General features: G+C 70.6%; 46 protein-coding genes. 32 read left to right on the top strand and 14 right to left on the bottom strand.

Annotated features, from left to right (window positions below):
- The first annotated feature begins 453 nt into the window (after nt 1-453).
- Together ACWD3H_RS40350 and ACWD3H_RS40345 are read left to right on the top strand one after the other, a co-directional pair.
- A complete protein-coding gene (locus tag ACWD3H_RS40350; protein WP_451958775.1) occupies nt 454-1401 on the top strand; it encodes a hypothetical protein in 948 nt (315 codons plus the stop codon).
- Nucleotides 1402-1573: 172 nt separating this feature from the next.
- Nucleotides 1574-2281, top strand: coding sequence for a hypothetical protein (locus ACWD3H_RS40345; protein ID WP_451958774.1), 708 nt, complete (start codon nt 1574-1576; stop codon nt 2279-2281).
- A 118-nt stretch (nt 2282-2399) separates the two neighbouring features.
- On the opposite strand, the gene ACWD3H_RS40340 is transcribed toward ACWD3H_RS40345, so the two are convergent.
- Nucleotides 2400-3215, bottom strand: a complete 816-nt coding sequence (locus tag ACWD3H_RS40340) for an IclR family transcriptional regulator (RefSeq protein ID WP_355555649.1) — start codon at nt 3213-3215, stop codon at nt 2400-2402.
- A 169-nt stretch (nt 3216-3384) separates the two neighbouring features.
- Here ACWD3H_RS40340 and ACWD3H_RS40335 point away from each other — a divergent pair, with 169 nt between their 5' ends.
- The 9 genes from ACWD3H_RS40335 (at nt 3385) to ACWD3H_RS40295 (ending at nt 14238) form a co-directional block, all read left to right on the top strand.
- Nucleotides 3385-4671, top strand: coding sequence for a flavin reductase (locus ACWD3H_RS40335; protein WP_451958773.1), 1287 nt, complete (start codon nt 3385-3387; stop codon nt 4669-4671).
- Between the two features lie 41 nt (nt 4672-4712).
- On the top strand, nt 4713-5990 hold the full coding sequence (locus ACWD3H_RS40330; RefSeq protein WP_451958772.1) for an acyl-CoA dehydrogenase family protein: 1278 nt from the start codon (nt 4713-4715) through the stop codon (nt 5988-5990).
- Nucleotides 5991-6028: 38 nt separating this feature from the next.
- The gene (locus ACWD3H_RS40325; RefSeq protein WP_451958771.1) at nt 6029-7468 is read left to right on the top strand and encodes an aldehyde dehydrogenase family protein; all 1440 of its coding nucleotides are present in this window, start codon (nt 6029-6031) and stop codon (nt 7466-7468) included.
- 161 nt (nt 7469-7629) lie between these two features.
- Nucleotides 7630-9063: an aldehyde dehydrogenase family protein gene (locus ACWD3H_RS40320; RefSeq protein ID WP_451958770.1), complete on the top strand. Its 1434-nt coding sequence runs from the start codon at nt 7630-7632 to the stop codon at nt 9061-9063.
- A 282-nt stretch (nt 9064-9345) separates the two neighbouring features.
- The gene (locus tag ACWD3H_RS40315; RefSeq protein WP_451958769.1) at nt 9346-10827 is read left to right on the top strand and encodes an ABC transporter substrate-binding protein; all 1482 of its coding nucleotides are present in this window, start codon (nt 9346-9348) and stop codon (nt 10825-10827) included.
- A complete protein-coding gene (locus ACWD3H_RS40310; protein WP_451958768.1) occupies nt 10824-11777 on the top strand; it encodes an ABC transporter permease in 954 nt (317 codons plus the stop codon). Before ACWD3H_RS40315 ends, ACWD3H_RS40310 begins: the two co-directional genes overlap by 4 nt.
- Before the next feature lie 8 nt (nt 11778-11785).
- Complete coding sequence (locus tag ACWD3H_RS40305; protein ID WP_355555635.1) at nt 11786-12601, top strand: ABC transporter permease; 816 nt, start codon at nt 11786-11788, stop codon at nt 12599-12601.
- On the top strand, nt 12594-13508 hold the full coding sequence (locus ACWD3H_RS40300; protein WP_355555633.1) for an ABC transporter ATP-binding protein: 915 nt from the start codon (nt 12594-12596) through the stop codon (nt 13506-13508). The genes ACWD3H_RS40305 and ACWD3H_RS40300 overlap by 8 nt, the downstream gene beginning before the upstream one ends.
- On the top strand, nt 13501-14238 hold the full coding sequence (locus ACWD3H_RS40295) for an ATP-binding cassette domain-containing protein (RefSeq protein ID WP_451958767.1): 738 nt from the start codon (nt 13501-13503) through the stop codon (nt 14236-14238). The genes ACWD3H_RS40300 and ACWD3H_RS40295 overlap by 8 nt, the downstream gene beginning before the upstream one ends.
- A gap of 3 nt (nt 14239-14241) precedes the next feature.
- Here the strand turns inward: ACWD3H_RS40295 and ACWD3H_RS40290 are convergent, their stop codons facing one another.
- Together ACWD3H_RS40290 and ACWD3H_RS40285 are read right to left on the bottom strand one after the other, a co-directional pair.
- Nucleotides 14242-15543 (bottom strand): LLM class flavin-dependent oxidoreductase, encoded by a 1302-nt coding sequence (locus ACWD3H_RS40290; RefSeq protein ID WP_451958766.1) that lies wholly within the window; start codon nt 15541-15543, stop codon nt 14242-14244.
- A 73-nt stretch (nt 15544-15616) separates the two neighbouring features.
- On the bottom strand, nt 15617-15898 hold the full coding sequence (locus tag ACWD3H_RS40285; protein ID WP_451958765.1) for a Dabb family protein: 282 nt from the start codon (nt 15896-15898) through the stop codon (nt 15617-15619).
- Between the two features lie 88 nt (nt 15899-15986).
- Here ACWD3H_RS40285 and ACWD3H_RS40280 point away from each other — a divergent pair, with 88 nt between their 5' ends.
- From ACWD3H_RS40280 to ACWD3H_RS40225, 12 genes are all read left to right on the top strand, one after another.
- A complete protein-coding gene (locus ACWD3H_RS40280; protein WP_451958764.1) occupies nt 15987-17621 on the top strand; it encodes a nitrilase-related carbon-nitrogen hydrolase in 1635 nt (544 codons plus the stop codon).
- The gene (locus ACWD3H_RS40275; RefSeq protein WP_451958763.1) at nt 17618-18424 is read left to right on the top strand and encodes an oxidoreductase; all 807 of its coding nucleotides are present in this window, start codon (nt 17618-17620) and stop codon (nt 18422-18424) included. The genes ACWD3H_RS40280 and ACWD3H_RS40275 overlap by 4 nt, the downstream gene beginning before the upstream one ends.
- Nucleotides 18421-19332 carry an alpha/beta hydrolase family protein gene (locus tag ACWD3H_RS40270; RefSeq protein WP_355555621.1) on the top strand — a complete coding sequence of 304 codons (912 nt, stop codon included), beginning with the start codon at nt 18421-18423 and terminating at the stop codon, nt 19330-19332. Before ACWD3H_RS40275 ends, ACWD3H_RS40270 begins: the two co-directional genes overlap by 4 nt.
- Before the next feature lie 8 nt (nt 19333-19340).
- Entirely contained in the window at nt 19341-20456 is a 1116-nt protein-coding gene (locus ACWD3H_RS40265) for an aromatic ring-hydroxylating dioxygenase subunit alpha (protein WP_355618891.1), read from the top strand.
- On the top strand, nt 20453-21166 hold the full coding sequence (locus ACWD3H_RS40260; RefSeq protein WP_451958762.1) for a hypothetical protein: 714 nt from the start codon (nt 20453-20455) through the stop codon (nt 21164-21166). Before ACWD3H_RS40265 ends, ACWD3H_RS40260 begins: the two co-directional genes overlap by 4 nt.
- Complete coding sequence (locus tag ACWD3H_RS40255) at nt 21163-22086, top strand: hypothetical protein (RefSeq protein ID WP_355555615.1); 924 nt, start codon at nt 21163-21165, stop codon at nt 22084-22086. Before ACWD3H_RS40260 ends, ACWD3H_RS40255 begins: the two co-directional genes overlap by 4 nt.
- Nucleotides 22077-22841, top strand: a complete 765-nt coding sequence (locus ACWD3H_RS40250) for an SDR family oxidoreductase (protein WP_451958761.1) — start codon at nt 22077-22079, stop codon at nt 22839-22841. The genes ACWD3H_RS40255 and ACWD3H_RS40250 overlap by 10 nt, the downstream gene beginning before the upstream one ends.
- Before the next feature lie 79 nt (nt 22842-22920).
- The gene (locus ACWD3H_RS40245) at nt 22921-23664 is read left to right on the top strand and encodes a maleate cis-trans isomerase family protein (protein WP_451958760.1); all 744 of its coding nucleotides are present in this window, start codon (nt 22921-22923) and stop codon (nt 23662-23664) included.
- Between the two features lie 172 nt (nt 23665-23836).
- A complete protein-coding gene (locus tag ACWD3H_RS40240) occupies nt 23837-24802 on the top strand; it encodes an alpha/beta hydrolase family protein (protein ID WP_451958759.1) in 966 nt (321 codons plus the stop codon).
- An 80-nt stretch (nt 24803-24882) separates the two neighbouring features.
- Nucleotides 24883-25803 carry a hydroxymethylglutaryl-CoA lyase gene (locus tag ACWD3H_RS40235; RefSeq protein ID WP_451958758.1) on the top strand — a complete coding sequence of 307 codons (921 nt, stop codon included), beginning with the start codon at nt 24883-24885 and terminating at the stop codon, nt 25801-25803.
- A 73-nt stretch (nt 25804-25876) separates the two neighbouring features.
- Nucleotides 25877-27373, top strand: a complete 1497-nt coding sequence (locus ACWD3H_RS40230; RefSeq protein ID WP_451958757.1) for a class I adenylate-forming enzyme family protein — start codon at nt 25877-25879, stop codon at nt 27371-27373.
- 12 nt (nt 27374-27385) lie between these two features.
- The gene (locus ACWD3H_RS40225) at nt 27386-28606 is read left to right on the top strand and encodes a DUF4437 domain-containing protein (protein WP_451958756.1); all 1221 of its coding nucleotides are present in this window, start codon (nt 27386-27388) and stop codon (nt 28604-28606) included.
- Here the strand turns inward: ACWD3H_RS40225 and ACWD3H_RS40220 are convergent.
- Nucleotides 28582-29217 (bottom strand): hypothetical protein, encoded by a 636-nt coding sequence (locus ACWD3H_RS40220; protein WP_451958755.1) that lies wholly within the window; start codon nt 29215-29217, stop codon nt 28582-28584. The two genes, ACWD3H_RS40225 and ACWD3H_RS40220, sit on opposite strands and share 25 nt — an antisense overlap.
- A 377-nt stretch (nt 29218-29594) precedes the next feature.
- Between ACWD3H_RS40220 and ACWD3H_RS40215 the strand changes: the two genes are divergently transcribed.
- The gene (locus tag ACWD3H_RS40215) at nt 29595-30227 is read left to right on the top strand and encodes a helix-turn-helix transcriptional regulator (RefSeq protein WP_355555599.1); all 633 of its coding nucleotides are present in this window, start codon (nt 29595-29597) and stop codon (nt 30225-30227) included.
- On the opposite strand, the gene ACWD3H_RS40210 is transcribed toward ACWD3H_RS40215, so the two are convergent.
- From ACWD3H_RS40210 to ACWD3H_RS40190, 5 genes are all read right to left on the bottom strand, one after another.
- Entirely contained in the window at nt 30206-31108 is a 903-nt protein-coding gene (locus ACWD3H_RS40210; protein ID WP_355555597.1) for an alpha/beta hydrolase family protein, read from the bottom strand. The two genes, ACWD3H_RS40215 and ACWD3H_RS40210, sit on opposite strands and share 22 nt — an antisense overlap.
- A gap of 218 nt (nt 31109-31326) precedes the next feature.
- A complete protein-coding gene (locus tag ACWD3H_RS40205; RefSeq protein ID WP_451958754.1) occupies nt 31327-31968 on the bottom strand; it encodes an isochorismatase family protein in 642 nt (213 codons plus the stop codon).
- Nucleotides 31969-32074: 106 nt separating this feature from the next.
- Nucleotides 32075-33271, bottom strand: a complete 1197-nt coding sequence (locus tag ACWD3H_RS40200) for a CaiB/BaiF CoA transferase family protein (RefSeq protein ID WP_350920333.1) — start codon at nt 33269-33271, stop codon at nt 32075-32077.
- Entirely contained in the window at nt 33268-33717 is a 450-nt protein-coding gene (locus ACWD3H_RS40195) for a GntR family transcriptional regulator (protein WP_451958753.1), read from the bottom strand. Before ACWD3H_RS40195 ends, ACWD3H_RS40200 begins: the two co-directional genes overlap by 4 nt.
- 45 nt (nt 33718-33762) lie before the next feature.
- Nucleotides 33763-33900 carry a GntR family transcriptional regulator gene (locus tag ACWD3H_RS40190; RefSeq protein WP_451958752.1) on the bottom strand — a complete coding sequence of 46 codons (138 nt, stop codon included), beginning with the start codon at nt 33898-33900 and terminating at the stop codon, nt 33763-33765.
- A gap of 290 nt (nt 33901-34190) precedes the next feature.
- Here ACWD3H_RS40190 and ACWD3H_RS40185 point away from each other — a divergent pair, with 290 nt between their 5' ends.
- Nucleotides 34191-34877 carry a class I SAM-dependent methyltransferase gene (locus tag ACWD3H_RS40185; RefSeq protein ID WP_355555590.1) on the top strand — a complete coding sequence of 229 codons (687 nt, stop codon included), beginning with the start codon at nt 34191-34193 and terminating at the stop codon, nt 34875-34877.
- A 217-nt stretch (nt 34878-35094) separates the two neighbouring features.
- Here the strand turns inward: ACWD3H_RS40185 and ACWD3H_RS40180 are convergent, their stop codons facing one another.
- The gene (locus ACWD3H_RS40180; RefSeq protein ID WP_451958751.1) at nt 35095-35652 is read right to left on the bottom strand and encodes a TetR family transcriptional regulator; all 558 of its coding nucleotides are present in this window, start codon (nt 35650-35652) and stop codon (nt 35095-35097) included.
- Nucleotides 35653-35914: 262 nt separating this feature from the next.
- Between ACWD3H_RS40180 and ACWD3H_RS40175 the strand changes: the two genes are divergently transcribed.
- Both ACWD3H_RS40175 and ACWD3H_RS40170 read left to right on the top strand, forming a co-directional pair.
- Nucleotides 35915-36670 carry an SDR family NAD(P)-dependent oxidoreductase gene (locus ACWD3H_RS40175; RefSeq protein WP_355618444.1) on the top strand — a complete coding sequence of 252 codons (756 nt, stop codon included), beginning with the start codon at nt 35915-35917 and terminating at the stop codon, nt 36668-36670.
- A gap of 324 nt (nt 36671-36994) precedes the next feature.
- Nucleotides 36995-37987, top strand: coding sequence for a phosphatidylinositol-specific phospholipase C (locus ACWD3H_RS40170; RefSeq protein WP_451958750.1), 993 nt, complete (start codon nt 36995-36997; stop codon nt 37985-37987).
- Nucleotides 37988-38203: 216 nt separating this feature from the next.
- Here the strand turns inward: ACWD3H_RS40170 and ACWD3H_RS40165 are convergent, their stop codons facing one another.
- Nucleotides 38204-39418, bottom strand: a complete 1215-nt coding sequence (locus ACWD3H_RS40165) for an acyl-CoA dehydrogenase family protein (RefSeq protein WP_451958749.1) — start codon at nt 39416-39418, stop codon at nt 38204-38206.
- 246 nt (nt 39419-39664) lie between these two features.
- Nucleotides 39665-40615 carry a glucosyl-3-phosphoglycerate synthase gene (locus tag ACWD3H_RS40160; RefSeq protein WP_355555579.1) on the bottom strand — a complete coding sequence of 317 codons (951 nt, stop codon included), beginning with the start codon at nt 40613-40615 and terminating at the stop codon, nt 39665-39667.
- A gap of 131 nt (nt 40616-40746) precedes the next feature.
- On the opposite strand from ACWD3H_RS40160, the gene ACWD3H_RS40155 reads away from it, so the two are divergent.
- Complete coding sequence (locus ACWD3H_RS40155) at nt 40747-42525, top strand: hypothetical protein (RefSeq protein WP_451958748.1); 1779 nt, start codon at nt 40747-40749, stop codon at nt 42523-42525.
- A 23-nt stretch (nt 42526-42548) separates the two neighbouring features.
- Here ACWD3H_RS40155 and ACWD3H_RS40150 read toward each other — a convergent pair whose 3' ends face one another.
- Nucleotides 42549-44018 carry a helix-turn-helix domain-containing protein gene (locus ACWD3H_RS40150; RefSeq protein WP_451935806.1) on the bottom strand — a complete coding sequence of 490 codons (1470 nt, stop codon included), beginning with the start codon at nt 44016-44018 and terminating at the stop codon, nt 42549-42551.
- Between the two features lie 398 nt (nt 44019-44416).
- Here ACWD3H_RS40150 and aceA point away from each other — a divergent pair, with 398 nt between their 5' ends.
- On the top strand, nt 44417-45709 hold the full coding sequence (aceA, locus tag ACWD3H_RS40145; RefSeq protein WP_030909255.1) for an isocitrate lyase: 1293 nt from the start codon (nt 44417-44419) through the stop codon (nt 45707-45709).
- Between the two features lie 193 nt (nt 45710-45902).
- Here aceA and mihF read toward each other — a convergent pair whose 3' ends face one another.
- Entirely contained in the window at nt 45903-46211 is a 309-nt protein-coding gene (gene mihF, locus ACWD3H_RS40140) for an integration host factor, actinobacterial type (RefSeq protein ID WP_355555575.1), read from the bottom strand.
- Nucleotides 46212-46374: 163 nt separating this feature from the next.
- On the opposite strand from mihF, the gene ACWD3H_RS40135 reads away from it, so the two are divergent.
- From ACWD3H_RS40135 to ACWD3H_RS40125, 3 genes are all read left to right on the top strand, one after another.
- Nucleotides 46375-46548: a hypothetical protein gene (locus ACWD3H_RS40135; protein WP_350920360.1), complete on the top strand. Its 174-nt coding sequence runs from the start codon at nt 46375-46377 to the stop codon at nt 46546-46548.
- Between the two features lie 361 nt (nt 46549-46909).
- The gene (locus ACWD3H_RS40130; RefSeq protein ID WP_030909250.1) at nt 46910-47197 is read left to right on the top strand and encodes an HU family DNA-binding protein; all 288 of its coding nucleotides are present in this window, start codon (nt 46910-46912) and stop codon (nt 47195-47197) included.
- A gap of 455 nt (nt 47198-47652) precedes the next feature.
- Nucleotides 47653-48240: membrane dipeptidase (locus tag ACWD3H_RS40125; protein ID WP_451958747.1), on the top strand; the 588-nt coding region annotated here is incomplete at its 3' end.

The raw sequence follows: 48240 nt of genomic DNA, 5'->3' as shown, positions 1-48240 counted from the left end.
GCACCGAGCTGCTGATGGAATTCGTCGACGACGGCGAGGGCGGTGCCGCGCCCCGGCTCGCCCATGCTTCCTGTGCCCGTCGGCATCGGGACGCTCATCCGCGCCCCGGGTGACCTGTGGAACGTTCCCCGGGAGATCGAGCGATCCCGGGCATTGCATCGCGTGGACCTGAAGCCATACTGTGCGAAACAACGTTTCCATTTTTGCGAAACGGTGTTTCCATTTTCTCTGCCCGGAACCCGTGAAGGGGTGCCTCTTGACGCGTATCGATCAAGGCGTGATCTAACCCCGCGGTCACCTCGGCCGGTGCGTTCACGACCGTGCCGGATGGCGGCATCCCGGGGTTCGGGAGCATCACCGGATCATGCCGGCCCCGCCGGGCCGGCACCGCCCCCCACCGAGCACACAGGGAGAAAAGTGAAGGTCAACGTCAACAGACGTCCGCGGAGGGTCATGGCCGCGTTCACCGCCATGATCGGCATGCTTCTGACGACCACGATCGTGGCCGCCCCGGCCGCGCGGGCCGCCACGGCGTGCGGCGGCTACTCCTCGAGCACCACCACGTGTGTCACCGACTCCACGACCATCGCGGGAACCTCGTACAACCTGACCTGGTACCTGCCGAACGGCACCGCCACGGCCCTGATGCTCGCCCAGCACGGATTCAGCCGCAACTGCTCGCACCTGCGCAACACCAGCAAGACGATCGCCGAGAAGGGCGTCATGGTGTTCTGCGTGGACGCCGACATGAGCAACGGCAACCCGGCGCTGGGCAACCAGCTCGGCGACCTGCTCAGCTCTCGCGCGATCACCCCGCCGAACGGCAGGGCCCTGCCGGTGAACTACATCGTCGGCGGGCATTCGGCCGGCGGCCACTTCGCGAGCGTCGTCGGCGCCCGCCTGGCCGGCAACGGCTACCAGAACCTGAAGGGCGCGATCCTCTTCGACGGCGTGGCCTCCTCGGGCTTCACCGAGAACCTTCTCGCCGTCTCGGCCGGCGACACCCGCCCCGTCCTCCAGATCGCAGCGCGGCCGAGCGTCATCAACCTGTTCAACAACTCCTTCGGCGCGCTGGCGGCGCTCGGGTCCCGCTTCGTCGGCATCCAGCTCGTGTGGACCAAGTACACCCTGGGCATTCCCTCCGGCGGCAGCTGCCACATCGACGCCGAGGGCGAGAACACCGACGCGATCGGCATCCTCGGCGCCACCTGCTCCCCCAACGCCACGCAGACCTCCTGGCTGCGGGACTTCACCTCGACCTGGGCGCGGGACCTCGCGACCGGCTCGTACACCTCCTCCCACTACTGCACCGACGCAGGCGACCTCTCGACGTGCGGCAGCCGGGCCAACGTCGTCCTCGGCGGCAGCCTGCCGTACGCGGCGGTCATCCCGAACTCCTGACGCCGTAACCCGCTTGACCTGCACGGTGCCGCCGGACGGAAACGCTCCGGCGGCACCGTGCGCCGGGCGGCCCCGGCGCAGGGGCCGCCTCTCTCCTGGACCCGCCCCCTTCCCCATCGCGTTTCGGACACTGTAACTTCGTTTCCAAAACCGGCAATCAAGGGAGTGTCGAGTGGGACCTCATCCGCACGGCTGGTGGATCGTGCTCCACCTAGTGCTGTTCGTCTTCTGGCTGGGCGGGGACCTGGGCGTCTTCTACTCCAGCAGATCCGTGCTGAATCCGGCACTGACCCCCGCCGCTCGCGCCACCGCGCTGAAGATCATGAGCGGTCTGGACCTCGGCCCGAAGATCTGCCTGGTGCTCTTCCTGCCCAGCGGGGTGACGCTTATGGCGCTCGAACCGCACGGGGCCGAACTCTTCGGTGTGCGCCTCTTCCCACTCTGGTCGGTCCTGCTCGTCTGGGCCTTCACCGCCCTCTGGCTGGTGCTGACCGTGGCCGACCACCGCACCCACGGCCGATTCCCCCGGGTACGGCAGGCCGACTGGGCGATCCGGATCGCGCTGGTCACCGCGATCGCCGGGGCGGCGGGCTACACCCTGCTGGCCGACCGTCCGTTCGGGGTGGACACGAACCCCCGATGGCTGGGGGCCAAACTGCTGCTCTACGCGCTGGCCCTCGCGGCCGGACTGGGCATCCGGCTCAAGCTCCGCGCCTTCGGCCCCGCCTTCGGCACCCTTGTCGCCACGGGCTCGACTCCGGAGGTGGAGCGCACGTTGCGCGGCTCCGTCGACGGGTGCCTGCCCTATGTCTGGGTGATCTGGGGCAGCGTGCTCGCGGCGGCCGTGTCGGGCGTGCTCAAACCGGGGGCGCTTCTCTGACGGCGCCGCTCCGGGTCCTTCCGGAACCGGACTCCGGCGCACCCCGCCTCACCGTGGCGGCTCCGGGAGAGAGGACCCGGCCGGCACGGGGGCGGGGCACCTCACCGCCGCGAACGGATCAGCGGCGGTGACCGAGCTGGGCCGACAGGCGGCCGGCGGCCTCGACCACCAGGGGCGCCGACTCCTGCATGTGTGACTTGAACCGGGTGCTCGGCCCGGACACGCCGATCGCCGCGATCACACCGCCGCCATGGTCGAACACCGGGACGGCGATCGACGTGGCGCCCTCCTGCCGCTCGCCGTAGGAGGTGGCGTAGCCCCGGCGCCGGATCGCGGCCAGCTCGGTGTGGAGCTTGGCCGGATCGGTGATCGTCTTGTCCGTGAGCGCCTCCAGACCGTGCCGGCTCAGGTAGCCCTCGACCTCCTCCTCACGCAGGAACGCCAGGATGGCCTTGGAGGGACCGCCGGCGTGCAGCGGGTAGGGGATGCCGAGCGAGACCTCTATCCGCAACTCCTGCTCGGGGACCACCTGCTCCACGTAGAGGCGGGTGTCGCCGCGCCGTACCGACAGCGTGGCGGTCTCCCTCGTGCGGGCCGCCAGCCCGCGCAGCTCGGGGCCGGCCATGGCGCGCAGGTCGGTGCGGGCCAGATAGGCCCGGCCGAGCGCGATCGCGGCGTGCCCCAGTGAGTAACGCCTGGTGACCGGGTCGGCCGCGATGAGCTCGCGGCTGCGCAGCGCGGTCAGGATACGGTGCACGGCCGCCTTGGTCAGGCCGAGCTCCGCGGCGATCTCGGTCACCCCCAGATCCGGGCGGTTGCTGCGCCCGAACAGCAGCAGCACGTCCATCGCGCGTTCCACTGCCGCGATCGACCGGCTCTGGCCGTCGCCCTCGTCCACGGCGTCCGCCGGTCTCGCGCTGGTCCTCGCTGGCACCCGGCGCTCCTCTCGTCTTCGCAGGAGTCCACTCTACGGCGAGAGATTTCCCCATTGGAAACACGACCACCTCCGCCTGGAAACACAGTCACCTCCGCGTTGACACCGACCATGCAACGTCGTTACCTTCAGCGTTACAACGTTTCCAACAGTGAAACAGTGAGGGGCAGTGGCTACTGACGGTGTTTCCTTCCGCGCGGTGCTGGCACAGTGGCCGAGCGGCGTGGTCATCGTGACGACCGGCACCGCCGGCGGCGAGTGGCACGGCATGACGGCCAGTTCGTTCTCCAGCGTCAGCGTGGACCCGCCGATGGTCCTGGTCTGTCTCGCGAAGACCACCCGGACCCACCGCCTCGTCGAGGAACGGGGAACCTTCGCCGTCAGCATTCTCGGCAGGGACCAGGCGGCGCTCGGCCGCCGGTTCGCCGGGCAGGAGCCCGCACCGAACGGCCCGTTCACCGACGCGCGCTGGGTCACGGGCGTGACCGGCTCCCCGGTGCTCGCCGACTCGATCGGCTGGCTCGACTGCCGGGTCGCGCACGCCTACCCGGGCGGCGATCACACGATCTTCGTCGGCGAGGTATTGGCGGCGGACACGCCCCGGCGCGTGGCTCCCGTGCTGTTCCACTCCCGGGCCTGGGGCCAGCTCGCCGACCCGCTTCCCGACGAGGTCGCCGTCGCCGACACCGGCCTGCTGTCGATCCTGCGCACCCGCGGTTACGAGGAGGCCCGGCTGGCCAGGATCTCCCGCGCGCTGCGCGCCGCGGGTACCAGGGTCCGGCTGTTCGACCCGTACGGCGAGCCGCTCCCCGCCGAGAACCTCGACCCGGTCACGGCCTCCGCGTTGATCGTGGAACCCGCCCAGGTCCACTCCGCCGTCCGCGCGGGTGCCGGGGTGGTCGAGGTGGTCGTCTCGGCTGAGGAGCACGCCGCCTCCGTGCGTGCGGGCGCCGGCCCGCCGGCTCCGGAGAGCGCGGCCCCGACCGTGGAGGCCGCCCGGCGGGTGGGTCTGACGACGGTCGCGCACATAACCGAGTCCTTCGCCGAGGACCGCGCGGACGCCGTCGTCTCCGCGGTCGGACGGCTGGCCGACCTCGGCTGCGACGAGATCGGGCTGGAGGAGGGCAGGCTCCACGCCTCCCCGCTACGGGTACGCGAGCTCCTGCGGGACGCCTCCGCCGCGGCCCGGTCCGCCGTCCTGCGGGTCCGCCTGCGGGAGCGGAACGGGATCGGCATGGTCAACGCGCTGGTCGCGATGAAGAGCGGGGTAGGGCACTTCGACACCACGCTCGGCGGAGTGGACGGCTCACTCCCCGGGGAGGACGTGCTCTTCCTGGCCTCCCAGCTGGAGGTGGCCAGCTCCGTCGACCGTACCGCCCTGGTCGCCGGCGCCACCGAGCTGGAGAGCTCCTGGGGTTCCCCCCTGCCCGGACGCACCTACCGATTCGTCAGTTGAACCCGTACCACCCCGACTCCACCTGCCTGAGGGGGCACAACGTGACCGACAAGCTGACCGGCGAACGTCTCGTCGACGACATGACCGATGCCGAGCGCGCCCGTGCGGCCCGAGTCGAGGCGGTGCTGCCCGCGCTGCGCGCCGCCGCGGCCAAGGCGGACGAGGACGCCCTCTTCCCGATCGAGCACATCGCGCTGCTGCGCGAGGCCGGGCTGCTCGGGCTGGTGGTTCCCGAGGAGCACGGCGGGCTCGGCGGCACACTGCGCGACCTGGCCGCGGCCACCTTCGCGATGGGCACGGCGTGCCCGTCCACGGCACTGGCCTACTTCTTCCACAACACCAGCGCCTCCCGAGGGCTGCTGCCGCTGGAGGCGATCGAGGCGGGCCTGTTCACCGACGAGGAGGCCCCCGTGGTGCGGGCCTTCGCCGAGAAGGTGCTGACCCGGATGGCCTCCGGGACGTGGCTGGCCAACTTCGCCTCCGAGTCGGTCAAGAGCTCCGGCGCCAACATCACCATCGCCACCACCGCCCGCCGTACCGAGGGCGGCTGGGTCCTGGTCGGCGAGAAGTCCTTCGGCTGCGCCACCGGGGTGGCCGACCACTACCTGACCACCGCCAAGCTGGAGGGGTACGACACGGCCGAGGGCCTGGCCACGTTCTTCGTGCCACGCGACGCGCCGGGGGTCTCCGTCCGCGCGCCGTGGGACGGTCTGGGCATGCGGGCCACGGCCAACAACGGCATCCGGCTCGACGGCGTGTTCATCCCCGACGACGAGGCGCTGACGATCCCCGGGGCGTTCACCCGGATGCTGCAGATGAGCCGGGGCAGCTTCGTCGGCAACCAGCTGGCCATCTCCGCCGTCTACACCGGATGCGCGCAGAACGTCTACGACGTCGTGGTCGAGCAGCTCACCAAGAAGACCTTCACCGACACCGGGCGGCCGATCGCCGCCAGCCCGATGCACCAGGTGCTGATCGGCGACATGACGGTACAGCTGGAGACCGCCTACCTGTGGCTCCGCCGCCAGCTGCGGCTGGAGACCTCCGAGCCGCCGCTGCGGCCCAAGTCCGAGGTGTTCCGGCAGTGGCGGATGGGCAAGGGCTCGGTCACCGAGGCGTGCTTCCAGGTCGCCCTCGGCGCGTTCAAGGCCTCCGGCACCTCCGGCGCGATGATGGGCGGTGTGGTCGGCCGTGCCCTGCGCGACCTCGCGATGGGGCTGGTGATGACCTTCCCCGCCGAACGCGGCAAACTTGAGGCCGCCCAGATGGTCACCCAGGCCAAGGAGAACGAACTGTTCGCCATCGCGGACCGTCCGTGAGACGACCGGGCGCACCCGAGAACAGCCCTGGAGCATCCATGATCGACATTCCCGAAGTCCAGGACCTGGTCGACGGCACCTGGGCCACCTGCACCGACGATCTGGGCTTTGACCTGGAGGACCCCGCGACGGGCAAGCCGGTGACCCGGGCCGTGGGCACCTCCGCCGCCCGGGTCGGCGCGGCGCTCACCGCGGCCGAGAACGCGTCGGCCTCCTGGGCGGCGACCTCGTCCGAACGCCGGGCCGAGATCCTTGACTCCGTCGCCGACGCGCTCGAAGCGCGGATCCCGGCGATCGTCGCCCTGGAGTCCTTCGCCACCGGCGTGCCGATCCGCCAGACCGCCCCGCTGGGAATGATCATCGGGGGCGCGTTCCGGCTGGCCGCGGGAGAACTGCGCGGGGGCCGGCTGCTCGGCACCGAGATCCGTGAGGACGGCCGCACGGTGGAGGTGCACCGGCTTCCCCTGGGGCCCGCCCTGTGCCTGGTGCCGTGGAACGCCCCCGCGCCGATGGCGGCGCACAAGACCGCCAGCGCGCTCGCCGCCGGCTGTCCGGTGATCCTCAAGGTGAGCGAATACGCCCCCTACGGCTCCCAGCTGCTCGCCCGGGTCCTGCATGAGACGCTCCCCCCGGGTGTCTTCCAGCTCGTCCAGGGCGGCCCGAGGACGGGCGAGCGGCTGGTCGGCGACCCACGCGTCCGCGCGGTCTCCTTCACCGGCGGCCTGGCCGGGGGCCGGTCGGTCGCCGCCGCCTGCGCCGCCGGTCTGCGCCCTGCCCAGCTGGAGCTCGGCGGCAACAACCCCCTGGTGGTCCTGCCCGACGCCGGCACCGAGACCGCCGCCCGGGCCGCGGCCGACCTGCTCACCACGCTCAACGGCCAGTGGTGCCGGGCACTGGGCCGCCTCATCGTGCCCCGCGACCGCCTCGGCGAGCTCGTCGAGGCCGTCGGTGAGCGGCTGCGCGCGCTGCGCGCCGGTCCCCCGCTGGAGGAGGAGACGGACTTCGGCCCGCTGATCCACTCCGCTCATCTGCGACGGGTCCGCGACGCGATCGCCGCCGCGGGGGGCCGGGCCGTGTCGTACGGGACCGTGCCGGAGGACGGCAACTTCCTGGCTCCCACACTGATCACCGGCACCGACCTCACCGACGAGATCTTCGGCCCCGCCGCGGCGGTCGTCCCCTACGACACCGTGGACGAGGCGGTCGGCCTGGCCAACGCCACGCCGTACGGGCTGGAGGGGTACGTCGTGGGGACGGACGAGGAGCGGGCCCTCGCGGTCGCCCGGCGTGTCCGAGCCGGCGAGGTGAAGGTCAACGGCTCCAGCGTCATGAGCCTGCACCTGTCCACCCCGCGACCGGCCTGGGGCCTGTCCGGTCTGGGCGAGGAGGGCACCCACGAGACCCTCCGTTTCTTCACAGGCGCCAGGGTCGTCGGGGTGGAGGGCGGCTTCGCCCTCCACGGAAGGCGGCGCCCCTGAGGCGCGTGCCGGTGACTCCGCCCAGGTGAACACCCCGCTCGGCGGCCCGGGAACGAGCGGTGCGGCTGGCGCCCGCCGGGCTCCGTGCGGTCACGGGCCCTGCGCGGGCCCTCGTCTCGCCCGTACGACCGCGGGACAAGGGCCCGCTCAAGGAGGATCCGATGCGTGAGAACCTGATCTTCAGGGAGAATCCGGCTCGCGTCGGTGAACTCGTCGGAAGCGTGCCGGTCACGGACCCCGCCGGGGTGGACGAGGTCGTCCACCGCGCCGACGGCGCGTTTCGCGAGTGGTCACGGGTCCCGGTCGCGGAGCGGATCGCCGCCCTGCGGCACGCCGCCGACACCGTGGCCGCCCGGCTGGAGGAGCTGGCGACGCTGCTGGCCCGGGAGACCGGCAAGCCGCTGGCCGACTGCCGCGGCGAGATCGGATTCGCCGTCACGTTCCTGCGCTGGACCTGCGACCGCGCCCCGGCGGCGCTGGCCTCCGTGGAGGTCGACGACGCCGCCGGGCGGCTGGTGGTGCGGCGCAAGCCGTACGGGGTGGTGGGCTGCGTGACCCCGTGGAACGCCCCGATCATCCTGGCGATGCTCAAGCTGGGGCCCGCGCTGGTGGCGGGCAACGCGGTCGTGCTCAAACCGTCCCCGCTGGCGCCGCTGACCGTCACCGAGATCGCGGCCACGCTGCCCGCCACCTGGGTGATCCACGGCGGCGCGGAGACCGGCCGCGCACTGGTCGGCCACCGGCTCGTCCGCAAGGTGGCGTTCACCGGCGGCGACGCCGCCGGGCGGGAGATCGCCGCGACGGCCGGTGCGATGATCACTCCTTCGGTGCTGGAACTGGGCGGTAACGACCCGGCCGTCTTCCTGCCGGACTTCGCGCTGACCGGCGCCGACTACGAGCGGCTGGTCATGGCGTCGTTCGCGACCGGCGGGCAGGTGTGCATGGCGGCCAAACGGCTGTACGTGCCGCGGGCGCGGAGCACCGAGTTCGTCGAGGCGTACCTCGCGGCGGCGGAGCGCGTCCTGGTGGTCGGCGACCCCTTGGCGGAGGAGGTCACCATGGGCCCGGTCATCTCGGCCGCCGCCGCCGACCGGATCGGCGCGCTGGTGGCGGCCTCGACGGGCGCCGGTGGCGGGAGGGCCGTGCCGCTGGGCCGATCCGTACCCGGCCACGACCCGTCATCAGGATATTTCGTGACACCGCACCTGGTCATCGGCCTGGACGACCACGCCCCGCTGGTGGCCGACGAGCAGTTCGGCCCGGTGGTGCCCCTGCTCGTCTACGACGGTGAGGAGGAGGTGCTGGCCCGCGCCAACGCGGGCGAGCTGGGCCTGGGCGCCTCCGTCTGGTCCGCCGACGAGGAGTGCGCCTTCGCTCTGGCGGACCGGTTCGAGGCCGGGTTCGTCTTCGTCAACACCCACAACCGCACCGGGATGTCGCTGCGCGCCCCCTTCGGCGGGGTCAAGCGCAGCGGATACGGCCGCGAATACGGCAAGGAGGGACTGCTGGAGTACGTCCAGTCCGCGGTCGTCCACGCCCCGGCCGCGTTCCGCCCCGGCGGAGGCGGCATGGCCGCGGGGGCCTACCCCGGCTGATCACAGTCCAGCAGACCCGCCGTGAGCGCTCCGGGCCCCGCCGGAGGCGCCACGGCTGTTCAGCGACCTCGGCGATGCCGCAGGTCACGACAGGTCGAAGGCATTCGGCCCGCATTCGCACCTCGCCGCGGCAGAGCTCTCAGCGGCCGTCTCCCAGCCGGCGCGCCACGCCCCTTGACGATCCCAAAATTCCCTCCTAGGTTTCCTCTATCGTAACGGCGTATCTCACAGAGATACAGGAAAGGTGGCGTCGTGGAACTCACTCGCCGAAGGATTCTGCAGATGGGCGGGCTGGCTGCCGCGGCGCTCGCCACCGGGTGCGCGACCACGCCGAAGAAGGCGGCGACGGCGACGGCCGGTGCGCCGCTCATCGTCGCCTCCACGGCCATAACCAACTCCCTCGATCCGGCCGCCGCGCTCTCCAACGTGGGAGCCACCTTCAACGCCCAGGTCTACGAACCGCTGGTCGCGTTCGGCGCGAGCGGCAAGCCGGAGCCGGCTCTGGCCACCGCCTGGCGCACGATCGACGACCTCACGATGGAGTTCACGCTCCGTCAGGGGGTGAGGTTCCACCGCGGCGGCGCCTTCGACGCCGCCGCGGTCAAGGCCAACATCGAGCGGCTGCTCTCCGGCGACCCGGCGTTCGCCTTCCGCGTCGGGCAGATGGGCACGCTGGCCGGCGCCGAGGTGGTCGGCCCGGACACCGTGCGGATCATGACGAAGAAGCCGGACCCCATCCTGCTGAACCGCCTGGCCAGGCTGGGCATGACCGACCCGGCGATCTTCGCGGAGAAGCCGGGCGCCGTTGCCTCGGGCACCGGCCCCTTCCGGGTGACCGCCTACACCCCGGCCAAGAGCATCGACCTGGAGGCGTTCCCCGACGCCTGGCGGAAGTCGGAGAGCATCAAGACCGGCCGCGTCGTCGCCATCCCCGACCCGGGCACGCTGACCACCGCACTACGCACCGGCGAGGTGGACGGCGCCTACGGCCTGCCGCCCGCGGTGGCGGCGGAGCTGACCGGCTCGTTCGTCGCGAAGTCCGTCTCGGCCGGCTCGTGCGCGATACTGAGCATGATCGGCGAGATGGAGCCCAAGCTACGCGACAAGCGGGTGCGGCTGGCGCTCAACCTCGCCGTCAACAAGGAGGAGTTCGTCAGGTCCGGGCTGTCGGGCTACGGCGAGGTGCCCACCGGGCAGTTGCTCCAACCCGGCTACGTCGGTTACGACCCCTCTCTGGAGGCCTTCCCGCATGATCCCGAGCGGGCCAGGGCCCTGCTCAAGGAGGCCGGTGCCGAGGGGCTGACCCTGAACATCGCCACCACCGCCATCTTCAAGCAGCAGGCCGAGATAACCGCCGGCTACCTCGCCAAGATCGGAGTCACGTCCGAGGTGGTCATCCAGGACCTGTCGTCCTTCATCACCACGCTGCTGAAGAAGAGCGAGGTTCCCCTGCTCTACTGGCAGACCGACTACGTCGACCTGCACGACATCGCCGGCGTCAGCCGCTTCGGGCCGCAACCCGAGGGCGTGCAGCGGCACGTGGACGATGAGGAGTACATCAAGCTGTTCGCGAGCAGCCAGACCGAGATGGATCAGGCCGACCGGGAGGCGACCATCAAGGCGATGGCCAAGCGGCTCCACGACGAGGCCGGGGTGGTCTTCCTGGCCTGGCCGAAGACGGTCTACATGCACTCGCCCAAGTCCGACCTGAAGCTCAACAGCGACGGCCACGTGCTGTTCGCCGAATCCAAGAAGAATGCATGAAAGCAGACCGCACAGGCCCGCGCGTTCTTCGCACGGGTGCGGTATGGCTGGTCCGGCTCGCCGTGACGGTACTGGGCGTGCTGACCCTGCTCTTCTTCCTCCTGCGTCTGTCCGGTGATCCCGCCGCTGTCCTCGTGGGACCCGGCGGCACCGCGGAGGACATCGACAGAGTCCGCCGCGAGCTCGGCCTGGACCTGCCGCTGTGGACACAGTACGGCGCGTTCCTGGGCGATGTCGCCCGGCTGGACTTCGGTGTCTCCTCCCGCACCGGAGAGCCCGCCGTTTCCGCGGTGCTGGTCCGGCTGCCGCTCACCCTGCAGATCGTCGGTGCCACGCTCGCGCTCGCCCTGCTGATCGGCGTCCCGCTCGGCATGCTCGCCGCGGCCCGGGCCCGGCGCCCCGCGGGCCGGGCGATCACGACGGGCGCCGCGGTCGCCCAGGCGGTACCGAACTTCGTGCTCGGCCTGTTGCTCCTGCTGGTCTTCGCGCTCTGGCTCGGCTGGCTGCCGAGCTACGGCTCGGAGAGCCCGCTGCATTCGGTGCTCCCGACGTTGACCCTGGCCGCCTTCACCGTCGCCCGTGTCGTACGACTGGTGAGGGCCGGCCTGCTGGAGGCGATCGAGCAGGACTTCATCCGGACGGTCCGGGCCAAGGGGGGCGGCCGCCTGCGCGTGCTCACGCGGCACGCGCTGCCCAACGCCTTCCCGCCGGTACTGGCCTTCCTCGTGGTCGACAGCGCCTACCTGCTGTCCAGCACGGTGATCGTCGAACAGCTCTACGCCTACGACGGGATCGGCAAGCAGCTCGTGGACGCGATCTTCCAGCAGGACTACCCGATCGTACAGGCGACGGTGTTCGTGGTGGCCGTGCTGGTGGTCGCGGTCAGCGCGCTCGGCGACGTACTCGGCGCACTCGCCGACCCCCGGGTCAGAAGGGAGGCGGCCGGATGAGGCCGTCGGTGCGGATCGCGTTGGCGGGGCTGGCGTTGATCGCCCTCGCGGTGGCGTTCGGGCCGTCCCTGCTCGGTGTGGATCCGCTGGAGCAGGACCTGCCGGCCAAACTGGCGCCGCCGTTCTGGATGGAGGGCGCGCTGGCCGGCCACCCCCTCGGCACCGACCAGCTCGGCCGCGATCTGCTGGCGCGCGTCCTGGCGGGCGGGCGGACCTCGCTGCTGGTGGGCTTCGCGGCCAGCACGCTGGCCTGCGCGGCGGGAATCGTGGTGGGGCTGCTCTCGGGTTATCTCGGCGGTTGGATCGACCGGCTGATCATGGGCCTGGGCGACCTGTGGATCGCCTTTCCCTTCCTGGTGCTGGCGATCGCGACCGTTGGCGTCGTGGGCTCCTCGACACCGGTTCTGATCACGCTGCTCACCCTCGCCGGCTGGGTCACCTCCGCCAGGGTGACCCGGACGATCGTCAGGCAGGTCAGGGGAGAGGACTACGTGGCGGCCTCGATCGGAGCGGGCGCCGGTCACCTGAACGTGCTGACCCGGCATCTGCTGCCCGCGGTGGCCGGCGCCAACCTGGTGATGTGGACCTTCGTGGTCGGCACGATGGTGCTCGTTGAGGGCGGCCTGTCGTTCCTCGGCCTGGGCGTGCGCCCCCCCGCCCCCTCCTGGGGCACGATCCTCAACGACGGGCGCGAGCTGCTGGAGACCGCCTGGTGGATCCCGCTGTGGCCGGGGCTGGCACTCACCCTGACCGTGTTCCTGGTCAACCTGCTGGGCGACGGACTCCGTGACGCCCTCGACGTTCGGACGGACGACCATGCTTGAGGTGAAGGACCTGGTGGTGACCGCCGGCGGCGTGCGGATCGTGGACGGCGTCTCCTTCGAAGTACGGCCGGGCGAGGTGCTCGGCATGGTCGGCGAGTCGGGGTCGGGTAAGACGATGACCATGCTCGCCGTGGCCGGCCTGCTGCCCGGCCCGGCCAAGGTCACCGAAGGGACGGCCTTTCTGGACGGCGCCGAACTCACCGAGGCCCGGCTCGAACGGATCAGAGGGCGCCAGATCGGCTTCGTCTTCCAGGACCCGGCGACATCGCTCGATCCGCTCATGCGGATCGGCGTACAGATCTCGGAGGTGCTGCGAATCCACGGCGCGAACCGTACCGGGGCCCGGCGACGGGCGGCGGAGCTGCTGGAGCAGGTCGGCATCGGCCCTGAGCGGGCCGGGGTCTACCCGCACGAGCTTTCCGGCGGGATGCGGCAGCGGATCGTGATCGCGATGGCCATCGCGCTCCGGCCGTCCCTGCTGATCGCGGACGAGCCCACCACCGCGCTGGACGTCACGGTCCAGGAGCAGATCATGCAGGTGCTGCGTGCCGCGCAGCGGGAGACGGGAGCGGCGACCGTGCTTGTCAGCCACGACCTCGGCCTCGTCGCCGGGGCCGCGCACCGGATCGCGGTGATGTACGCCGGCCGCCTGGTCGAGACGGGAACCGTGGAGGAGGTCCTTGGCGCGCCGCGCCACCCCTATTCCGCCGCACTCATGCGATCCCGGCCGCGGATCGGTACGGGCCGGGGGCCGCTACCGGTGATCCCCGGGTACCCACCGGCGCCCAGGTCGCGACCACCCGGCTGCGCTTTCCATCCCCGCTGTCCCGCCGCGCTCGCCCGCTGCGCGAAGGAGACCCCGCCACTCGCCGATGGCGTGGCCTGCTGGGCGGTGCAGGATGGCTGAACCGCTGCTCCGCGTCACGGACCTGCGCAAGAGCTACGGCGCGCTGCGTGCGGTGGACGGCGTGACGTTCGAGGTCGACCGGGGCGAGACGCTCGCGATCGTGGGCGAGTCCGGCTGCGGGAAGTCGACGCTGGCCCGGTGCGTGGCGCGGCTGACGCAGCCCACCGGCGGGAGCGTGCGCCTGGACGGGGTGGAGCTGGCCACCCTGTCACGCCGGCGGCTGCGCCCGCTGCGGCCCCGTTTCCAGCTCGTCTTCCAGGACCCCGCCACCTCGCTGAACCCGCGCTGGACGGTCGGGGAGATCGTGCGGGAGCCGCTGCGCCTGCAGAACGTGCGCGGGGACGTGCCCGGCCTGCTCGCGGAGGTGGGCCTGGACCCGGAACTCGCCGGCCGTCACCCGCACCAGCTCTCCGGCGGGCAGCGGCAGCGGGTGGGCATGGCGAGGGCGCTGGCCCTCTCTCCCGACCTGCTGGTGCTCGACGAGCCGGTCACCGCCCTGGACGTCTCGGTGCAGGCCCAGATCATCAACCTGCTGCTCCGGCTGCAGGAGGAGCGCGGCCTTGGCTACCTGTTCATCTCGCACGACCTGGCCGTGGTGAGCGCCGTCGCCCATCGGGTCGCGGTGATGCACGCCGGCCGGCTGGTCGAGACAGGGCCGGCCGAGCAGGTGCTCGGCCGGCCCTCGCACGACTACACCAGGGCACTGGTCGCGGCCGTCCCCGGCGCCTGACCGCTACGCGTGTGCCACGACGGGACGCGCGAGACCGTAGTGCCCGCGGAGCGTCCGGCCCTCGTACTCGGTACGGAACAGGCCCCGGCGCCGCAGTTCCGGCACGACGTGGTCGACGAAGTCGGCCAGGCCGCCGGGCAGCGTCGGGGGCATGACGTTGAAGCCGTCGGCAGCGCCCTTGACGAACCACTCCTCGATCTGGTCGGCGATCTGCTCGGGGGTGCCCGACACCACGCGGTGCCCCCGGTTGCCGGACAGGCGGCGGATCAGCTGTTCCAGCGACAGGTTCTCCCGCCTGGCCAGGTCGACGATGACCCCGGCCCGGCTCCGCTGGCCTTCGACCACCCCGGGAATGTCGGGCAGCGGCTGGTCGAGCGGGTGCTTCGTCAGGTCCACGCCGAGCATCTCGGAGATCGTGGCGACGGTGGACTCGGGAACGACCAGCGACGCGAGCTCCTCCTGCAGCTGTGCCGCCTCACGCTCGGTGGAGCCGATGATCGGCGACAGGCCCGGCAGGATCGCCACGTCCTCGGGGCTCCTGCCGTACTTCGCGAGCCGCCTCTTGAAGTCGGCGTAGAACGCCTGGGCCGAGTAGATGACCGGCTGCGCGGTGAAGACGGCCTCGGCATAGCGGGCGGCGAACTCCTTGCCGTCCTCCGAGGAGCCCGCCTGGACCAGCAGCGGCCGGCCCTGCGGCGAGCGGGGAATGTTCAGCGGCCCGCTGACCCTGAACCGCTCTCCCTCGTGTTCGACGGCGCGGACCTTCTCCACGTTCGCGTAGATGCCCTCCGACTGGTCGCCGACGACGGCGCCGTCTTCCCAGCTGTCCCAGAGTTTGGTGACCACGTCCACGAACTCGGTGGCCCTGGCGTACCTGACGGCGTGCAGCGGAAGACTCCCGCCGAAGTTGCGCGCCTCCGACTCGTTGGCCGAGGTGACGATGTTCCACCCGGCGCGGCCACCGCTGATGTGATCCAGCGAGGCGAACTTACGCGCCACGTTGAACGGCTCGTTGTAGGTGGTGGACATGGTGGCGATCAGGCCGACGTGCTCGGTGACCACCGCCATCGCCGCCAGCATCGTCAGGGGCTCCAGTCCGCCCAGGGTGTGGTACTTGATGTCGCCCCAGAAGGACAGGGAGTCGGCCAGGAACACCGAGTCGAGCTTGCCCCGCTCGGCGGTCCTGGCCAGTTCCTGGTAGTGCCGGATATCGGTGACTCTGGACGGGTCCGCGCCCGGGATGCGCCAGGCGGCCTCGTGGTGGCCCACGCCCATGAGGAAGGCGTTCAAGTGGAGCTTTCTCATCTCATCCTCCAGCCCCGCACGGTGTTTCTCATAGAGAAACGTTGTTTCGGGAGAGGAGACTAGCAGGATTGGATCACGAATCGTGGTCCACCACGGCACGGGCGGCGAGCCTCGGGCGAAGCCAGGCCGCCACCTCGAGGTGGGCCGGATGCTCCTGGTAACCGCGCAACTCTTCGGCGGACTCGTGCCGCGTGACCAGGCACAGGTCATAGGAGACCGGCGACCCGATCACGTCCAGGCCGACGACGAGATCCCGGATCTGCTCGACCCGGCCACCCATGCCCTCGAGCAGTTCCCTGGCCTTCGGCGCGTCCCGCGGGTCGGTGAACTTCATCAGCACCACATGGGTCAGCACGATTGCCTCCTAGACATTTCCTCCGGTTTCGCGAGATCCTATGTCTCGGAAACACCGTTTCTCTAGACGTAACAATCGAGGAGTGCACATGGTACGCGTCGCCGCGGCGCAACTCGAGACAGGCCAGGACCCGGCCGCCAATCTGGCCGCCTGTCTGCGCGCGATCGACTCGGCCGCGGCCCGGGGAGCCGAACTGATCGTGCTGCCCGAGTTCTGCAACCACCTGTCCTGGTACGAGGACCGCGCGCACGCCCGGCGGCTGGCCTGCCGCCACGGGGACCCGTTTCTCACCGCCGTCTCCGAGCGGGCCGCCCGGCACCGCGCGTATGTCAAGGTCGGTGTCACCCTCGCCAGGGAGGACGGGCGCACCACCGGCGCCTCCCTGCTCTACGGCCCGGACGGTACCCTCCTCGGCGAGGCCGACAAGCAGACCCTGATGGGCGCGGAGAACGACCACCTCGATCCCGGGACGGCCGTGGGCCCGGTGATCGCGACCGAACTCGGCCGGCTCGGCATGTACGCCTGCATGGAGGGCGTGATCAGCGAGGTCACCCGCGGGCTGGTGCTACGCGGCGCGCAGGTGCTGCTCAACAGCCTGAACTCGTTCGCCGTGGACGAGGCGAGCCTGCACATCCCCGTCCGCGCCGCCGAGAACAAGGTGTGGGTGGTCGCCGCCAACAAGGTCGGGCCGCTGATCCCCGCCGACATGCTGGAGTCCGTCGGCGCCGGGCTCGGCGTCCCGCCGGAGTGGCTGCACGGCGCGGGCGAGAGCCAGATCGTCGCCCCGGACGGCACGGTCGTGGCCAGAGCTCCTCGGACCGGCGAGGCGGTGGTCGTCGCCGACATCGACGTCACCCTCGCCGACTCCAAGCTCCGCCCCGACGGCACGGACATCCTCACCGCCCGCCGCCCGGCCCTCTACCGGCCGATCTCCGCCGAGCCCCGCGGCCGCCGGGCACCCGCCGGAGCCGAGCGCCTGGCCGTGGCCGTGGTGCGGCCCCACGACGAGCCGGGCACCGCCGGAGAGCTCATCGGGCAGGCGGTCGCGGGCGGGGCGGAACTGATCGTGCTCCCCGAGCTGTGCGGGGTGAGTGCCGAGGAGGCGGCGCGAGCCGTCCGCGGGACCGCGGCGCACGTAGTGCTCAGCGAGATCCGCCAGGGGGCGCACGAGGGACTGCTGATCTCGGGCGAGGGGGTCGTGGGACGGCAGCGGGCCCTGCACCCCGTCACCCGGCACGCCGGGCGTGTCACCTCGCTGGGCGACGGTCTGGAGATCTTCGAACTGCCCTGGGGACGACTCGCCGTCATCGTCGGCGACGACGCCGTGTTTCCCGAGACGTTCCGGCTGGCGGCGCTGGCCGACGTGGACGTCGTCGCGGTGCCGTTCACCCCCTCCGAACCCTGGGAGCTGGAGTACGGCCTGCTGGAACGGGCCGCGGAGAACCGGCTCAACGTCGTCGCCGCCGGTCACGACGGGCCGGCGGGCCTGGCCGGGACCATCTTGGCCACACCGCGCGACTTCACCCTCTGGACCGCCTGGGAGGGCCCGTTCAGCGGTCGCATCAGCCACCCACTCGTCACCCCGGTCAAGAACGGTGACCACTTGGTAAGCGCCGATCTCTACCCGGCGCAGGCTGTCAACCGACACGTCTCACGCGGCACCGACCTGGTGGACGGCAGACCGTGGCGGCTGGCGGGCGCGCTTCAGGAAGGAAGCTCATGAAGGAAACGTTGCAGCACGTCGAGCAGATGCTCGACGAGTCTCCGGCCATAGACGTCACCGAGACGTTCGAGCAGTTGCGGACGATACTCGCCGAGCTCAAGGCGAAGATCGACGCCAGGTTCGAGCTGACGCGAGACCCCTCCAGCGACCGGTTCGACAGCTACGGCAGCTATCCCGACGGGCCCGGCGGCCGGATCGAGGCCTACACCGGGCCGGAGGTCGACTGGATGGTCCACTCCTGGCTGGGAAACCCGAAGGCGAGCTTCACCAACCTGCACCTGACCACCTGGCTGGGCCCGCAGATCGACGTGCCGCACCTGGGCATCGCGCTGCTGGTCTGGCCGGGGGGCTGGTTCTACCAGGACTTCATCCCGCGGGTGAACCTGGCCGAGCGGGCCGACTACTACGACCGCTACTACGCACCACTGGACGCCGACTGGGTGCGGTTCAAGGAGGAGAACCCGGACTTCACCTGGTTCACCAGCCGGACCGGGTTCATCCGCGCGAGCCTGTCGCCCAACGTGTACTGCTACTCCTTCCCGCGCGCCCAGCAGCACATCGACGTGGTCCGCGAACTGCTCGACGCCCGCGTCGACCGCTGGCTGCGCTGGGTGGACGAGGCCGACCCGGTGCCCGAGGCCGACCGGCCCGCGCTGGCCGCCACCGATCTGGCGATCCGCCGGAACATCGCCGACCGCGACCCCGCCAACGTCATGGGCGTGCGCTACTTCGGTGAGGAGACGACCGACAAGCTGGTCCGGGCGCTGTGGGGCGGCGACCGCGTGCTGCCGAGGCCCGCGTGATCCGATCGCTGTGGTGGGCGGCGAAGACCGGCGGCGATCCTCCCTTCGACACCTCGCACCTGAAGGTGTACTACCCGGCGGCCCCGGACGGCGACCGGCTGACCGGGGTGTTCCGGCCAGAGGGCGGCCCGTATCCGGTGGTGCTGTTCCTGTCCGGGATCAACGTGGGTCAGGACGCCTATCGATGGCTCGCGACCGAGATCGCGGCCGCCGGCTTCGTCTGTGTGACCTTCGACCGGGTGGGTGAGCTGTTCGGCGGCGAGTACGGGCTGACGCCCGGCGTCGACCTGGACGCCGCCCGGCCCGGGATCTACGGGTCGCGCCCGACCTGCCCGGCGATCCCGGCGATCCTGGCCGCGCTGGCCGAGATCGACCTGCTGAAGGGCGCGATCGACCTGGAGCGGGTGGCGCTCGGCGGCCACTCGGCGGGCGGCTCGGTGGTCCTGCAGTCGGCCCGGCACCTCCCCGAGGTGAAGGCCGTGTTCGCCTACGGCGCGCACACCATGGTGGCCACCATGCTGGGCTGGCCCGCGGGGACCGTGGTACCCGCCCAGGTGGACTGCCCGGTCCTGCTCTCGGTCGGCACCAGGGACGGTGTGATCATGGGAAGCTCGGACCGGTACGGTCAGGAGGAACACCCGGCCGATCCTGTCACCCGGACGTTCGACGAGGCACTCGGCGACCGGGACGGATCCCACCTGCTGGCCGTCATCGAGGGGGCCAACCACTTCGGGATCGCCGACCCGGTGGACCCGACCGCCGCGCGGGCCTTCCTGGACCTACCGGCCACGGCCGAACCGCGACCGATCCTCTCCCGGCTGATCACCACGTTCTTGCGGACACACCTGTGCGGTGACGAGCATGCCCGATCGGAACTCGACGGCCTGCCCGACCTGCAACGCCGTTAGGAGGAAAGATGCTGAAGAACTTCTGGTACGCGATCGAGTTCGCCCACGTGGTCGACGGCAGGCCGCGGCGGATCACCTGCCTCGGTCAGGACTTCGTGATCTGGCGCAAGCGCGACGGCAGCGTGGCCTGCCTGTCCGACCTGTGCGTACACCGCGGCGGCGCGCTGTCGATGGGGAAGATCATCGAGGACCGTGTCGTCTGCCCCTACCACGGCTGGGAGTACGAATCCGACGGCGGCTGTACGAAGATCCCGGCCAACCCGCCGGGGCGGGGCATCCCGAAGAAGGCCCGGGTGGACGCCTATCCGGTGGTCGAGAAGTACGGCATGGTCTGGGCCTTCCTCGGTGACCTGCCGGAGCAGGAGCGCCCGCCGATCCCGCACATCCCCCAGCACGACGACCCCAGGTACCGTGCCGTCTACTGGGAGACCGTACTCGAGGCCAACTACGAGCGCGCCCTGGAGAACGTGGTCGACGCGGCGCACACGCCGTTCGTCCACGGCAGCGCGTTCGGCAACCCGGACAAGCCGGAGATCCCCGACTACGAGGTGACCGAGGCCGAATGGCACGCGGAGGCCGACGTGCTGTTCAGCCCGCCGCCCGCACCCGGTATCTGGGGCACCCTCTACCGGACCAAGGAACGCCAGCACGTGGTGGTGAGCAACGGCTGGTACCTGCCCAACATCGTCAAGCTGCACGTGCGGCTGCCGTTCGGCGACCTGATCCTGTACGACCACAACATCCCGCTCGACCGGGACCGGACCCTCGTGAAGATCGTCGGTTACCGGACCTTCTTCACCGGCAAGTGGGCGGACGCCAGCGCGGCCAAGCGGATCGGCAAGATCTTCGAGCAGGACCGGCCGATCGTCGAGAACCAGCGACCGGAGCTGCTGCCCTTCGACCTCTCGGCCGAACTGCACATCCGCAGCGACGCGCTCCAGGTCTCCTACCGGCGGCGGCGCCAGCAGCTGATCGACCAGGGCTGGTGGATCGGCGACGACGAGACCACCGCCGGCGACGCCGCGCGACGCTCGGCAACGGTGATCCCCTCCCCGGACCGCCGTGACAATCCCGAACTCGCCCGCGCCTGGGTGCACAAGCCCCGAGGAGAAGAACAGCCATGAGCCTGCCCGAAGCGCTGAGTGAACGCACCCTGTCCCGCCTGCTGGCCGCCACCGGCCTGTCGCCCTCGTCGCACCTGGACCTGACCGGCCCGATGTCCCCGGCGCCGGTGGGCGCTCTTCGCGTCTTCCGTCCGGCCGGCGCACCGGCACAGCCGGCCGTGGTGGAGAAGGTCGTGGCGGTCAGCCTGGTGGTGCCGCCGATCGGGCTGGACAGCCACATGATCTTCGCGTTCACCCGGCCGGAGTCGGCCGTCCCGCACTTCACGCTCGACTCGGTCGCCTCGTCCGAGTACCACGCCATGCACCTCGATCTGATCCCCCGGGCCGAGCTCGCCGTCCACCTGGAGTATCTGGACGTCTGCTTCCTGCCGCTGACGGAGCCGCTGGAAGCCGCCTGGAAGATCGACGGCGTCTCCCCCGCCGCCATCGGCCCCCGCCAGCGGGCGATGATGTCACCCTGGATGGTCGTCTGCCGGGCCACCGAGGATGCCTTCGAAAAGCTCGGCACGACCGTCGAGGTCTACCTCGACCACTGGTTCTCCCTCGTGGAGAAGGGCGTGCCCGACCCAGAGGGCACCGACCTCGCCGCCCGTGACACGGCCAACCGCGCCAACCTGTTCAGCCCGGAGGTGGACCCGGTCTGGCACCAGGTCACCCGCCTCCTCGGCCCGGAACAGTCCGATCTCGTACGCGGAGAACTTCTGGCATGAGCGACACCACGCGACCCAGCGAATGGCAGCGGCGCATCGCCGGAGAGTGGCACGGCCGTCCCTCCCTGTTCGACGCCACCGGCACCTGGCAGGGATATGAGGACATCCGCCGTTCCTCGGACTTCGTCGACGGCGTGACCACCTACTACATGGACGGCGGCCTGGAGGGCGGCGGCCCCATGGCCGGAAGGTTCCGGCTCGGCGCCCCGTTCGCGTTCGGCGTCGTCGACTCCGACGCCAACCGCGTCTACACCGGACCCGACTTCTACGGCACCGGCCAGCCGTACGGTTCCTTCGTCGACTCCCACTACTACGGCCCCGGCTGGCAGGTGGACCTCAACACCTGGAACCAGGTCCTCGCCGACGACGACATCCAGGTCTACTCCTCGATGCTCTACCAGGGTCCCGCCGTGGTCGGCTGCTTCAACGGCCTCTACACCCGGGACCCCGCCAAGGTGGCGGACTGGCTGGCGGCCGAGACCCGGAACGGGCCGGTGCCCCACATCCTGCCCACCAAGACCGCGGGCGCCTTCTCCGGCACCTGCGAGGTCTTCGGCGCCGACCAGAAGCCGCGCGGCACCGTGGACATCACGGTCGAGGTGGAACCGCTGGATCTGCTGCGGGCCCGCCACCACGTCACCTGGACCGGAGCCCTGGAGCGCGGCCACACCGTCGAGGTGCGGCGTGACGGCTTCCGTTCCTTCTACGAGGGCCCCGAGGCCTGGGGCAACGCGCAGGCGTACGGCAGGGCGAACTACTCGAGCCTGCACTTCCGCGACGTCTGGAAGCTCAAGGGCCGCGAGTTCGTGATCGACGCCACCCCGGGGATGAGCGCGGGAAGGACGATGGCGGTCGTCTACGAACTGTTCGACGGCAACGTGCCGGCCGCCGTGGTCCACGGGGTGCTTCGATGGTCGTAGTCGTGACCGGCGGCACCAGGGGCATCGGGCTCGGGCTGGTCAGGGAGTTCCTCTCCCGGGGACACCGGGTCGCCCTCTGCGGCCGCAGTGACGAGTCCGTCGAGAAGGCACTGGCCGCACTGGACAGCGATCACGCGCTGGGGATGGCGGCGGACATGGCCGACCGTGCCCAGGTTCAGGCGCTGTGGGACGCGGCCGTCGACCGGTTCGGCTCGGTGGACATCTGGATCAACAACGCCGGGATCTCCCAGACACGCGGGCCGCTCTGGCGGCTCCCGGACGCCGAGGCGACGGCCGTCGTCGGCGTGAACCTGACCGGTGTGATCAACGGCAGCGCGGTCGCCGTCACCGGGATGATCGAGCAGGGCCGCGGCCACGTGTGGAACATGGAGGGGCTGGGCAGCGACGGCCGTACGGTCGCCGGCCTGTCCGTCTACGGCGCGACCAAGCGGGCGATCACCTACCTCACCCGGGCCCTCGCCAAGGAGGTCCCGGCCGGCGTCTCGGTCGGCCTGCTCAGCCCCGGCATGGTCGTCACCGACCTGCTCACCCACGGCTACGCCCCGGAGGAACTCGCCAGAGCCGCCCGGATCTTCAACATCCTGGCCGACCGGGTCGAGACCGTCACCCCGTGGCTCGCGGAGCAGGCGCTGACCCGGACCCGCAACGGCGCCCACGTCCGCCGGCTGACCCAGGGCAAGATCCTCGCCCGGTTCGCCTCGGCCCCCTTCTCGAAACGCCGGGTGATCCCGTGATCGAGTACCCCGTCCCCCGCGTGGTGTTCGCGATCGCCGCGTTCCGGCCGCGCCCTACCCGACGCTTGGAGGCCGTACGATGACCGACGCTCTTGGCTGGCGCCGCAAGTTCGGCGTGATCGCCCCGTCCACCAACACGATCGTGGAGCCGGACTTCTACCGGATGACCGTTCCCGGGGTCACCGCGCACTTCAGCCGCATCCACATCCGCGACCAGAACATGTCCGGGAACGAGGGCATGGAACGCCTGCTCGACCAGATCCGCGAGGAGATCGGCTCAGCCTGCGAGCGGGTGATGACCTGCGAGCCGGACCACATGGTGATGGGCATGTCCGCCGAGACCTTCTGGGGCGGTGTCGAGGGCAACCGGCAGTTCGTCAAGCAGATCCGCGACCTCACCGGCCTGGAGGTGGCGACCGGCGCGGAGGCGTGCGAGCGGGCGCTGAACCTGTACGGCGCGCGCAAGCTCGGCGTGGTCACCCCCTACCAGCCGGTCGGCGACGAGAACGTGGTGCGCTTCTTCTCCGAGATCGGCTTCGATGTGGTCGCCGTCAAGGGTCTGAAGTGCCCCACGGCCGTGTCGATCGCGCACGTCACCGAGTCCACGCTGCGCGAGGCGCTGATCGAGGTGGACTCCCCCGACGTGGACGCGATCGTGCAGTGTGGCACCAACCTTTCCATGGTCGGCCTGGCCGACGAGGCCGAGCGATGGCTCGGTAAGCCGGTCATCGCCATCAACGCCGCCACCTGGTGGATGGCGCTGCGCGACAACGGCGTCGAGGACAAGGTGTACGGCGCGGGCCGGCTGCTGCGCGAACACTGAGGGCCCGTCCTCAACCGCTTTCTCCCCGTCGCGCGCAGGCTCACGCGAGCGCCGAAGACCGTCTTCGTGCGCTTCTTTCCCCCTGCCGTGAATCCCCACCCCGTCCAGCCGTGGCCCGCCGCATGGCCGGCCGCTTCCTGACCCATGCCCTGAAACACCCCCTGGAGGAAACATGACTCTCTCCACCGGATCCACTCGGCGGATTCGCGCCGGGCTGGTCGCCGCGGCGCTCACCGTGGCGACCGCGCTGACGCCGTCGGCGGCCCTCGCCGGCGGCGCCACCACGTCCACCGCGTCCACCTTGACGTCGCCCTCCTGGGTCGGCCGGTACGAGACGCAGATCGGCAACGACCCGGCCACCGTCTACTACCCGGCCGCCCAGACCTCCCTGCCGGTCGCCCTGCTCCTGCAGGGCGCGAACGTGCCCAAGGAGAGCTACAGCGAATTCGCCAAGATCGTCGCCGGTTTCGGCTTCGCCGTGGCCGTCCCGAACCATCAGCGCGCCGTCGGCCCGGTCTCCGGGCTCTTCCCCGAGCAGTCCCAGACCAACGCCGCCGTGACGTGGGCGGCGGCGGAGAACGCCCGCGCGGGCTCCCCGGTGGCCGGGCGGCTGGACGCCGACCGGCTGGTCCTGCTCGGGCACTCCTTCGGCGGGGCCGCCGGGCTGTTCGCCATCGGCAACACCTGCACGGTCCCGTTCTGCTTCGGGCCCGTCTACCAGCGTCCCGCGGCGCTGCGCGCGGCGGTGTTCTACGGCGCGAGCACGACAACGCCCGGCGGGGGTGCCGTCCCGATCGCCAACGCCGGGGTACCGGTCGCCCTCGTCCAGGGTGGCCTGGACGGCAACAACCTGCCGGCGGCGGCCGGTGCGACCTACAACGCCCTCGGCGCGCCGCCCAAGGCGCTCATCACCGTGACCGGCGCCAACCACTTCGGTCTCACCGACACCCAGACCCCGCCCGGCGCCATCCCCGACGCCTCGGCGCAGACGCTGTCCCAGGAGGAGAGCATCGACACCGCCGCCAAGTGGAGCGCGCTGTTCCTGCGCGCCTCGCTCGGCGACTCGCTGGCCGCGGCCTACGTCTACGGCTTCGGAGACGCCTCCGACAAGAACGTCACGGTGCTCTCCCAGCGCTAGTTGCATACAATCCAGCGATAGTTTTGCAAAAATTGCCTCATATATAGATCCATTGCATACAACACTGATACATCTGGAACATGTCTTCTCCCCGTATAAGCATCGTTGAGGTGGGACCCCGGGACGGCCTGCAGAACGAGTCCGTCCCGGTCGACACCGACGCCAAGGTGGCCTACATCGAGGCGCTGGCCGACGCCGGTCTCACCCGCATCGAGGCGGTCAGCTTCGTCCATCCCCGCCTGGTTCCCCAGATGGCCGACGCCGAGCAGGTGATGGCCCGCGTCCCGCGGCGCGAAGGGCTCAGCTACATAGGCCTGATCGTCAACGGGCGCGGCCTGGACCGGGCCCTGGCCGCGGGGGTGGACGAGGTCAACGTCACGATCGTGGCGACCGAGGCCTTCTGCCGGCGCAACCAGGGCATGACGGTGGCGGGGGCGCTGGACTCCTTCGCCGGGATCGCCGCCCGCGCCCACGCGGCCGGACTGCGGGTCACCGCGACCGTCGGGGCGGCCTTCGGCTGCCCGTTCGAGGGCGAGGTGGCGCCCGCTCACGTGGCCGAACTGGTACGGCGGTGCGCGGACACCGGGGCCGACGAGATCGCGCTGGCCGACACGATCGGCGTGGGCGTACCCGCCGACGTGCGACGGCTGACCGGGGCCGTGCGCGAGGTCACCGACCTGCCGCTGCGGTTCCACTTCCACAACACCCGCAACACCGGCTACGCCAACGCACTGGCCGCGGTCGAGGCGGGCGCCACCGCGCTCGACGCGAGCAGCGGCGGGATCGGCGGCTGCCCGTTCGCCCCGGCGGCGACCGGCAACATCGCCACCGAGGACCTCTCCTACGCGCTGCGCCGCTCGGACGTCGCCACCGGCGTCGACCTCGACCGGCTGCTCTCGGCCGCCTCCTACATCGGGGAGCGGCTCGGCGCTCCGCTCCCGGCACTCCTCGGCCGCGCGGGCGACTTCCCGCCCGTCCCGGGTGCCCGAACTCTCGATTGACGAGCACGTCTCACCCGCGACATGCTATCGATAATGGAAAAATGTTTCTCCATACGAAACATAAAGGGGTCCTATGCAGCTCTCCATCGCCGGCGGGATCCGCGAACTCGCCGCGGCCACCCCCACGACGGTCGCGGTGGTCGACGGCGGCCGGAGACTGACCTATCGCGGCCTGGACGACCGGTCCAGCCGCCTGGCGAACGCCCTGCTGGCCGCCGGACTGCGGCCGGGCGAACGGGTCGCGCTGCTGCTCGGCAACCGGATGGAGTATCCGGAGGCCGCGGCGGGCATCGCCAAGGCGGGGCTGGTCACGGTGCCGCTCAACCCCCGGCTGACCCCCGGTGAGGCCGCCTACATCCTGGGGCACTGCGCCGCCCGCGCCCTCATTCTGGACGAGGCGCTGGCGGCGGCGGTGGACGGCGTCGAGCTGCCCGGCACGGTCCTGTCCATGGGCGGCAACCGGCTTGGGCCGTCCTACGACGCGGCCCTGGCCACGGCCGGCGCGAGGGACCCGCGGATCGAGGTGGACGAGCGCGAGCCGTTCTGCGTGGCCTACACCTCGGGCACCACCGGCCGCCCCAAGGGCGTGTTGATCAGCCACCGGTCGCGGTCGCTCACCTTCTACGCCTCGGCCCTGGAGTGGGGCCTGGGCCCCGGCCGCCGGACGATCGCCGTGGCCCCGATGTACCACGGCGCCGGATTCGCCTTCGGCTACGCGCCGGTGCACACCGGCGGCACGGTCGCGATGCTGCGAAGCTGGGACCCCGAGCGGCTGCTGGCGATGATCGAACGTGAGCGCGCCCAGTCGGTCTTCCTGGTGCCCACCCACGCCCACATGCTCCGCGCCCTGGGCGAGAAGGCACTGCGCGACCACGACCTGTCCTCGCTGGACACCCTGTACTTCAACGCCGCCGCACTACCGCGCGCGCTGAAGGAATGGGTGCTGGACACCTTCCCCGGGGTCGGGGTGCACGAGCTGTACGGCTCGACCGAGGCCGGGATCATCAGCGACTGCCGCCCGGCCGACGCCCGCGGCAAGATCGGCTCGGTGGGCCGCCCGTGGTTCATGACCGAGGTCAGGGTGGTGGACGACGAGGGGAACCCCGCCGACCGGGGCGAGCTGTTCAGCCGCTCGCCGTACCTGATGAACGGCTACCTGGACGACCCGGCCGCCACCACCGCGTGCACCGCCCCCGACGGGTTCCTCACCAGCGGCGACATCGTCGAGCGCGACGAGGACGGCTTCATCTACATCGTCGACCGCAAGAAGGACATGATCATCTCTGGCGGGGTGAACATCGCCCCGCGCGAGGTCGAGGAGGTCCTGACCTCCTTCCCCGGCGTCGCCGACGCCGCCGTCGTGGGCCTGCCCGACGAGCGGTGGGGCGAGCAGGTGGCCGCCTTCGTGGTCACCCTGCCCGGCACTCCGGTCGACGCCGAGGCACTGGCGGCGCACTGCCGTACCAGACTGGCCGGCCCCAAGCTGCCCCGGCAGGTCGAGTTCGTTCCCGCGCTACCCCGCAACGCCGCAGGAAAGATCCTCAAGCGCGAGTTGCGTGACAACCACTAAGGAGAACCGCTCATGCGGCCGCATGTCGAAATGATCCACGAAGACGACTACGTCTGGCACGCCGCCGAACTGCCCGGCGGCGAGGGCAGGGCCGGCGAGCGGCGGCTGTCGGCCGACGAGGAGGACGGCTCCGGCTCCCTGCGCCTCGACTTCCACACCGACTGGGGCCGCGGCCCCGGCATCCACCACGCCAACACCGAGTACTACGTGCTCGACGGATCGATGACGTACGGCGGCCGCCGCATCGGCAAGGGTGGCTATCTCTACCTGCCCAAGGGTGTTCCCGCCGACGCCGTCACCTTCGCCGAGGGCACTCGGATCCTGCACTACCGCGAGTACGGCGACGCCGGCTTCGACCCCGTGGAGAGCCTGGCCGCGCCGCGCTGGGAAGGGGCTCGCGAGGACGTCATCGTCATCGACTCCGAGGCCATGAACTGGGACGCGGTGCCGAACGCCGGGCCGATGCCCGGTCTGTTCATCAAGTACCTGCACGTCGACCCGGTCACCGGTTTCTACACCCGCCTCGTCCACGCCCAGGAGGGCTGGGCCGACCACCGGCTGGCCCACCACCCCTGTTACGAGGAGGCGTACACCGTCCAGGGCCACATGGAGTACAACTTCGGCACCCTGGACCTGGGCACCTACTTCTTCCGCCCCGCCCGGGTCAAGCACGGCCACTTCACCACGATGGAGGGCGGCGCCACCTGGCTGCTGCGCTCCGACGGCGAGCTGCACAACTGGTACACCGAGCACGAATGGGTGCGCTGGGGCGGCGAGGCCATCAACTACGGCCCCGAAGGCGGCCGGATGCGCTGGTCCCAGTCCGCCCACGACCTGGGCCGGGGTCCCTCCCGCCGCACCGAGCAGGACCTGGAGATGCTGCGGGCGTCCCTGGCGTACGCCCGCGAGCAGGGTGCCGTCGACACGGACGTCCACCTGCACGGTCACGGCGCCGACAGGAGCCTCATCGCCATCGCCAAGGCCATCGACGCGGCCCGCCTGCAGGGCGGCCACGATGACCACTCACACGACCACGGGGAAGGACAGCCCGCCCTCGGCTGGGGCACCGATCCCGCCGCGCTGGAGCACCCCGACGAGCGCACCGACGCAGGCGCCCACAACCGGGGACATGGCCGGGCCTGGAAGTCGGGCGATCCCGTTCCCGCCCCCATCATCTCAAGCCTTCCCGTCCGCTCCCGCTCCCGCGGCTACTGGGACGGCGAGGGTCTCTGACCGCGCAGCCGTATCCCGGAGACTCGTCCGCCATCGCGGTCGCCCGTCGCCGCGATGGCCGCGATCAGTACGGCCTCACCGGCGTTGCCCAGGACGGGCAACGCCACGGCGGCACCCGCGGTCGCCAGGAGCACGGCCGCACCCAGAAAAAGCCAGGGCGTACGCCACCGCACCCACAGCACGAGCCCCACGACCAGCAGGATCACCGTGGTGACCAGCGCCGGGATCGGCGGGCCCAGCGCATCCACGGAAACGTAACGCAGGGTGTCCGACCACCATCGGGGCTCCAGCCGCAGATCCGCCAGGCCCACCACCTCGAAGACGACCAGAACACCGGCGAGGCCCCACGCCGGAACGACGAGGCCGCGGCGCACGAGGACCGCCCCGTGGACGATGAGGAGCGGGGTGAGAATGGCGTGGACGGCGAAGCGGCCGGTGTTGAGCGCCTCCAGCCACGGCCCCTCACCGATCAGCCGCCCGGCTCCGACGACCGCCGAGTCGTAGGCGATCCCCGTCGCGACCGCGAACGGGATCCACCGGCCTGATCGCGCCAGCCGTACGGCCAGGGCCACCTGGATCAGGGCCAGCCCGCCGTACAGGACCGAGATCACGGCTCGTGGCCGGCGACGGCTCCGGCGGCGGGCTCGGGAGGGATTTTCCCCTCAGGCCCTTCGGGTGGCTCCTTGGCCGCCGAAACAGCCCCATGGCCGACGGACTCCATCTGCACGACCTGGTTCGGCACAGTCGCCTCCTAGACGTTTCCTCCGGTTTCATGGATCCTACATCTTGGAAACATTGTTTCTCTAGGAGCAACAAGGGTGCGCATGGGTCTCGATCACGGGCGGTTCTCCTCCGACGTCCACCACCACGCAGGCGATTGACGGTGGCGGCTCGCACGCGACATGCTCTTGAACAGCCGACGACATGTGGCCTTCGATCCCCGTGACGCGAATGAATCCGGTCGGAGGAGATCATCCATGGTGCGGTCATGAAAGGCCGGTACCAGGTGTATTTCGAGCGCGCCTGGATCCCGATCACAGCGGTGGACAGGCTCGGCAGGGTCAGGGAGAGCAATCCCGCCTTCCGTGCCGCGGTGGCCCGCACCACCGAGGAACTGGACGGTCTCCCGGCCGAAGAACTGCTCGCGCCCGGCGAGATCGACACACAGCGGCCCTATTGGCAGATGCTGGCCCTCGGGCGGCTCGATGTCTACCGGACCCGGATACGGCTCGTCCGCGGGAACGGTACCGTGATCCGCGCCCGGATCAGCGCCTCCGTCGAACACCGCACCGACGGCCTGCCCTGGCGGGTGGTAACCGTACTGGACGAGATCTCCTCCGCCGCGCCCGCGCTGAGCCCGCTCCAGAGCACGGTGCTACAGCTGGTCGCCGAAGGCGCGTCCAACGCGCAGATCGCCCGGCGGTTGTACCTGACCCGCCAGGCCGTGGACTATCACCTGGTACGGCTGCGCGCCAAGCTCGGCGCGGAAAGCCGATCGGCGCTGGCCGGGCGGGCCTTCGTGCTGGGCCTGTTCGTACCCGGCGTGTGGCCGCCGACCCTGCACCCGCCCCGAGCCGAGGCGGGTGCGCCGGAGTGCCGTTACTGGACGCCGAGGAACTGAACGTCCGGGTCGGTCTGTGCGGCCGTGCCCCAGACCGTGTCGTACTGGGCGGCGTCGTCACGGAGGTGGTACAGCAGCCAGGCGGTGGTCACCCGGCGGGTGATCGCCTGCTGGGCGGCCCGGGTAATCGAACCGCTGTCGCAGCCGAGGCCGCCGGAGTCGGTGAAGCCGCAGTGGAAACCGCCGACGATCGTGCGCAGTTGCTTGGGAGCGAGCTTGGCGTTGTAGATGGGGATCTGGTGGCCCGACGGGCCCGCGACGGTGTCGCCCGTACCGGCGACCAGCTGCATGGGAACCGCCGTGGTGGCCGCGGCGGCCACGGCCGAGGGGTTGGTCTCGGCTGCGGCCAGGTTCGTCACCGTCCGCACCGCCGAGTTGCGCGCGGCGGCCAGCACGCTGGCGCCGCCGCCCATCGAGTGCCCCGACAGCCCCAGCCGGTCGGTACGCACGTGGGCGTTGAACCGCGACCCGGCGACGGTGTTCTGCGCCACCATCCAGGTCAGCGCGGCGTTCAAATCATCAGCGAAGGCACCGTGGCTGGGGAACAGGCCGCCCTGCGAGGTCGGCATGATCGTGATCACGCCCCAGGAGGCCCAGTGGCCGCCCAGAGAGGCGTACTTGTCGATGCCCTGGAAGAACCCGTGGCCGAAGGCCACCACAGGGAACTGCCCGGCTGCGACGGTTGTGTTGCTTCCCGCCGAGGTCGCGGGGTAGTAGACCCGGGCGCTGAACGAGCGACCGGAGGCCGAGACGCTGACGTCGGAGTAGCCGACCGAGTGGGAGCCCGGGGCGGACAGGTCGGCGGCGACGGCGGGGGCGGCCGTGAGGAACAGGAAGGGGATCAGGAGGATCACCCAGACCCTGATCGTCCAAGAGCGCATGATGCTTCACCAGCTTTCACGCGGGGGTCGTTATCCGAATTTTGGAAACTTCGATTCCCCTATGGCAACGGTGAGAGGTCCGGACTAGGCAAATGCCAAAAGGCCCAAGGAACGCGTACGCGAGGTCGTCATGGTGCGGCCGACGGGAACCGGCCGCCGGTCCCCGCGTACGGACAGGCCGCAGACCCGGTCGGTGTCACCGACCAGGTGGGTGATCCTCATACCGTCAGCGGCCCCTTCACGGCCGGCGGGAGACCGAACCGTTCCAGCACGGCCGCCTCGTCCCACACCTCGCCGTACTTGGCCTGGATGTCGAACAGGTTGGCCTCGTGTGGCCGGGGGTCGCGGTCCCCGACCGCCTGGCGCACCACGACCGGCACGAACCCGTGCTGTATCCCGTCGACGGCGGTGGCGCGCACGCAGCCGCTGGTGGACACGCCCGCGATGACGAGCGTGTCCACCCGCAGCGCGTTGAGCGTCGAGGCCAGCACCGTGCCGAAGAAGGCACTCGCGTACTGCTTGACGATCACCGTCTCCCCCGGCCCGGGCGCGACCTCCGGCATCAGCTCGCCGAGCGGCCCGCCACCGTCCACCAGGTGGCGCAACGGGGCCACCTTGCGGAAGAACAGGCCGCCGTCGACGCCGTCAGGACCGAACGCGACCCTGGTGTGGATCACCGGAGCACCCGCCGAACGGGCGGCGGCCAGGACCCGCGCGGCCGAGTCCAGGCAGTCGCGCGAGCCCATGTAGAGCTCGGCGCCCGGTTCGAAGTAGGCGCGCATCAGGTCGATGAGGATCAGCGCCGGGCGTTCCCCGAACGGCAGGGAACGCCCGTACACCTCGTCGTGGTCCCTGATCACCCGCGGCTCCGGGGATGGCGGGCACCCTCCGCGCGGCGCGCGAGAGGTCCCTCGGGCGCCAGGACGCGGACGGCGGGGTGGTGGAACATGGGGGGCTCCCTCTGTTTCAGATGACTCCGGCAGCCGACAGGCCGGTGAACTCCGCCTCCGTCAGGCCGAGGAGCCCGCGATAGACCTCTTCGTTGTGCTGCCCGAGCGCGGGCCCGGCGCTGCGCACGCTTCCGGGGGTGTCGGAGAGCTTGGGGACCACGTTCTGCATGGCCAGCTCGCCGAAGTCCGGGTGCGGGACGCGGACGATGGCCTCACGGGCGGCGAAGTGCGGATCGGCGAACATGTCCTTGGCCGTGTAGACCCGCCCGGCGGGGACACCCCCCTCGTGCAGCGACCGAAGCAGCTCGTCCGCGGGGATCCCCGCGGTCCAGGCGGCGATGATCTCGTCAAGCTCGGCCATGTTCGCGCCGCGCGCGCCGTGGGTGGCGTAGCGCTCGTCGGCGGCCAGCTCGGGCCGGCCCATCAGGGTCGCCAGGCGGGTGAAGACGCTGTCCTGGTTGGCGGCGATGAGGATGGTGTCGCCGTCCTCGGTCGGGTAGACGTTGCTGGGCGAGACGTTGGGCAGCACGGTGCCGGTGCGCTCGCGCTGGTAGCCGGCCTGCTGCCATTCGGGCACCATCGACTCCATCATGGCGAGCACCGCCTCGTAGATCGCCGAGTCGACGACCTGGCCCCTGCCGCTGCGCTCGCGCTCGTGCAGCGCGACGAGCGTGCCGACACAGGCGTGGGTGGCGGCCAGGGAGTCGCCCAGCGAGATGCCGGCGCGCGCCGGCGGCCGGTCGGGGTCGCCGGTGACGTGGCGGATGCCGCCCATGGCCTCGCCGATCGAGCCGTATCCGGCCCGGGGGGCGTAGGGGCCGCTCTGACCGAACCCGGTCACCCGGGTGATGACCAGGCGGGGGTTGATCTCGTGCAACCGGGCCGGGGACATGCCCCAGCGCTCCAGCGTGCCGGGCCGGAAGTTCTCCAGCAGCACGTCCGCCCGCTCCACCAGCCTGATGAGCAGGTCCTGCCCCTCGGGGGTGCGCAGGTCGCAGGTGACCGACTTCTTGTTGCGGGCCACGACCGGCCACCACAGCGACCGGCCGTACGGCTTCTCCCGGCCCCACTGGCGCATGGGGTCGCCCCGGCCGGGGTCCTCCACCTTGATGATCTCAGCGCCGAAGTCACCGAGCAGCTGGCCGCAGAACGGCCCGGCGAGCAGCTGGCCGAGCTCGACGACTCGGATGTCTCCGAGTGGAAGGCCTCTCAAGTGTTGTTCTCCTGACGACGGGGACCGAGCAGGGACGCGCGGGCGGAGAACAGGTGGGCGCGCATCACGGCCTCCGCCCATTCGTGGTCTCCGGCGCACACGGCCGCCACGATCTCGATGTGATGGCTGACGCTGCGGCGCATGGCCTCGGAGTCGAAGGCTCCGTAGGTGCGCAGCAACACGGGTGAGTGGACCAGCGAGCTGATCGACTGGGCCAGCACCTGACTGCCGCCGAGCCTGACCAGTGCCTGATGGAAGTCGGCGTTGAGGCGGTAGACCGCCTCGACGTCGCGGCGGCCGGCGTGCTCGGCGAGGGTCGTCGCCAGCTCGTGCAGGCCCGCGATGTCCTGCTCGGTCGCGACGGCCACCGCCTGCCGGACGGCCAGCCCTTCGATCCTGGCACGCAGCTCGAAGATCGTCTCCAGATCGGCGCGGGGATACACCACGACTCTGGCGCCCTTGTTGGCCGTGATCTCGACCAGCCCCTCGGCCTACAACCGCCGCAGCGCGTCGCGGATCGGGGTCCGGCTGACGCCCCGCGCCTCGGCCAGCTCGACCTCACCGAGGTGGTCACCGGGCTCGTAGTGACCGCTGAGGATCAGGCCGCGCAGGCTATCGATTGTCGACATATATACACCCTTACCGAATTTCCCCCCACGGTGACACTGTAGGAGAAAAATGACAAGCTTTTGCATACAATTGACGGCGAGCTAGTGCGGTAATCGGGAATCCTCAACGGCTTCCCCGGCGGGCCGAACCAGAGATCGTCTCCGCGCTCCCCGCCGTCGGATGAGCTTCGCCACGTGATGTCGTCGACGACGGACGGCCCGGCCGGTGCCCGGGAGCGACCATCACGTGAAGGCCATAACCCCGTTCTCTCCGCCCGCGTCCCGGCGCGCCGCCGCACAAAATGGAGATCATGACTCCACGACGGCTCTACAACGGCACGGGCCCTGGCCCGATCACCCCGGACGGCTGCTCGGTCGACTACTACACCACCCTCACCCCCAGGGGCGAACCCGAACTCATCCACGCCTCGATCCCGGCCGGGGCGAGCATCCTCGAACTCGGCGCGGGCGTGGGCCGGATCACCCACCGCCTGCTGGAACTCGGGCACGAGGTCGTCGCGGTCGACGAGTCGCCCGAGATGCTCGCCCACATCCGCGGCGCCGAGACCGTGTGCTCTCCCATCCAGACCCTGGCCCTGCCCAGGACCTTCGACCTCGTGCTGCTGATGTCGTTCGTCATCGAAACCGCCGACGACGACCTGCGCGCCGCGTTCCTGCGCACCTGCGGCGCGCACGTCTCCGCCGACGGCTGCGTCATCCTGCAGCGCCAACCCCCCGAGTGGTACGACACCGTCCAGCCGTTCGAACGCGACGCCGACCCCGGTCACACCGTCAGCATGACGCGGGTCAGCCGCCCCGCCCCCGACCTGCTCGACGCCACCATGGAGTACACCATCGGCGAGCGGCGCTGGACCCAGACCTTCCTCAGCCACCGCCTCGACGACGACTATCTGGAACACTCCCTCAACCAGGTGGGCCTGACCATCTCCGGATTCCTGAACGACGACCGCGGATGGGTACGCGCCACACCTCTGTGACACCCGCCCCTTTCCGAACGATCGAAGCAGAGCCGGCATCGACCCACCGGTGGCACTGGGCACCAGGCCGCCACCTCGCCGGAGCGGCCGTCGCGAGCCTGTCAGGGGAGAGACCCCATCTCACCTCCGCCCCGGCCCGTCCGCGAGTCGTACGGCGCTCATCCGCCCGAGGCCGGTCAGGCGCTCGGCGCCGACCGGCTCGGCCGGGTGATCCCGGTCAGGGCTCGATCCCGTGGCGGAGCAGCGTCCACACCCGTTCGGCGGTCGTGCGCCGCTCGGAGGCCGGGAGCCTGGCGAGGAGCCCGGCGAGCATGCCGACGGCCAGTACCAGGTCATCAGCGGTGACGTCCTCGCGGAGCTCGCCGGCGCGCCGGGCCTCGGCGAGCGTGCCCGCCAGCAGGTCCGCCACGCGGTCGCGCACTTCGATGATGCGGAGATCGCCGGCCGAGGGCACGCTGACCATGTCAATGAACGCGGTCGAGGCGATGGTCTGCTCGGTGAGCAGAGCCAGCATGTCGGCGAGGGTGGTGCCGGGTTCGGCGGCCAGCGCCTCCAGGCCGGCGACACTGTCCTGGAACACGGCCAGCGCGAGGCTGATGCGGTCCGGAAAGTGCCGGTAGAGGCTTCCCTGGCCGACCCCGGCCACGCGGGCGACCGTGGTGAGCGGTGCGTCGTATCCGGCGTCGGCGAAGACCTCGCGGGCGGCCGCTATCAGCGCCGCCCGGTTCTCCGCCGCGGCACTGGGTCCTCTGTTGGGTCGACGCGTGACAGTCACAGCGGCTATGGTAGCAACCGGACTATATAGTCCGGTTGCTACCGGAAACGCCATGACCGCTCGACGGATCACGACGCCGGTCCCCCCGCCACAGGTACGACGGCGGGCAGGCTCGGCCGCCGCGACACGATCACCACGACGACACCACCGCCTTGGCCTCGGGCCGCATCTGCCGGAGTCCTGACACCACCGCCACACCACCACCGCCCCCGCCGTCATCACCGGCCGGCAGGCGAACCGCCCTGATCGAAAGGACGCACTCTTGACCACCGGCACCTTCGACGACCGCGTCGCCCTCATCACGGGCGCGGGCTCCGGGATCGGCAGGGCGATGGCCGTCGCCTTCGCCAAGGCCGGCGCCCGCCTCGTGGTCTGCGACATCGACCCCGACAGCGCCGGGCGAACCGCCTCCGACATCGGAGACGCCGCCGTCCCCGCCACCGCCGACATCTCCGACGAGGCATCGGTCGCCGCGCTGGTCGAGACGGCGATCAGCACGTACGGACGCGTCGACGTACTGTGCAACAACGCCGGGATCATGGACACCATGGCCCTGCCCGCCGACATACCGGTCGAGCTGTGGGAGCGGGTGCTGCGCGTCAACCTGACCGGCACCTTCCTGGTCACCCATGCCGTCCTGCCGCACATGCTGCGCCAGGGCGGCGGCGCGATCGTCAACACCGCCTCCGAGGCCGGCATCCGCGGCGGCGCGGCCGGAGCGGCCTACACCGCCTCCAAGCACGGCGTCGTCGGCCTGACCCGCAGCCTGGCCTGGGCGTACGCCAAGGACGGCATCCGCTGCAACGCCATCCTGCCCGGCCCCACCATGACCGGCATCGCCACGAACACGACCTTCGATCCGACGGGCGCCGCCCGGCTCGGCCCCGTGCTCGCACTCGGCGAGCGGATAGCCCAGCCCGAGCAGATGGCCGACGCCGCCCTCTTCCTCGCCTCGGACGCCGCCTCGTTCGTCAACGGCGCGATCGTGCCGGTGGATGGCGGCTGGTCCGCGGCCTGAGACATACCGGCTCAACGATCCTCAGCGGGTTCACGTCAAGCAAGTCGATCAATCTACGACCGGAGAGGCCGCGGGCACGGCGTCATCCTGGCCGCTGGAGGCTTTGCGAACAACGCCGAGTGGCGCCTGAGGCATCGCGGTACGGCAGCCTGGCCGGGCTGCGACAGCCGGGCATAACGATTGACCGGAGCTCGCCGGGCATGGGGCCGGTCGGCTCGGCTTCAGACCTGGCTCCGCCGCCCTCACCGTGCCATGCTGTTCCCGCCACCTTACTGATCAGTAGGGTTACTTGGCGCGTGCTCCCCATCCCCCCACGGAGGCACCGTGATCCCCCTGGCTCCCCGTCCGCCCGCCCCGGCCCGCCGGGGCGGGTTGCGCGTCCTGGCCGCGTTCATCTCGCTCATCGTCGCCATGGCGCTCGCCGTGGCCGCACCCGCCGCCCCGGCGTGGGCGGCCGGCCGGCACAGCGGCGACCTGCAGCTGGCGTCGAACCCCGACTGGATGAGCGGGCTCCCCGACGGCGCGAGCCTGGCCGCGCTGTCGATCCCGGGTACGCACGACACCATGGCGTACCAGGCGTCCATCATCTCACTCACCCAGGAAAGCGCGCTGCCCGTCCAACTTCAGGCCGGTGTGCGGATGCTGGACATCCGGACCCGGCACTACCGCGACGCCTTCCCGATCCACCACGGCGCCGAATACCTGCGCGCCAACTTCACCGACGTGGTGCGCTCGGTCGCCGCCTTCCTGGCCGGCCACCCCCGGGAGTCGGTGCTGATGCGGTTGAAGCAGGAGCACACAGCCGCCGAGAACACCCGCAGCTACGAGCAGACCCTGAACTGGTATATCAACGACAACCCCGACACACGGGACCTACTGCGTGACCATCTGTGGCGGCCGCCCGCAGGATACGACGGCCGGATCCCCACCCTCGGGGAGACCAGAGGGCGCATCGTCATCCTGCAAGACTTCGGCAGCGGCCACGGCTACGGGCCGCGCTGGAACGGCGACCGCATGGACCTTCAGGACGATTACCAACTGCCGACACTCTTCCACATCCCCCAGAAGTGGAACGCCGCGCGCGCCCAGTTCGAGCAGGCGGGCGCCGGCGCCGGCGGAATCCTCTACGTCAACCACCTCAGCGCCTCCGGCGGGGCACTGCCCAAGTCGATCGCCTACGGCGCGCTCGGCGTCAAGGGGATGAACGAGCGGGCGCTGACCTACCTGGCCACGGGGAGCGTGCGCGGGACCGGCGTAGTGGTGGCCGACTTCCCTGGGCCAGACCTGGTGAACACGATCATCGCCCATAACTTCTAATCCCTGGAGCCAGGCAGGGACGATCGGGGCTCGCGCTCCGCACGACCGCCGCAGCCGCCTTCGAGGTCTACTGCAGCGGATGATCCTCGACCCCGACCATCACTCTGTGTGACTTCGGCGCGGTTGCCCGGCACGGGCGCTTGAGACGCACTTCCGGCTCTGACGGACCAGGGATCCAAAACGCCCCGCAGAGCCGGTTTCTTGAAACGGACATTTTCAGCGAACGGGCAGGCCGGTGACGGCGCGGCCGATGATCAGGCGCTGAATCTCGGAGGTGCCTTCGAAGATGGTGAAGATCTTGGCGTCGCGATGGAAGCGCTCGACCGGGTGGTCGCGGGTGTAGCCGGCCCCGCCGAGGATCTGGATGGCCTGCTCGGTGACCCAGACCGCGGTCTCACCGGCGACCAGCTTGGACATGGAGCCCTCGGCCTGGCCGAAGGTGCGGTTGTTGCGGGCCATCCAGGCGGCACGCCAGGTCATCAGGCGGGCGATGTCGACGCGGGTGGCCATGTCGGCCAGCAGGAAGGCGATGGCCTGGTTCTCGCCGATCCTGCGGCCGAACTGCTCGCGCTCGCGGGCGTAGTCGCGGGCGTACTCGTATCCGGCGCGGGCGATGCCGACCGCCATGGCCGCCACCGAGGGGCGGGTGGTCTCGAAGGTGCGCATCGCGCCCTGCTCCCCGGCCCGCTCGCCGGAGCGGACGCGGGCGAGCCTGACGTCGAGCTTCTCCCTGCCGCCGAGCAGGCAGGAGCCCGGCACGCGCACGTTGTCGAGGACGACCTCGGCGGTGTGGGAGGCACGGATGCCGTGTTTCCTGAACTTCTGGCCCATCGACAGGCCGGGGGTGCCGGCCGGGACGACGAAGGACGCCTGACCGCGGGTGCCCAGGGACGGGTCGACGGAGGCGACGACGACGTGGACGTCGGCGATGCCGCCGTTGGTGGCCCAGGTCTTCACACCGTTGAGGATCCAGTCGTCGCCCGAGGGGACGGCGCGGGTGCGGATGGCACCCACGTCGGAACCGGCCTCGGGCTCGGAGGCGCAGAACGCTCCGAGCCTGACCTCCGAGGGGGTGCCGAACATCTGCGGGAGCCACTCGCCCAGCTGCTCGGGGGTGCCACTGGCCGAGAGGGCCGCGGCGGCCAGGCCGGTGCCGACAATGGACAGGCCGATGCCCGCATCCCCCCAGAAGAGCTCCTCGAAGGCCACGGTCAGGCCAAGCCCGCTCGGCTCGAACCACTGCTGGGCGAAGAAGTCGAGGGAGTAGAGCCCGATCTTGGCGGCCTCCTGGATGATCGGCCAGGGGGTCTCCTCGCGCTCGTCCCATTCGGCACCGGCCGGGCGGACCACCGAGCGGGCGAAGTCGTGCACCCAGTCCCGCACCTCGCGCACGTCGTCACTCAGCTCCGGGCAGAAGCCGCTCTCGCTCATCGTCCACGCCTCCTCAGGGTGCGTTACCAACGGTAACACCCAAACTTTACCGGCGGACGGTCCGCTCCGCGCAACCGGAGGACCGCCCCTTCTCCGGCACCGACCGGCGAGCGGCCCCGCTCCCGGAGGCCTCGTTCACCGCCGTCGCGGGTTCCGTCCACCGCCGTGCGGGAATGCCGCCGGGCCACGCGCTCCCCGGCATCGCGGGCTCCGTACGCCGCCCGGGATCACACTCGTACGGTGTGGTCAGCGAGCCGGGCGGTAGCCGGGAACGGTGATCATCGGCGGGCGTTCGGCGACGGCGACGTCCCGGACGCTCACCTGGTGGCCGCTCGCGCCCCGGCGGAACTGGGCCAGGCGGGGAGAGGGGCTGTGCAGGGAGACCATCATGTTCTGGCGCTCCAGGCGCGACCAGGAGGTCTGCAGGATCTGGGCGGCCATCCCGCCGAGCGCCTCCGTCGACTGGTGGGAGTGAACCCGGCGGCCCAGATCCACCTGGGCCAGGGCGTCGAGCCCGGCGAGGTCGAGCAGGTCGATCAGCAGGCCGAGCTCCACACCGTAGCCGGTGACAAAGGGCACGCTCTCCAGCACGGACCTACGCCCGGCGTACTCCCCGGCGAGGGGTTGCACGAATCCGGCCAGCAGCGGCCAGTGCAGGTTGAGCAGGGGTCGCGCGACGAGCTCGGTGACCCGGCCGCCGCCGCTCTGCACGTTCTGCAGAGGCCGGTCGTAACAGCCCTTGACGTAGACCACCGCCTCGTCGGCGAGCAGCGGGCCGAGCAGCCCGGTCACGAAGGACGTGCGGAACTCGCGCAGGTCGGCGTCGATGAACACGAGCAGGTCGCCGGAGGTCGCGGCGAGGGACTTCCAGAGCGCCTCGCCCTTGCCGTCCAGCGGTTTGAGGTCGGGCAGGATCTCGTCCTGCGCGATCACCGTCGCCCCGGCGCGCGCGGCGCGTACCGCGGTGTCGTCGACGGAGCGGGAGTCGATGACCACGAGTTCGTCGACGAGCGGCACGGCCTCCATCAGGTCGTGGCGGATCGCGGTGACGATCTCCCCGACCGTCTCCTCCTCATCGCGCGCGGGCAACACGACGCTGATCGTCGTCTCACCCTTGGCTCTCAGCAGCTCCGGCAGCGACCAGTCGCCCGAGGATGAGGTGCGCTCGCGTAGCCATGCCTCGACCTCAGGCAGCACAGCCCACCCTTCCCATCACCTCGGTACTTACGGGTATCACCTTATGTGGCGCTGATTCCGCACAAGTACCGGCTCCCGTCCTCACCGCGCAGGTGGGAAGATCAGTCCAGTCCGGCACGAGGAGGGAAGGCATGGACCCGGTAGCCGTGCTGCGGGCGGCACGCGCCGTCCGCGACGAACTCGACAGCTTGATGGGAGGTGCCTCCGCGGAACTTCGCGACCGGCTGGATCCGCTGCTGGCAGAGGCCGGCAGCCGGCCTCCAGGGCAACTGGCCGACGCGATCATCATGCTGATCGCCCAGTACGGCCCGGCCTGGAACCGGCTCTCCGCGCTGCTGAACCTGGAGCACGGCCTCGTCGCCGAGCAGGTGGCCCCCATGCTCGCCGACACGGGCCCGCAGGACCACGGGGCCGCGTACGACGGCGGATACGACAACCTGCCCCCCACCGGCGCCATGAGCGTCGACTGGATGCGCCCCGACCAGGCGGGTCCCGCCGCACCGCAGGCACCGTCCCCGCAGGTACCGCCGACGCCACCCGCCGGGAGCCGGGGTTCCTCGATGCTCGACCGGCTGACCGGGGCCTTTCGCAGGCGGCGCGGGGATGCGCCCGCCCCGGCGCCCGAATCCGAGTGGGAGGGGATCCCGCTGATCGAGGCGCCCACCGAGTCGGTCTCGGGCTGGGGTACGGAGGTGTCGATCGGCGTCGCCCCGGGCCAGGGGCAGGACGGCACCGCGGCACCGCGCGAGCCGGTCGACCTGGACATCCAGCTCATCGCCGAGGGCTTCGACGCACCGGGCGGATGGCAGGTACGGCTGCGCGTCGACGCGGCGTCGCCCTACCCCCGCGCGGTGGTCAACCTTGTCGCCCTCGCGCAGCAGGAGCCCGAGGTCGCCCGGCAGATCCAGGCGATCTGTTCGGTGCGCGGCCAGGTGGTCGGGTTCGGCCTGCGCTCGATCACGCTGCACGGCTCGCCCGGCAGGCTCGGCCGGGAGGAGCCGCCCGAGCCGGTCGCCGGCACCCGGATCCGTCCGGCCCTCGTGGGCGAGCCGGCGGACGTCACGGTGTCCATCGTCCACGGTGACGAGCCGGGACGGCTGTGGTGGACCTACCGGTCGCCGCACTTCGTCACCCCCGACCGGGCCGAGATCTGCGACCTCGGCATGCGGGCCTCGGAGTTCGGCCGGCAACTGACCGAGCAGGGCCGCCTCTCCGCGGAACTGGGACGGAAGGTCGGCTCGCGCGTGCCCCGGGGTTTCTGGGAACTGCTGAACGCGGTGGCCGGCCGGGTGGCACCGCGCCGCCCGAGCGTGCTGTTCCTCTCCCAGGAGCCGCACGTGCCCTGGGAGCTGGCCGTGCTGGAGCATCCGTACGATCCGTCGCTCCCCCGCTATCTGAACTGCCAGACGGTGACCGGCCGCTGGCCCCTCGGTGGCCGGCGCCCCGAGCTGCCGCCCCCGGTGAGCGCGCGGGCGGATCACGTCGCGGTGGTGTACGACGAGGCGCAGGCGCACCCGCTGGTGACCGAGTACGGCGCCACGCAGGTCTCCTCCGCGCTCGGCGACGTCCTGGGCGTGCTCGGCCAGGGGCCGGACATCGTCCACCTCACAGCCGGCGGATCCGCGGCCGAGGCGCTGGGCCGTGACCTGGCCGGTGCCCCGTTCGTCTTCCTGGAGGAACCGGGGGACGCCCAGGCGTTCCTGCTCGCGGGCGCGAGCGGGGTCGTCGAACCGCTCTGGCCGGTCGGCGGGGGCCTGGCCCGGGAGTTCTACCGGCGCTGCTTCACCGGCGAGCCCCCGGCCGAGGTGCTGCGGTCCATGCGCGGGCAGGCCCCCGACAGCGCGGGCGCCTACCGGTTCCACGGCCACCCGTCCCTGACACTGCGCCGGACGCCCCCGCCCTCGGAGTGACCCACCGTGCCCGGATCGCGTGCTCAGCGGATGGCGTGGCGCTCCAGGAAGGTGTAGACGTCGGCCTCGTCGACGCCGGGGAAGGATCCGGGCGGCAGCGCGGCCAGGATGTGGGAGTTGCCCCGGGCCGAGGGCCAGGCGTATCCCTCCCAGCGCTGGGTCAGCTCGGCGGGCGGGCGGCGGCAGCAGTCGCCGGTGGGGCAGTCCGACTTGGTGCGGTTGGTGGTCTCGCGCCCGCGAAACCAGCGCGACTCCCGGTACGGGACACCGAGGGTGATGGCGAAGTCACGCTCGCGCGACGGGTCGACGTGGGCGACGCAGAAGTAGGTGCCGGTGGGCGAGTCCGAGTACTGGTAGTAGACGGAGAAGCGGTCGGGCGACAGGAAGACCTGGCGCCCGGACCACTGCAGGCACATGCGCTGGCCCTCGATCGCCCCCTGCTCGTCGGCGGGGAAGACGATGCCGTCGTTCTCGTACGCCTTGTAGATGATCCCGCCGGCGTTGTTGCGGACGAAGTGGCAGCTCAGGTCGAGGAAGTGGGTGGCCAGGTTGGTGAAGCGGTGCGCGGCCATCTCGTAGGAGACGGCGAACACGTCGCGCAGGTCCTCCACGCTCAGCGCCCGGTCCTTCTTGGCCTCCCTCAGGTACGGCACGGCGGCCGCCTCGGGCACCAGGACGGCGGCGGCGAAGTAGTTGGCCTCGGTCCGCTGGCGCAGGAAGTCCGCGAAGTCGCGGGGCTTGTGGTGCCCGAGGGAGAGGTGGCCGAGGGTCTGCAGCAGGATCGTGCGGGGGGTGTGCATGCCGACCTGCTCGTGCTTGACGTAGATGCGCCGGTTGCGCAGGTCGGAGATGGAGCGCACGGTGCGCGGCAGGTCCTGGACCGTCTGCACGGTGTAGCCGAAGTGGCTGACCAGCGCCTGCACCGTGCTCTGCGACAGCGCTCCGGAACGGTAGCCGACCGCGGCGAGCGCCTCGGCGGCGGCCCGCTCGATCTCCGCGAAGTAGTTGCCCTGCTCACGCTGCTTGCGGCGGAGCTCGGCGTTCGCCGCACGGGCCTCCTCGGGGGTGGCGGTGCCCTTGGCCTGGCGTGAGCGCAACTCCCCGTAGAGGCCGAGGATGTGTTCGAGCACGTCGTTGGGGACGCGCGCGGAGACCTTCAGCCTGGCCAGGCCGAGCCCGGCGTACAGGGGGTCGCGCTGCGCCTCCTCCAGGGCCATCTCCAGCTGCGCCCGCCGGTTGGGGGCCTGCCTGCGCAGTAGTTCCTCGATCGGCACGCCGAGCGCGGCGGCCAGGGACTTCAGCAGCGACAACTTCGGCTCGCGCTTGCCGTTCTCCAGCAGGGAGAGCTGGCTGGGCGCGCGGTTCACCCGTTCCCCCAGGTCGGACAGGGTGAGGCCACGCTGCTTGCGCAGGTGCCGGAGACGCTGGCCGAACGCGATGAGATCGAGCTCCTGCGTCAAGGAAAGCGGTTCTTCACCCACCAAAGATGCCATAGCACGATGCTAAACGAAATTTCCTAGGAAATTTCACAGCCACGCGCGCCACCTGGGAGAACGTCGCCGCACCCGCGCCGGGAACTCCGGCCGGCCCCGCAGGACGGAGGAGGCGGGGTGCCGCGACCTCCGGGCACCGCAGTGACGGTGGCGGCGACCATGGGGCGAAATCCCGAGCGGCGGCCTCCGGCGACCCACGACCGGTAATCCGCAAAGCGCGCTACCGGAATTGGTCTAGTCCATAGCGAAAACTATGAAGTTCTTCCCATCTGAATACCGATGAGTATTGATGACAGGGGAAGAATCTTCATTCTTTCGTTGGAGTCGGCCTTGTTCGACCGTTTTGTCGAGGCACACACTCGAGGTAAGGCACCCAGGGGACGAAAAGGAGTTACACCATGAGTGATCGCCTCAAGGGAGCCGCAGACGAGCTGCGGCGCGAGTGGGAGACCAACCCTCGCTGGAAGGGCACCGAGCGGACGTACACGGCCGAGGACGTGGTTCGACTCAGGGGGTCCGTCCAGGAGGAGCACACTCTCGCCCGGCTCGGCGCCGAGCGGCTGTGGGACCTGCTGAACACCGAGGACTACGTGCACGCCCTTGGCGCGCTGACCGGTAACCAGGCCGTGCAGCAGGTCAAGGCCGGCCTGAAGGCGATCTACCTGTCAGGCTGGCAGGTCGCCGCCGACGCCAACCTCGGCGCGCAGACCTACCCCGACCAGAGCCTCTACCCGGCCAACTCGGTTCCGGCCGTGGTCCGCCGGATCAACAACGCGCTGCTGCGCGCCGACCAGATCACCTGGTCGGAGGGCGACCAGGACGCGCCGCACTGGCTGGCGCCGATCGTGGCCGACGCGGAGGCCGGCTTCGGCGGCGTGCTGAACGCCTTCGAGCTGATGAAGGGCATGATCGCCGCGGGTGCCGCGGGCGTGCACTGGGAGGACCAGCTCGCCTCGGAGAAGAAGTGCGGCCACCTGGGCGGCAAGGTGCTCATCCCCACCGGCCAGCACATCAAGACCCTCAGCGCCGCCCGCCTGGCCGCGGACGTGCTGGGTGTGCCGACCCTGGTCATCGCGCGGACCGACGCCCAGGCCGCGACGCTCCTGACCACCGACGTCGACCCCCGTGACCAGGCGTTCACCACCGGCGACCGCACCGCGGAGGGCTTCTACCGGGTCCGCAACGGCGTGGACGCCTGCATCGCCCGCGGCCTGGCCTACGCGCCCCACTCCGACCTGCTCTGGATGGAGACCTCCACCCCGGACCTGGACGTGGCCCGCGAGTTCGCCGAGGCCATCAAGGCCGAATACCCCGACCAGATGCTGTCCTACAACTGCTCGCCCTCGTTCAACTGGAAGAAGCACCTGGACGACTCCACCATCGCCAAGTTCCAGCGCGAGCTCGGCCACATGGGCTACAAGTTCCAGTTCATCACGCTGGCGGGCTTCCACTCGCTGAACCACTCGATGTTCGACCTCGCCAGAGGCTACGCCGAGGACGGCATGACCTCCTACGTCCAGCTCCAGGAGGCCGAGTTCGCCGCCGAGGCACGCGGCTACACCGCCACCCGCCACCAGCGCGAGGTCGGCACCGGATACTTCGACCTGGTCAGCACGGCCATCGCGCCGGACTCCTCCACCACGGCCCTGAAGGGGTCGACGGAGGAGGAGCAGTTCGCAGAGGCTCACTGACTCTCCGGACCGGGCTCGCCCAGACGACTTCCGGGGCATGGAACGGTTTCCCGGGCGAGCGCGATGACCAGGTCGTCGACCGAGGCCCCGCCGTGCGGATCTCCCCCTGATCCGTACGGCGGGGCCTTCCCGTACCCGTCCCGCGCTCCGCGGCGCGTCCCAGGCGCGACCGCGCGGGGAGGCGGGCGGTGCCTCAGCGGCCGACGGCCTCGATGAGCTTGCGGCGCTGCTGGGCGCCGAGACCGCCCAGCCGGCGCGCCTCGTCCACATCGGCCTGCGCCATCAGCTGCGCGGCCTTGACCGTTCCGACTCCGGGCAGCGCCCGGAGAGCCTGATAGACCTTGATGCGCTTGGCGATGTCGTCCTCGCGGCCAAGCAGCTGCTCCAGGCTGAGGGCGCCGTTCTTGACCTCGGCGAGAAGCTTGGCACGGGCCGTGCGGGTCTCGGCGGCCTTGACCAGGGCGGCCTGACGCTGTTCGGGGGTGAGCTTGGGCAAAGCCATGGTGTTTTCTCCCTGATGACGGTAATTCCAGCGTCCTGTTACCCAAAGCGACTGGGTTAATCATCGGAGAGCCTACGGATAGATCCACAGGACCCGTACTGTGCATCACGATATGCCCGTTTGGTTACCCCGCCCTTACCCGGCCCTCCGTAGCCTCGGGCTCATGGGTATCTGGCGAAGCCCTCAGGGCATAGAGGTTGAGGCCATCGTGGTTCACGACGGCCCCTGTCTGCTGGTCACCCGCCGGATCGACGGGCGGCGGGTTCTCGTGGCGTACTGCATGAACATCCGCGAGGTCGGAGAGCACGTCGATCTGGCGGAGCTCGTCCCCGCGTAGGCGAACGCTCAGGGTTGGACCACGACCGAGTCCAGTTCGGTACGGCTGTCAACTTCTGCGGTCACTGGGGCGTCAGACTAGTCAGGGAGGCTCGATGGATGTTCTGGTCGGCCTCGTTGACGAAGATCTCCGCCTGGAGCTCATCCTCGTCGAGGCACTGCACACCGAGGCGGAACGGCTGGCCGCCCAGCCCGACCGCTGAACGGGGGCGGGTGCCCGTCCCACGAACCGGACGGGCCCCGTCCCACCGGCGATCGATGGAGGACGGGGCTCGATTCATCGGGTGGGGATGGCGTTAACTTTCTCCTTGACCTCCTCCCCACGGCTTGAGGCCCGGGGTCTGCACGCTCAAGGAGATGTGATGAACAAGCGCGAGCTGATCGAGAAGGCCGCCGCCGAGGCCGGGCTCACCCGACGGCAGACGGCCGCGGCTCTCGACGCGATCCTGGGGACGATCCAGACCGCGGTGGCGGCCGAGGACAAGGTGGCGATCCCCGGATTCGGATCCTTCGAGATCGTCCACAAACCCGCACGGACCGGGCGCAACCCGCAGACCGGCGAGCCATTGGAGATCGCGGAGACCTGGACGGCGAAGTTCAAGCCCAGCCCGGGGTTCATGGGCCTGATCCGCCAGCGCAAGAAGGACTGACACCCTCCCGGCTCGCCGAGCGGACCCGGCAGGCTCCCCGGAACGCGCACTCGACCGTCTTCGCCCGTACCCGGCCGATCCGGCGCCCGGCGGCGAACGCCGGGCCTGGAGCGAGAGCCTGAGCTTGAGCGGCTGCCTCTCCCCCTTGGACGAGGGGTTCTCGCGAGCCCGACACGATCCCGCATGTCACGTTCTGTGATGACATGACCACCATGTGAGATATCGGCCGATCCACCAAGTGTGATCCCGCTCATACCCACAGATCTCCGCCAACCCGGCGACCGCGCGAAAACTCCGTCCCCGCCCCGTGTTTCGCCACCGGACACCCCCGGGACCCGCGCCGTACACCTGATCGCCGTAATCCGAATGTCACATCCGGCTTCTTGTAGCCCAGAGACCTCCTATGGAAGGTTGCACCTCAGACGTTTAAGGTCAAACCTTTCGGAGGTGCTCCCATGCAGCCCCCCAACCATCGCTATCGGGGATACCGGTCGTTCGACTATCTGGAGCCACATACCGACTTCAAGGTCTTCGACCTCGCCCCCGAACTCGACCGTGTTCCCGCGTACGACCTGGGCCTGTCGGCTGAGCAGTCCGTGCGAGTCAGCCGCCTCCTGACCGAGCACATTGCCATCTCGCTGCACGAGCACCCCAAGGTCCTGACCGCGGACGTCACGCAACTGCGCGACTACAACCGGACAGGGCGCAACGTGCTCGGGTACGAGGGCCTGTCGCGTTCGGGCATGACCGCGCTCTTCGACAACTTCATGAACGGCACCAACTGCGTCACCAGCGAGCACGGCTGGAAGTGGGACGACGTCATCTACGACCTCGGCCTACGCTTCGCCGACCTCGCCAAGCAGGACTTCGTCGTCCTGGCCCGCACGGTCGCGGAGATCGAGAAGGCCAAGGCGGGCGGGCAGCTCGCGCTGGTGGCCGGGCTGGAAGCGGCGACGATGATCGAGAACGAGCTCGATCGCCTGGACATCCTGTACGGCTTCGGCGTCCGCCAGATCGGTATCGCCTACTCGCAGGCCAACCAG

Source organism: Streptosporangium sp. NPDC002607 (assembly GCF_053592655.1).
Note: the sequence above shows the minus strand (reverse complement) of the source record. Positions and strands in the feature narration are given on the sequence as shown.

Bases quoted from the DNA above. Each gene is read 5' to 3' on its own strand.
- ACWD3H_RS40350 (WP_451958775.1), top strand. From the start codon at position 454: ATGGCCGCGTTCACCGCCATGATCGGCATGCTTCTGACGACCACGATC.
- ACWD3H_RS40325 (WP_451958771.1), top strand. From the start codon at position 6,029: ATGATCGACATTCCCGAAGTCCAGGACCTGGTCGACGGCACCTGGGCC.
- ACWD3H_RS40320 (WP_451958770.1), top strand. From the start codon at position 7,630: ATGCGTGAGAACCTGATCTTCAGGGAGAATCCGGCTCGCGTCGGTGAA.
- ACWD3H_RS40315 (WP_451958769.1), top strand. From the start codon at position 9,346: ATGGGCGGGCTGGCTGCCGCGGCGCTCGCCACCGGGTGCGCGACCACG.
- ACWD3H_RS40310 (WP_451958768.1), top strand. From the start codon at position 10,824: ATGAAAGCAGACCGCACAGGCCCGCGCGTTCTTCGCACGGGTGCGGTA.
- ACWD3H_RS40300 (WP_355555633.1), top strand. From the start codon at position 12,594: ATGCTTGAGGTGAAGGACCTGGTGGTGACCGCCGGCGGCGTGCGGATC.
- ACWD3H_RS40295 (WP_451958767.1), top strand. From the start codon at position 13,501: ATGGCTGAACCGCTGCTCCGCGTCACGGACCTGCGCAAGAGCTACGGC.
- ACWD3H_RS40290 (WP_451958766.1), bottom strand. From the start codon at position 15,543: ATGAGAAAGCTCCACTTGAACGCCTTCCTCATGGGCGTGGGCCACCAC.
- ACWD3H_RS40280 (WP_451958764.1), top strand. From the start codon at position 15,987: ATGGTACGCGTCGCCGCGGCGCAACTCGAGACAGGCCAGGACCCGGCC.
- ACWD3H_RS40275 (WP_451958763.1), top strand. From the start codon at position 17,618: ATGAAGGAAACGTTGCAGCACGTCGAGCAGATGCTCGACGAGTCTCCG.
- ACWD3H_RS40265 (WP_355618891.1), top strand. From the start codon at position 19,341: ATGCTGAAGAACTTCTGGTACGCGATCGAGTTCGCCCACGTGGTCGAC.
- ACWD3H_RS40260 (WP_451958762.1), top strand. From the start codon at position 20,453: ATGAGCCTGCCCGAAGCGCTGAGTGAACGCACCCTGTCCCGCCTGCTG.
- ACWD3H_RS40255 (WP_355555615.1), top strand. From the start codon at position 21,163: ATGAGCGACACCACGCGACCCAGCGAATGGCAGCGGCGCATCGCCGGA.
- ACWD3H_RS40250 (WP_451958761.1), top strand. From the start codon at position 22,077: ATGGTCGTAGTCGTGACCGGCGGCACCAGGGGCATCGGGCTCGGGCTG.
- ACWD3H_RS40245 (WP_451958760.1), top strand. From the start codon at position 22,921: ATGACCGACGCTCTTGGCTGGCGCCGCAAGTTCGGCGTGATCGCCCCG.
- ACWD3H_RS40240 (WP_451958759.1), top strand. From the start codon at position 23,837: ATGACTCTCTCCACCGGATCCACTCGGCGGATTCGCGCCGGGCTGGTC.
- ACWD3H_RS40235 (WP_451958758.1), top strand. From the start codon at position 24,883: ATGTCTTCTCCCCGTATAAGCATCGTTGAGGTGGGACCCCGGGACGGC.
- ACWD3H_RS40230 (WP_451958757.1), top strand. From the start codon at position 25,877: ATGCAGCTCTCCATCGCCGGCGGGATCCGCGAACTCGCCGCGGCCACC.
- ACWD3H_RS40225 (WP_451958756.1), top strand. From the start codon at position 27,386: ATGCGGCCGCATGTCGAAATGATCCACGAAGACGACTACGTCTGGCAC.
- ACWD3H_RS40215 (WP_355555599.1), top strand. From the start codon at position 29,595: ATGAAAGGCCGGTACCAGGTGTATTTCGAGCGCGCCTGGATCCCGATC.
- ACWD3H_RS40210 (WP_355555597.1), bottom strand. From the start codon at position 31,108: ATGCGCTCTTGGACGATCAGGGTCTGGGTGATCCTCCTGATCCCCTTC.
- ACWD3H_RS40190 (WP_451958752.1), bottom strand. From the start codon at position 33,900: ATGTCGACAATCGATAGCCTGCGCGGCCTGATCCTCAGCGGTCACTAC.
- ACWD3H_RS40185 (WP_355555590.1), top strand. From the start codon at position 34,191: ATGACTCCACGACGGCTCTACAACGGCACGGGCCCTGGCCCGATCACC.
- ACWD3H_RS40165 (WP_451958749.1), bottom strand. From the start codon at position 39,418: ATGAGCGAGAGCGGCTTCTGCCCGGAGCTGAGTGACGACGTGCGCGAG.
- ACWD3H_RS40155 (WP_451958748.1), top strand. From the start codon at position 40,747: ATGGACCCGGTAGCCGTGCTGCGGGCGGCACGCGCCGTCCGCGACGAA.
- ACWD3H_RS40150 (WP_451935806.1), bottom strand. From the start codon at position 44,018: ATGGCATCTTTGGTGGGTGAAGAACCGCTTTCCTTGACGCAGGAGCTC.
- aceA (WP_030909255.1), top strand. From the start codon at position 44,417: ATGAGTGATCGCCTCAAGGGAGCCGCAGACGAGCTGCGGCGCGAGTGG.
- mihF (WP_355555575.1), bottom strand. From the start codon at position 46,211: ATGGCTTTGCCCAAGCTCACCCCCGAACAGCGTCAGGCCGCCCTGGTC.
- ACWD3H_RS40135 (WP_350920360.1), top strand. From the start codon at position 46,375: ATGGGTATCTGGCGAAGCCCTCAGGGCATAGAGGTTGAGGCCATCGTG.
- ACWD3H_RS40130 (WP_030909250.1), top strand. From the start codon at position 46,910: ATGAACAAGCGCGAGCTGATCGAGAAGGCCGCCGCCGAGGCCGGGCTC.